Genomic DNA, 47,514 nt, shown 5'->3' with positions numbered 1-47,514 from the left:
AATCGGCATCCGGCGCAGGTGCATAGTGGTGCGGCTGTTGCTGCGAGGATGTTGTCGTAGGGTGTATGCTGTGTAGTGCGTGTGGTGTAAGTAGCCGGGTAGAGATGGTTTTATCCGGCTACTTGCCCTGCCCAAAACCCATTAAGAGAATTCAGATTCTTCAATGCGTGTCTTTGGCTTCGGTGCTTTGCGCGTCGTACCAATCGACGCGGACATTACGCAGACAATCGCAATCGCACCAAGCACGCCAATTGGCTGACTTAAGAGTATCCAGCCCATAATTGCCGCAACCACAGGTTCAAGCGCCATGAGAATACCAAATGTATTCGAGGGAAGTATTCGTAATGCAATGAATTCCAGGGAATATGGGACCAATGATGACATTACGGATGTCCCAATCGCTAAAAGTAGAAGATCCGCATTAAGGAAAAGTGTCGGTAATTCAGGTGCTGCGAATGGCAGCAACGGTAGTGCACCAATGATCATGGCAACACCTAATCCACCGACGCCAGGAACATGTACGCCGACTTTACTTGATGCCAAGATATACAAAGCCCAGAAAACGGCGGCTACAAGTACACAGCTCACGCCGATGAGATCAAATGAAGCTGCTGAATAAATTGACTCAAAACCAAAGAGCAAAATTCCAATAAACGCTAATAGTACCCACAAGAAATCTTTGGCATTCCGCGAAAGAATCGCTGCAAGCGTCAATGGCCCAATGAACTCAATTGTGACTGCTGTAGCGAGATTCAGTCGTGACAGCCCGGCATAGAAAAATGCATTCATCATGCCGATCGATATGCCTAGGTAAAGCACGTAGCGCCATTGAACCTTAGTCCATTGGAAAATTTTAGGTCGGCTGATTGCCACGATTACAAGTGCTGCAATGAAAAGACGCACAAAGGTTGTCGCCCAGGTTCCAACGATTGGAAACAGCTGCGTCGCAAAGGCGGAACCAAACTGTAGAGATACGACTGCTGCCAGGACCAAACACACACCAAGGAATGGAGATTCGCTAATGCGGGTGAACTGGGGGCGTCGTGGTGCAAGTGCATGCAAACGTGGGCGCGGGAAAGTCATGAAACACATCATCTACGATGTTGATATGTAAGTCGAGCAATGATTTATAAAATGTTTATGTAAGTATTGCTAACACTTTGTAGGTGGGAGGTTGTTGCATGCCGTTGCAGCATTCGGGATCGCGACTGAACCTTAATAGGTTGCGGATGCTCGTCGAGCTTCGTGATCACGGCACTATTAGCGAAGTTGCCGATATTTTCTTAATGACGCATTCGGCTGTTTCGCAGCAATTGACCCGCCTTGAAAAAGACGTCGGTTATTCGCTCCTGGAGAAAAATGGTCGCAGTTTGCGATTAACGGATAAAGGCAAAATTCTCGCCGATTATGCCGATCGGATGCTCACGTTGGCGGATGAGGCGATGTCCGTGCTTGCGAGTCAGCAAGCTGTGGAGGGGCATTTGCGGATCGCGGCGTTTCAGTCGGCTTTGGTGGGGCTGGCGCCGTTGGTGTCTGCCCGATTAAGGGAATTGCATCCCGAATTGACGCTCGAGTTTTTGCAATATGATGTGGCCGAAGGCATGCTCGCGCTGAAAAAGGAACGCGTCGACATCGTCATCGGTGAAGAGTTGCCGTTGGCAGCGAATGTTGATTTCAACGGCGTGCATCGTTTGGATCTATACGAAGAGCCACTGGTTTTGGTCACACCAACCGATGGAACATATGCGCTTGATCCTGCAGTTGCTCGCACGTTCCAAGATTATGCGCAGGTGCCGTTTTTGCTAAACCCAGCTGACACTGTCGCGGGCCAATGGGAACGGGTATTTTGCATGACGCAAGGATTAAATCCCTTAATAGTGGTGGAGACGCCGGACCCATTACTCCAACTCGAGCTCGTCCGTGCCGGTATGGGGGTTGCAATCTTGCCTTCTTTGGTGTTGACACATGCCCAAAATGAGGTGTCGGTGCGGGCTTTGCCGACGCATCCCACGCGCACCTTGTTCACGGCTGTGCGCACGGGCCGTCAGTTGCATCCGTCGATTCAGGCATTTCGGTTGGCACTGAGCCAAGTTGCGGATACGTAGCCGATTTTCTTAATAGGGTGTGATTTCCTTAATAGGGAAAATGTGCCGGACAGGGTAAACTACTCTCCTGTGACTGATCAAACTCCTGCTAAACATAATCCGGTACTGGTTGTTGACTTCGGTGCACAGTACGCGCAGTTGATTGCGCGTCGTGTTCGCGAGGCGAAAATTTATTCTGAGGTGATTCCTCATACCGCTACCGTTGAAGAAATTATGGCGAAGAATCCGGCTGCTATCGTGCTGTCGGGTGGCCCAAGCTCTGTCTATGCTGATGGCGCTCCGTCGTTGGACGCTCAGATGTTGGAGTTGGGCGTACCAGTGTTCGGTATTTGTTATGGTTTCCAGGCTATGACGCATGCTCTTGGTGGCACCGTTGCAAATACTGGTAATCGTGAGTACGGCCGCACTGAGGTGACTGTTGAAGGCGGCGTGCTGCATGCCGATTTGGAGTCTCGCCACAATGTCTGGATGAGCCATGGCGATGCGGTGCATGAGGCTCCTGCTGGTTTCACGGTGACTGCCCGTTCAGAGGGTGCTCCTGTAGCAGCGTTTGAGAATCTTGAGAAGCGCATGGCTGGTGTGCAGTATCACCCTGAGGTGCTGCATTCTCCGCATGGCCAGGAAGTCCTGGTGCGTTTCTTAACGAAGGTCGCTGGTCTGGAACAGAATTGGACCCCTGCGAATATCGCTGAGGAGCTTATCGACGCTGTCCGTGCCCAGGTTGGCGAAACCGGCCGCGCGATTTGCGGACTCTCTGGTGGTGTCGATTCTGCGGTAGCTGCCGCTTTGGTGCAGCGTGCCATTGGCGATCGCTTGACCTGCGTATTTGTTGATCATGGTTTGTTGCGTGCTGGTGAGCGCGAGCAGGTGCAGCAAGATTTCGTCGCTGCCACTGGCGCGAAACTTGTCACCGTCGATGAGCGCGAAGCATTCTTGTCGAAGCTTAAGGGCGTGACCGATCCTGAGGCGAAGCGTAAAGCAATTGGTGCGGAGTTTATTCGTTCCTTCGAGCGTGCGGTATCTGACGTATTAAGGGATTCGCCTGAGGGCTCGACGGTTGATTTCTTAGTGCAGGGCACGTTGTATCCGGATGTAGTTGAGTCCGGCGGCGGTGCTGGCACGGCGAATATTAAGAGTCACCACAATGTGGGTGGCTTGCCAGAAGACCTCGAGTTTACGCTGGTTGAGCCTTTGCGTTTGCTGTTCAAAGACGAGGTACGCGCGGTTGGTCGCGAGCTTGGTCTGCCTGAAGAGATTGTCAATCGTCAGCCATTCCCAGGCCCTGGTTTGGGTATCCGCATTATTGGCGAGGTCACCGAGGAGCGTCTGGAAACCTTACGTGCAGCTGATTTGATTGCGCGCACCGAGCTGACGAACGCTGGTTTGGATGCCGAAATCTGGCAGTGCCCAGTCGTATTGCTTGCCGACGTCCGTTCGGTTGGTGTCCAAGGCGATGGACGTACCTACGGCCATCCAATTGTGCTGCGACCTGTTTCATCAGAAGACGCGATGACTGCCGACTGGACCCGCTTGCCATATGAGGTACTGGAGAAAATCTCCACTCGTATTACCAATGAAGTCCCTGATGTAAACCGCGTGGTTTTGGACTGCACGTCCAAGCCACCTGGAACCATCGAATGGGAATAAAGCCAGTTGTAGGACGCTAACTGACAGCTCGTCGAGAAGCGCTCGTAAAGCTGCGAATATGTGCAAGACACGTGAGATGTGCGTTGTGTTGCGAGGGTTTCGCAGGGGCGTTTGGGCGTGGCTGTCTCCGCCCCCTATTAAGGAAAAAGCCTTCCATCATTGTGGAAGGCTTTTGGCGTTTTGCATAGTGCTATGCGTCGTTCACCGCTGTTTTGGCTGCGCCGTCCATAGATCGCACTGTCGCGATTTGCGTTATTACTGTTGGTCTGGGACTACGCTAAACGCAGCGCGTACAGTTGTAGGCTCCAAACGAAAACGCTGGATGCGGATTTTCAAGCTTCGATGACAGGCAGTGCCTCGCGGCGGTAGACAATATGTTGCGAACATGATTGTGCGCTCGTTATCGTGTGAACAGATATTTGATTCTTTGATGCAAAGGCGCACGTGATGATTGATACTTATTGGGGAAATTATTTTGGTACTTGGACTCCAGATAGTGCCACATTAATTGAGTATTTGGCCACGAAAACTCCAAAAATTGAGTTGCATGAGATTTTTCATGAACTCGGCTTGGAGGCACTGACTGGCAATTACACCGACGCTGAACTGGACGCCACGATTGCAGGTGTGCGGTATCACTTTACTGATGCGTTCCATGTGATTTTGGATTTGAGCATTTTGCTGGCGCAGTCGAACACGACTGGATTGGACCTGGCAAGCGTCGGCAAGCAGAGTGCGGAGATTGTCATTGTGCCGAGTTCGAAGGAATCGACGCAGATCACACAGGCACTGAAGTATTTTACTTTGATGCCGGAGGCATATCGTTTCAGCGAGTCGTTGAGTGAGGAAGACGTACAGGTGCTGGAGGATTTAGTCGAGGAAGTTCGTTTGAAACTCGATTAAGACAATCCGCGCCGTGCGTGTGATACCTGGCGCGGATTGCATGCTTGACGACGCGTTGTCGTGCAGCTATTTCACCTCGATTTCTCCGAATGTATTTTCCACATAAATCGTGAGCACTGGTTTATCTTGGTTGATGATCAGGCTATCAGGGTAACAATTATCCTCGCCGGAAAAAGTATCGCAGTTCAGAACGTAATTCGAGTGTTTCGGTAGGGTAATTTCAACATTGCCAAACGAGTTGCCGATTTCCACGGTTGTATCGGTAGGAATCTGTGGCAATTGGCTGAAATCAATGGTGAGATTACCGAAAGAATTGGAATATTCTGATTTGAGCTGCTCGACTTTCGAAACGACATAGTCTTGATTGCTAAATTTGGTATGATGAGCAGCGAAAATAAATGAATTTGCTGTGGCGATCACTAGCGTAACAATGATCAGAATTGAGATCAGCACCCAACGAATCCAGCGTTTTCGAGGCTTTGCTGTTGGTTGAGGTTCTGGTTTTGGTGGTTCTGGCAAGTTCCACAATTCTGGGACCGTTCCAAGAGGATCCCATTTGGGAGCTTTCGATATTTGAAAATTATCCTCAAAACCTTTCGCAGCGGTATATATAGTCGTATCAACGGTTGCATGCTGCGAATTCGTTTGCCTATTTCGTGACGTGTTTCGAGGGTAAGTCGCAGTTGACTGTTGCGATGCTGATGAGAGTGCTGCGGCAGAAAATCCAAGTGGTGGTTGTGGTGTTCGGGCGTGTAAAAACCACCAAATTCCTGCGATACATGCCAGTGCAAGAATCCCGGATATCGTTGCATACTTGAAACCGAGTGAACTGCTACCGAAGAGAATAAGTACAATAATCAAGATAATCGCAGTCGTACGATCCTGGGTATATCGAGGATCCTTTGGGCCAAGAATTACCTCAAACGGTGATTTTTCCACAGTATAGCGAGGCAAGACCAACCAGAGCACCAAGTATAAGCCCAGCGCTCGATTGAAATTGGCAAGCGCAAAAGCCGCAAACATGATGCGCACAATAAATGGATCAATTTGGTATCGAACACTAATACCTTCACAAATACCGCCGATATATCCGCCACCTTGGTCATCAGGAATACGAACTGGTCGAGTTTCCCACATTTTCCGCCAAAGACTTTTGTCCGTCGCGATGAAAATGATTTCCTCAGCTTTTTCTCGCCACTGAAAGTTTTGTGAATCACTATCATTATGTGGCGAATACGGACGCTGAGAGTCAAACGAGTTGTTCATAGCTATAAGTGTGCCTGTCGTGATGGATATTTACTATAGGGGTTTGCCCTGAACTTTTGAGGATCACAAAAATCAGGGACATTCCCTATGCCCGTCGAGGAGTACCTGCATGCAAACAGCCAGTGCGAACTGAGCTCACTCCCGCTCAAACATAGCGGTTGTGAGAATACAGCGATGGCAAGCAGCGTTCTTAGCCACTTGACATTGAGCCATAAAAACCAGGGCAGCATTGTGTGATATTTCTGCGGAGTCGTCATGAAGATGTCGTTGTAATACGGTTTTTATTTCTAGCTTGATATGGATGCATCACATGAGCGTGATGATAAGAACGCAAACTTACGTAAGCTAGCGCAAGAACAAGTTATGCGGCGGTGCCATACTGCAAAACACTTTCATGGATGTGGGTATACGTAACGTAAATTGTATTAGAACGAGCATTCTAATAGGTGAGTGGTAGGGCTTGGTCTTGTAAATAATGATCATGGCGTAGAGCGTAGCAAATGCTATTTCCATTTGCACGCGGTTTTTAAAGAATATCGCTGAAGTGGGCAAATATCTTGCTATTGACAAGTGTTGCGAAAAGTATTTGAATAATGACATGAATCAAACAAGTGTTCGAGACTTGAAAATGTGGGATGCTGATCAATTAGCTGAAATGCCACAACATGAACGGATCGCTGCGTTACGACGCAAAATGTTTTCACTTACATCGAAAACATCTGCACATCCTCAACGCAGACAATCTGAAGAAGGTGGCATCGCAGATGAAGATGAACATCTTCGTCTTGCAGTACCGCACTATTTTGAAGCGCTCTTGCCGGGGAAGCGTCTTTTACGGACCAAGATTGTGGAATTGCCTGTATGTGGGGCGCTGGTGGTTGACATTATTTCGCATATGACCCGTCACGGTGCATATGTCGCCGTAATCGGCTGGCCAGAACTTAGTTATGCCGAAGTGGTGGAAAATCAAGGAGATCTGGCCAAAATTTTAGTGATCCCCGATCCTGGCTCGCAGCGGTTGAAGATTATTGGAGCATTAGCAGAAGGCGTTGATGTCATTGTGTATAAAGGGGTGGAATATGAACTTGCACCATCTAAGATGCGTGTGGTTAATGGACAGCTTCGACATGGGAAAGCTGCACTACTGTTAGTTGGTACGCATGCGTCTGTGGCTATTGCCAAAATTGAAGCTGAGATAGTGGATTTTGTAGGTATTGGTCAGGGGGTAGGTCGCATCCAAGAAATAGAAATTGCACTGCAGTCAAGAGTGCGGGGCATCTTGCGCACCAGCATGCATCGGTTTGGTGTATCACGAACAAACGCTGAAGTGTAAATCATGCGTGTCATGGCTTTATGGTTTCCTGATTGGCCAGTGCAAGCAGCGGTGATAGCGGGACAAGTATCTGCACAAGACCCGATAGTCATTCTCGAACGAAACGTAGTGTGGGTGTGTAATGCTGTTGCCCGGGCGAGAGGGATTCGTCGAGGAATGTCAGTACGCCATGTTCATGCGTTGGCTGATGAAGTTACCACGTTGATGCATAATCAAGAACGAGACGAACGAATATTTGCAGACATTATTTCCTATGTTGCCGACATTGCTGCAAATGTTGAGATCATGCGTGCTGGACTTGCAATTGTTGAAGCTGAAGTGGCGGCCAATTTTCACGGAGGCGAAGAACGCGTTGCCGAACTGATTATGAATGCGGTTGCCAAACAAGGAAGTGAATGCTGTGCAGGCCTTGCGGACGAAGTATTCACTGCAGTATTAGCTGCTCGTAGCTTACAAGTGGTGCCACCTGGCGGTTCGAAAGATTTTTTAGTGCGACAACCTCTTGCATTGCTTGCCACTGAACCAGTCTTAGGATGCGATCCAGCAATTGTACAACTGTGGCACGAAGTTGGATTGACAACGCTTGGAGATTTCGTAGCATTGGGATCGAAGGCAATTGCAACCAGATTCGGTGCAGAAGGTATGCATTGCTATCGAATCGCAACGGCATATCAACCTCGCGGCATTGCTGCAGTCGCGCACGATACCGTACTAAAAGTGCAATATATACCGGAAGAGCCAATTACACGTGTAGATAGTGCAACGTTTGCCGCACGTGCGCTGGCTGTCAAACTCCAGAAAAAACTACGCACACAAAACCTGGTGTGTATGCGCATCAAACTAGAAGTGATGATAGGCGATGAAATTTTAGAACGAACGTGGCGAACATATGCAGCATTAGACGAACGTGCGATTGCGGATCGAGTACGTTGGCAGTTAGAGAGTTGGTTGACGACTGTACGAAGAAAAGATGCACAATGTGAAGGAATAACGCAGATCTGCATTTTGCCATTGGAATGTCAGTATCCACAGGCTGATGTACTGTTTGGGCAATGTTATCAGCAGCATGAAGTTTTACGTGCTGTAGCCCGTGTGCAATCGCTATTAGGTATGGAAGAAGTGGTTCAGCCTTATAGCGTTTTAGGTAGAGGGGTAGCAGATCGAATTACGTTTGTACCATTTGGTGAATCCTATACGACCAGTGATATGCAGCGAAGTGTTGGCGCGCTTGTAGCGCCACTACCAGCACAAATCACATATCCTGCTGTGCAATGTCAATTCTTAACAAAATCGGGAACATCGGTGTCTATTACAAGTACCGGCGTCTTAGATCAACAGCCGTATAAATTATGCTGCGGTACACAGGAATATACTGTCACGCGTTGGGCTGGTCCGTGGTTTGTTTTAGGAAAATGGTGGAGTGGTGAACATCCGTGTGCCCGATTGCAAGTTGTTGGTGAAGATGCCGACGGTCGCCCACACGCGTGGGTATTAGTATGGGCGGAAAACCGTTGGAGTGTAGAAGCTCGTTATAGTTGATTGATACTTGTTGTCATTAGCGTCGAATATCAATCACAACACGTGTTGGATTGTTAAGTACCTGCACGGAATATGGTGCAGCTTTACCTTTCAAGCCAATAATAAATTGGGAGCGGCCTTCAAAAGTTCCCAGTGATTGTACCTGTGTCACAATATCACCGGAAGTTTTAATTGGAGCTAACGTTGGATCTTCCAGACCAATTTCAAACGGTAAAACAGTACCATCGATATTGACATCGAGTGCAGTATCTCCGATATATTCAACGAGATTTCCCGAACCTTGCTGAGCAGGTTTGTCCGTATAGTCAATGAACCATCCAGGAGTACCAGTTCCTTGTAATTCAATAACAACACGGTCAAAACCTGCGTGACTACCAGCGCGCATGGCAGTTGGGACGAGTTGTGCAGGAGTTGAAGGACGTTGCGTTTTTAAGGCAACGGAATCTTTACCCAATGCTTCGACACCGGCATCGGTGGCAGTTGCAGCCTGAGATGTTGGAGTCGTAAGTGTATTCACTGCATTGCTAATGCTCGCAGCTTTGATATTTTCAGGAGCAGAACAAGAACTCAAGGCAATAGCTATGCCTACGGTGAAGACGAGTGCCCCAATGCGCCGGATGGAAAGAATTGCCTGTGATGTATTCATAAACTCAACAGTAACTTGTGTAACAAGAATCTGGGAGTTTATGAGAGCTTTTGGTGATAATCGTTGTGAAATTGCAATCTTTTATAGGTTTGCTACTGAGTGAATCTGAAAATAGTAGACATGGTAGTTAGGGTTTCTTATAAATGATGGATTAAAATACAAAGCTGACTTATGATGGGCAGTTATGGGAACCTATGATCATTGTTCGAATGCGCGGTTTGTCGCATCAGAAACTTTGACCACTGCAGCTGTGGCACCTGTTATGCATACACCTGTTGAGAGCGAACATTCCTCCCAAGAAAGTTTGGGCTATGATCCTTTCGCGCCTGAAGCATGTGGGTTTCGGCCGTTAAATCCATTATGTTCGGATACACAGCAGGAACTTCTTCCTGGAAGCTCTCGGGTTGGAACACGTTATATCTTGCTGGAATATACAGGTTCATGGAGCCATGACATTTTTGATGGAGAGACGTTTACTCCAGAAGAAACGATGCGTTTGCAAACGCTGCCTCATATGTACTTGCTGCGAAAACCTGGGCGGGAAGGACATGCAGAAAAATTAGAATGGAATGCCTATATTGTATTCTGCGACGAGGCAATTGTTGAGCATGCAATGATTCAGAGCCGTGATGAGCTGTTTGCATTGGATTTTTCTGCGCCAGGGAAAAACCAAGATCGTGGCTTTTCCATACTTGATGAGCCAGTCCTCTTGATCTGTACGCATGCAAAACGCGATCGGTGTTGCGCGATTAAGGGACGTCCAATTGCAAAAACTCTGGTACATGCTAATCCAAAGGCACATATTTGGGAATGTAGTCATACAAAAGGACATAGATTTGCGCCAAGTATGGTGTTATTTCCGTGGGGATATTATTACGGTCGCCTTAATGCACATGCATCACAAGATGTGTATTCGCATGCAAGTAATGATCAGCTCTTTTTGCCTGGTAACCGCGGGCGTGGCATCTGGGACGCAAAAGGGCAAGTAGCAGAAATTGCTGTACGCGAATATTTATATGAGTTAGGTGAACAACCATCGATTAATAGTGTGCGAGTCGTTGATTCAACAGTCGTACTTGCTGATGGTAGACAATTCGAGGTGACGCTGGAATATCAAGAAGTTTCTGGTGTTATTCCTTCCTGTGGTGCAGATGCGAAACAGAAACAATCATGGGTTGCAACCGCAATAAAACCTGTGTCAATGGAATAAGCATACGACTTGAATATTCGTGCTACCTGCATGCAAAGATATGAACGTATGCTGACACGATTGAGAACTTGCACTGCTCACGCAAAACGCAAACAGCTCACACAAACACTGATCAAAAACAAACACTGTACAAAACAAACGCCCTTCTGCGACAAATAAGATGTCTCAGAAGAGCGTAAGTGTGTGACGAAACTGGTGGTGCTAGCGTCGCATAACTTTACGGGCAAGATAGTTGCCGACCAGTTGTGCCAGCTGCACGAAAATAATGATGACGAATACCGCGAAGTACATGACCTTGAAGTCGTATGCGCGGTAACCGTACACAATAGCGAAGTCGCCGATACCGCCGCCGCCAATGTAGCCAGCCATTGCAGACATATCCACGATTGCGATGAATACGAAGGTATAACCCATGATCAGTGGGCCAAGTGCTTCTGGGATGATCACGCTGGTAATGATCTTCCATGGGCTTGCACCCATTGCGCGAGCAGCTTCGATAACGCCTGGATCAATGCTGACTAAGTTTTGCTCGACGATACGTGAAACACCAAAGGTTGCAGCAATCGACATACCAAACACTGCAGCGTCGCGACCGATCTGGCTACCGATAACTAATACCGTTAATGGGCCGAATGCAGACAGCAAAATGATAAATGGAATTGGGCGAATAAAGTTCACGAGCACGTTGAGAAACGTGAAGATACCTTTACTTCTTAAGATGCCGCCTTCGCGGGTGGTGTAGAGCAAAATGCCGAGGCACAAGCCGAAAAAACCGCCGACCAGCATGGTAACTGAGACCATGATGAGCGTGTCATAAAGGGATTCGTAGAAGGTGCCACTGATACGAGACCAATCCGTGGCAGCAAGAATGTGCGTGGTCATGAAAGGATCTCCTTAATTTCAGTGGTGTGCTGCAGTGTGGTGTAGAACTTCTCGACTGCTGCATCAGGTCCAGTTAAACGAACCGTAACCTTGCCGAATGAGTGACGTTGCAGTGTCGTGACGCCACCGTGCACGATGCCAATTGTGGCACCTTCGGCAGTTGCTTGGGCAGCTGCACCGAAAAAGCCGGAGTGTTCAGTCAAGTTAATGGTAAAGAGTCGACCATCGTGGAAAAGGAGATCTTCTTCCTCAATGGCATCTGGAGTGTTACGCAGGCTTGTTGCAACGAAGCGCTGCGCAACTGGGGTTTGTGGAGCAGAAAAGACGTCGTAGGTGGAACCATATTCAACAACTTTGCCGGCTTCCATCACTGCAACTTTGTCGGCAATTGCGCGAACAACATCCATTTCGTGAGTAATCACAACAATGGTAATGCCCAGTTCCTTATTAACCTTGCGCAGCAGATTCAGCACCTCGTGAGTGGTTTCTGGATCAAGCGCGGAAGTGGCTTCGTCGGCAAGCAAAAGTGCTGGGTTGGTAGCCAATGCGCGAGCAATACCGACGCGCTGCTTTTGGCCACCAGAAAGTTGCTCTGGGTAATTATTGCCACGATCGGCAAGGCCAACGAACTCTAATAATTCAGCAACGCGCTTGCGACGTTCTTCTTTTTCTATTCCAGCCAGTTTGAGCGGATATTCCACATTGCCAGCGGCGGTGCGCGAGGACATGAGGTTAAACTGCTGGAAGATCATTCCAATATTCCGACGCAGTGAGCGAAGTTCTTTTTCGCTCTTGCCAACAATATCAACACCATCAAGTTTTAATGCGCCAGACGTTGGCGTATCAAGACCGTTAATCATGCGGACTAAGGTAGATTTACCAGCGCCGGAGTATCCGATAATGCCGATAACTTCACCTGGCTCAACAGTGAGTGTAACACCATCAAGTGCAGTGACTTCTGGCGCTCCAGCTTTCTTGGAAGGGAAAACCTTGCCAAGATTTTCAAATTCGATTCGTGTTCCAGTCACAATAAGGTACGTCTTTTCTTTTGCAGATGAGTAAACAGCGCAAATGCCTCTGCAATCAATGATGAGTGCTTACGATCAAATTGAGTGCGAGTGCCCCCGCAATCAGATATGAGTGCGAGGGCCTAGCGTATGAGACATGATGTGCGAGAAACTTCTTAGGAGTGTTCGAGCAAATTAGGAGTTGCGCTTTTGATCTTCCAGGCGCTTGAGGATCTCAATGAGCTCCTCCTGGGTGCGCTGAACTGGTACGGAAGTACCCTTGGTGTCTTCTGCTACTGCAGCCAAAACCTTAGGATCGTGCCACAGCTCAGCAAGCTTCTTTACGTTAGCGTCGTCCTTGTGCTCTGCGCGAACAACGAAAGCGTTGATATAAGGCTCAGCCTCTGGGGCAGCAGGATCGTCCTTGAATACTGCATCTTGTGGGTTGATACCAGCGCGCTCAAGGAAGTTGTTGTTGATGATTGCTGGCTTACCTTCACCGTGAGCAGCAGTGGTCTGAGCTGCATCAACAGTCAAGATGGAAACCTTGGACTTTGCTTCATCGATATCAGCTTCGGTTGGGGTAACCAAGCCCTGTGCCTCTGGCTTCAAGGTGATCAGCTTTGCCTGTACCAAAACGTTGATTGCGCGACCTAAGTTTGAAGGATCATTTGGTACTGCAATGGTTTCACCTTCGATACCGTCAAGAGAGCTATGGCCCTTCCAGAACAATGCCAAAGGAACAACCTCGGTTGCACCAACTGGAACCAGATCATCGTTATTACCGACGTTGTACTCAGCCAAGAACTTCAGGTGCTGGAACAAGTTCACATCTAACTTGTCCTGGGAAAGTGCCAAGTTAGGAGTGGAATAATCAGCAAAGCTTACAATGTCGAGCTTGATGCCATTTTCCTCTGCAAGCTTCGACAGCTCCACCCAAGATTTGCGAGTAGCGTCCGTGGTGCCAATGCGAAGCGTAACAGTGCCGTCAGCAGCTGCCTCGTTGGAATCGGAGCTAGAGCAAGCCGCCAAGCCGGTAGTAGCAAAGAGTGCGGCAGCGGTAAGAGCAATAGTGCGCTTGAACGTGAAGGACATGATGTAAATCTCTTTTCTTGGTTTTTTGAAAGGTTTTCATTGTTCACTAGACCCCTTGGTATGAAATGTTCCATGTGGGCTTTCATCTGCAACATTTAGATCTTCTACAAGGTCACTAAAAGCTGCTGTTGATGGATCTCATCAAGTTGATGTTGTGAACCTATGGAGGAAGCGTAGCGGGTTGTGTTTTGTTTGTACAGCTTGGTCTATTTTATGTTTCAATTTTTATAGTACACATGTTCGATTCAGTCATATATACTAACGCTATGCAAGATAAAGGGGGATTGTCTGGCAGGGATTTCTGTTCTTGCCAGTATAACAATATATTACCGGACAAGTCGGACGGTCTAGACCGTGCTATTTCCTGCAATTTGGGGCCGTCTCAAGATTCTCTCGATGGCACGTATATTCGATTTTATTCATCGCCACTTGGAGGGGAGCTTCACGGATGTTCGTATTATCATTTTTTGCATGGTGCATCCTCGCCGGAGCAGATGGTAATTGCGGCAAAACAATCTGGCCTAGAATATCTATGTTTGCAGGATAGAGATGGTTTTTATGGTGCAACCGAGTTTGCTGAAGCTGCGCGAGAACATGATATTTCACCTGTATGGGGTGCGGAACTTTCGTTAGACTATGCGGTCTTATCTTGTATTTGTAAAAATCCACATGGTTATCAGCGATTATCTGCACTAATTTCGCATGCGCATATGACAGGAACTGCAGATACCGTGGTGTATCCATCGTTAAAGGAAATCGCGCAATGGCTCGATGATAGTTGTTATATCCTCGTGCATCACCAATGGATCCCACGCTTAGCTGAGCTTATCGACGCTTTCGGCAGGCACAACATCGTCTTAGAATACGTAGTCTCGTTTCTTCCAGATGATGCTGATCAATATCGAAACCTTGACGCTGCACGTGCAAAATTCGGCACAGATATACAGTTCATCATTACTGCACAACCTGAAGCAGCAACCGTAGCTGACGGGCCAATCGCACAACTCAAACAATCTTTAGCCAGACGAGAAACAGTATCAGAATCGTATACACAGCTGCATCCTGCTGGCGCGCGTTGGGTCAGGACTGTGTCAGAAATGGCCGCGGTCCTGCCAAAACATCTCCATCAAGGGTTTCAGACTGCACAACAGTTGGCGCAAGCATGTAGTTTCCCACTGAAATTAGTGTCTGCCAATCTTCCAAAATGGCAAACACCTCCAGGACATGATGAAAATAGTTGGCTTGCGAAATGTGTCTGGCAGCGATTCCCAAAACGGTATCGTAGTCGTGACGCTGCGACGGCGGCACAAGCGCGTGCCCAAATCACACATGAACTAGCAGTGATTCAAGAGCTCGGATTCGCCGGCTATTTTCTAATTGTCATGGACCTTGTGGATTACGCCAAGCGAAATAATATTTTGTGCCAAGGTCGCGGTTCAGCAGCAAATTCCACCGTGTGCTTCACCTTAGGAATTACAAATGTTGAACCAATTACAGCAGGGTTGTTGTTCGAACGCTTCTTATCTGTCGATCGTGAAGGACCACCGGATATTGATATTGACTTTGAGTCAGGCAGGAGGGAAGAAGTAATCCAGTATGTTTTTGCCACCTATGGCAGAAACAATGCTGCGCAAGTTGCAAATGTCATTACCTACCAGCGTAAAGGTGCAGTTCGCGATATTGGCCGCGTATTGGGGTTCCCACAAGGAATAATCGATCAGTGGTCACGTGGGGTACAAGCGCCGCCTTCGTATGTTGAAGACTTGGCGCAACGCTTGTTAGAGCACCCAAGGCATTTAGGTATTCATGCAGGTGGCATGGTGATCTGTGATCGACCGCTTGCTGATGTTGTGCCTATTCAATGGGCGCGCAAACAACGTCGCAGTATCGTGCAATGGGATAAAGAAGGTTGCGCGACTGCTGGACTTGTTAAATTTGACCTGCTTGGATTAGGAATGCTGGAAGCATTGCACGTCATGGTTGATCTTGTCGCGAAGCATTATGGCGTCACGATTCAGTTATGGGACCTCGACATGCGAGATCCAGGCGTGTATCGAATGCTAAGCGCTGGAGATTCGGTAGGAGTCTTCCAAGTAGAATCCCGTGCACAAATGTCGATGCTGCCGCGCCTGCGCCCACAATGTTTTTTCGATCTCGTCGTAGAAGTGGCACTCGTGCGACCAGGTCCTATTCAAGGCGAAAGTGTGCATCCATATTTACGCCGCCGCAACGGTGAAGAACCAATCACCTATGAACACCCTGTTCTTGAAAAAGCCTTAGGAAAAACACTTGGTATTCCTTTATTCCAAGAACAACTCATGCAAATTGCAGTGGATGCAGCAGGATTAACTGCAGGCGAAGCCGATCAACTCCGTCGAGCCATGGGCGCAAAACGTTCCGAAGAAAGAATGCAACGGCTCAAACAGAGGTTTTATCAGGGCCTACAAACCACCAACGGTATTCAAGGTGCTGCTGCAGACTCGTTATGGCAAAAGATTTTGGCCTTTGCCACGTATGGGTTTCCAGAATCCCACGCGCAATCATTTGCTGCGATTGTGTATTTTTCCGCGTGGATGAAATATCATTATCCGCTTGCGTTTTATGTCGGATTATTACGATGCCAACCAATGGGCTTTTATTCACCGCAGTCGCTGCTTGCCGACGCAAGACGCCATGGAATTAGCATCTTGCCGGTTGATATTGCAGCTTCTCAGGTTGCCACCACAATTGAAGGTGATGCTATTCGATTAGGATTTCACCATATTCAAGGGCTTGCACATCCTGAGAAACTCGAGGTCGATACACCTTTTAGAGATATGGCTGATGTTGCGCGTCGTACTGGGTTTGGCGTGCATCAGCTTGAAATCTTAGCCAAAGCCGGAGTATTTCGATCTTGGGGTCTCAACCACCGGCAAGCCTTGTGGCAAGCAGGCATTGCAGCAACCGAACAACCCGATATGCTTCCAGGGCTTTCGATGGTACAAAGCCCACCATTGCCGGGGCTTTCCTTACAAGAACTCATTGCGGCTGAACTGCACAGCACAGGAGTCACGCATGATCGTCATCCTATGAGTATTTGGCGAGAATCATTCACAACGCGACAGGTTGTTCCGGCAGATCAATTACGTATTCAAGAAGACGGGAAGCGGATCTGTGTAGCAGGCATTGTGACCCATCGTCAACGACCAAGCAGTGCTCATAATGTGGTGTTTTTGAGTTTGGAGGATGAAACTGGATTGATTAATATCGTCGTCAAGGCTCCGGTTTGGCAAAAGTATAAGGGCTGTGCCAATACCGCACCGGCGTTGATTGTGCGGGGAATTATTCAAAATCGCACAGGAGCAGCTGCTGTGATTGCAGATCGTATAGAAATACTGGAAAATGTTGCTGCGATTGCAACACATGCAAGGAATTATCGATAACATGCGTTAATTTCTTTTTCAGTTTCCCAGGATTGGAACAATGATGGATACACCGATACAACCTGTTTCACCGCATCTGACTCAAGTGCGTTATTTTGCACGATTACCGTGGATTATTGTGCCCACACTTGCGAGTGTGATTTGGTCAGTATTCTTCAACGGCAGTTGGTGGGGTTGGAGTGGAGCAGGTATTGGTCTCGCGATTTTGATCTGGCAATTGTGGCTGATTCCTCAACAAGTCAAAAACCTCGGATGGGCCGAAACTGAAGAAGATTTGCTGATTCAAAAAGGAAAGTTGTGGAAAACGTTCACCATTGTGCCGTATGGTCGCGTGCAATACGTGGACGTGCGACAAGGTCCATTTGAACGCAAGTATGGGTTAAAAACGCTCACACTGAATACAGCATCGCCAACTTCTGATTCCCATGTCTCTGGCTTGCCGGCAGAAATTGCAGATGCATTGCGTGATCGGGTTGCCCTGCGAGCCAAAGAAAAGATGATCGACCTGTGACTGAACAATATCATCGAGTACATCCGCTCACGCCAGCGCTGCAAACGTGGAGTGTTATTTTTGCGTTGGTCTTGTTCGCCACGACTACCTTTAGCGATACCACGTTCGGCCTCATACGCCAGCTCGCCTCGCATGATATACGAGAAGTAGGAGAGGCAGCAGGTATTTTCCTGATTGTGTTTGGCATTGCAATTGCAGCGTCCTCACTATGGTGGCGAGCAATTAGCTACACCGTTACTGAAGACACAGTCATTTACCGCTGGGGATTATTATCGAAAAAAGTTCGCAGCGCGCCGCTTGATCGAACGCAGGCAATTGATGTGGTGCAACCATTCCATGCTCGAATTTTTGGGCTGGCGGCAGTACGGGTTGAAACCGCCGGAGGTTTGCAGTCGCGTGTGGAAATTGCATATTTGCGGCGTCGAGAAGCAGAGCAGCTCAAAGAGCAACTGCTCGGTAAAGAAGAAGTCGGCGTTGTACTGGTACCACCAATTCCGGTGTACCGTTCATTAATTTCATCTTTGCTGAGCAAAAGTGCAGTAGCCACCGTGATACTGACATTTTCAGCACAGTTAACCGACATCTCCTTAGCAGCTTTGATTCCAATGTTTGTTGGTACGGTGCCAAATATTTGGCGCACAATTGATAACGCATATCAATTCACTGCACGTCAAATTGGGAATACCATTGTCGTGTCGTATGGCTTGGCCAATTTGCAGCGCAAAGTGCTTAATATCGGACGTTCGCATGCAATTGTGGTCTGGCAACCAGTATTATGGCGTCCGTTTGGATGGTGGAAAGTACAAGTTTCCGTCGCAGGCTACGGTGAGCGTTTCGACGGCATGACTGTTTTGCCAGTCGGTAGCAAGGAAACTGCTATGCAACTGGTGAAAATCATCATGGGTGAAAGCCGTGATCCTCTTGAAATTCCTGATCAACCAGATTATCGCAGTCCAAAACGTGCACGGTGGGTTTCACCGATCGACTGGAAACGACAAGCATTCTTGCTTGATGACACCTACGCAGTGGAATATCGTGGTCGCATTGGCCGTACGTGGGCAATGACGTTCCGGCGTCACATTCAAGAAATTGATATTCGAACTGGTCCGCTGCAACGCCTGCTCAAAATTGCGACAGTGAAACTTCACTTCGTACGTGGGCCAGTATCAATGGCAGGGCGTGACTTGAAGCTCGAAGACGCACATGAGTTGTTTACTCGGCTGCAAGAAAAAATTGATTATGGGGCATCGCTAGCTGCTCGACATGCCGCGCCTAAGCAGGCTCTGCAGATGGGGCATGAAGACCCTAGTGATGGTGCAACTGAGATGGCTGTGCAGAAGGATATTCGTCAAGAATCTAGAACAGTTGGTGAAAATTGCGCTGTTGGTTCAGCAGAGACTGCCCCTGTGGAGATAGCAGAGATCCCATCAACGAGCTCGACCGACTCGGTGGAAACTTAACGTTAATGGGTAGCATTCTGATCAAACCGTGAGCTTGCTTCGCGTTCTCTAAAAGTTATAGTTGGCAATAGTCGAGAAACGTGATGCAACACTAGGATGCTGGGAAATCTATATAAGATGCGTTCGATGGAAAGCGATGTGCATGTCATCGCTGTAAATAAGGTGTTGTACATCTGGCAGTGCGTACCGTATATATCCTTGATCCTTGGGTGTGTCCGTTTTTTTGAGAATGGCAGCTTGAGGTGTGCCGCGACTTCGTCAGCTCTGCCGTAAGTCACATCACCGTACCGTCAGCAACTTACCGCTAGCAACCCGCTGCCAGACTCGCGAGACCACCGTACCTGCCGCGCCACCAGTGGCACCACTGAACGCCACCACCACGCCGCCGCACTACACAACCGCTCACGCTATGCCTATGCAGAGCTAGAGCTACGCCCTTACCTAGCGTTTCGCAGCAGATTCCTGAATAGGGGACTAGCTTTGCTCCAGCTCAGCAGCACCTACATAGCCCAGTTGTCGCCATGCTTCATAGGTGGCAACTGCAGCCGCATTGGAAAGATTCATAGACCGACGTCCTGGCAGCATTGGAATCCGCACAAGTTGCGTCACTCGTGGGTGGAGCAGTGTGGCTGGTTCTAAACCGGTTGGTTCGGTGCCAAATAACAACACATCGCCTGGCTGATATTCAATATCCGAGTGATGCACAGTTCCTTGTGAAGTAAATGCGAAGACGCGGCTATCTGGCACGGCTGTAAAGAATGCCTCTAAGTTTTCATATACCGTCACATCAGCGAGGTCGTGATAATCCAAGCCTGCACGACGGAGGTTCTTTTCTTGCATATCAAAACCCAATGGGCCAGCTAAGTGAAGGTGCGCACCTGTGCCCGCGCACATACGAATCGCGTTTCCAGTATTCGGGGGGATGCAGGGCTGGTCAAAAACAACATGTAGAAGTGGCATGTATCTAATAGTAGTCATTACTATGGGAAAGTATGCCTGAGGAGATACTGTTACCCGCGATTGTTGCAATTATCGGAGGTCTTGGTGCGTCTGCACTTCGACTTCCACCACTGGTTGGATTTCTCGCCGCTGGTTTCGGATTAAGTACAGTCGGTGTTGAGCATGTCCCTGGATTATCTGAAGTTGCAGAAGTCGGTGTAGCAGTTTTGCTGTTTACCATTGGCTTACACTTGGACGTTCGCATGCTGACCAAAGTGCGCATTGTGGGTACTGCCGTTGGGCATGCCGTCGCAAATGTCCTTGTGTATGCAGGAATTTTTGCAATTCTTTCGTTCTTACCATTTGCGGTGTTCGCGCATACCGGCTGGACAGCCTTATTGCTTGTGGGCTTGGCGTCTTCCTTCTCTTCAACTGTTTTTGTTATCGCACTGTTGGAAGAAACTGGTCGTGCACGTTCTCGTGTAGGCCAAATCGCGGTTGGTGTGCTGGTGCTGCAAGATATTTTTGCAGTGATGTTCTTAGTCGCCGCAAGTGGCCACACGCCAAAACCATGGGCAGTAGCATTGGTGGCTTTGCCGCTGGTCCGTCCGTTTATGAAGAAACTGCCGGACCGTATTTATCGAGTCGAATTGCTTGTGCTTTCAGGTGTCACGATCGCTATTGGCGCCTACGCATTATTCGAACTTGCAGGTCTCTCTGGCACATTCGGTGCTTTGGTCATGGGCTTGGTGCTTTCTGGGCATCCAGTTGCCGGTCGCCTCTACGAAGCACTGACCAGTGTTCGCGAATTGCTCCTGGTCGGCTTCTTTATTGAAATTGGTTTGGGTGGTTTACCAAATACGGCAGGTTTTATTCTCGCAGGTGTCTTGCTTTTGCTGTTGCCGCTGAAGGCTGCGATGTTTATCGGCATTTTGTACAAGTTAGGCATGAGTCGTCGTACAGCAATTCTCACCGCAGGCGCATTGGCGAACTATTCTGAGTTTGGTTTGATTGTTGCCGCCCTGGCAGTGCAACGCGGCATGCTGTCTGGTACGTGGGTACAAATTATGGCACTTGCCGTTGCTGGTTCGTTTGTTTTGTCTTCGGTTGCGAAGCTGAAGTCGGGTGATTTCCTTGATCACTTTATTTCAATTCTGCCGAGTCGCGATCTTGCGAAATTGGTTCCTGACGAGCGTCCATTGAGTTTGGCTGGCTACGATGTGATCATCTTAGGTATGGGGCGATTAGGCGTTGGTGCCTATAATCAGCTCACACGTGCGTATCACATGAAAGTTGCTGGCATTGAGCACGACGAAGTTCGTGTGCAGAAAATGCGTGCGCTGGGATATTCGGTCTTCCACGGTGATGCAACGGATCCCGATCTGTGGGCGCGGGTGACTGCCCAGAGTGATGGTCCACGCCTGCTTGTGCTTGCCATGCCAGATCACTTTGCGAACCTTGAGGCATTATCATTATTGCAAAGCCAAGGAATTAATCTCGTTACCGCTGCAATTGCGAAATACGATCAGCGTACGCGTCAGCTGATTGATTTCGGAGTTGATGCCTGCGTCGATCTGTATTCTGGTGCTGGTACTGAGCTTGCCGACGTTGCCTACCGGGCGTTGCATTCCGATCCGAAAGATCTTCCGCTGACTGAGTAGCATGATCACTGGGAATTTCAGTGTGCACGAATGAACGCTACATGGAATAATGTCAGGCATGACTGCAACTAAACTTGATGGCAACCTCTATCGTGATGAAATCTTTGAAGACCTCATCGAGCGCACCAAAGCGCTGAAGGAAAAGGGGATTGTTCCTGGCCTGGCAACCGTACTCGTTGGTGATGATCCAGCCTCACATTCTTATGTGAAGATGAAGCATCGCGACTGTGAGCTCGTTGGCGTGCGTTCAATTCGACGCGACTTGCCAGCAGATGTTAGTCAAGAAGAGCTCCATCGCGTCATTGATGAGCTCAACGCTGATCCAGCTTGTACTGGATATATCGTGCAGTTGCCACTGCCGAAGCATTTGGATGAAAATGCAGTTCTCGAGCGAATTGACCCAGCGAAAGATGCTGATGGTTTGCATCCTGTGAATCTCGGCAAACTGGTCTTAAACGAGCCAGCTCCACTCCCATGCACGCCAAATGGTGCGATCTCATTGCTCAAACGCTTTGGCGTGGAAACCAATGGTAAAAAGGTTGTGGTTATCGGCCGTGGCGTGACGGTTGGTCGTCCGATTGGTTTGATGCTGACGCGTCGCAGCGAAAATGCGACAGTTACCTTGTGCCATACCGGTACTGTTGATTTAGCTCAGGAAACTCTACAAGCCGATATTATTGTCGCTGCCGCAGGTGTTGGCCATATGCTTACTCCAGATATGGTCAAACCTGGTGCCGCTGTCTTGGACGTGGGAGTATCTCGTGTCGATGGCAAACTGCTTGGCGACGTCCACCCGGATGTTTGGGATGTGGCGGGCTATGTTTCTCCGAATCCAGGTGGTGTTGGTCCACTCACACGTGCATTCTTAGTTCGTAACGTTGTGGAACGCGCAGAAGCACTGGCAAAATAACGATTAATCGTGCCGCAACTACCGAAGCATCCACGCGTGAGATGGTCACCGTTGGATAATCCGCATGATGTGAATCTCGCACCTTCACGAATCCCCACCGCGCTTCAGAAGGCGGCTGTGGGGGCATTCGTGTTGCTTGTGATTGCCTCAGGTCTATTTGCGTATTTTGAGCATTGGCGCCGGGCTACTTTTAGCCTTGGCGTGGCACTAGTGTGGCTCGCTGGGGTGCGCTTGACCTGCGATTCTCGCATTCTTGGTGTCTTGGCTGTGCGAAGTCGTGTTTTTGATAGCGCGTATTGTCTTGGCATGGGCGCATTGATGTTGTTTTTATCGGCTTCGGTAGACTCACTCGGCAGCTAGCAGCTCGTCGCAAAGTAAAACGCGACGAGCGATGTTTACCGACGCGGGGCTGGGGTAATGCTCAGGCCGTCGTCGTCGGTTTCTTCGGCGGCAAGTAGGAAGAAGTGTCGAATGATGCGTCCAACTTGGCGAGTTTCGGATAAAAATGCGTCGTGGCCGATTGGGGACGAAATTTTTGCCATCGCCAGCAATGACCCAATATTGCGTGAAAGGTGTTCTTGCTGGTGGTAAGGGTACAAAATATCGGTATCTACCCCTGCGATCATGGTTGGTACTTGGCAACTTGCCAGCGCCTTATTTAATCCACCACGATCGCGCCCAATGTCGTGTCGGTTGAGCGCTTCTGTGAGAATCACGTAACTACCAGCATCGAAACGTGTGGTGAGTTTGCGCCCTTGATGTTCTAAATAACTTTGCACTGCAAACCGCTGGTCCATGCGTCGATAAGCTGCCAACGGATTCTCCCCAGGCTGCGCGTCGGTGCCGAAACGCTCATCAATTTCTAGCTCGCCACGGTAGGTTAAATGGGCGATACGTCGCGCGGCGGCTAGCCCCGCATTGGGGTGATCGCCTTGGTAATAATCACCACCCTGCCAATTAAGATCTGCAGTAATTGCATCAATTTGCGCCGTTTGGATTCCGATTTGCCATGCACTCGCACGCGCCGAAACTGCAAACACGAGGGCGGCTCCAAGCATTTCCGGGTACAGCAATGTCCACTCTAAAGTCCGTGCACCACCCATGGATCCTCCGATAATGGCACGGATCTGATGGATTCCAAGCTGATCACAAAACTGCTTTTCGACGCGCACCAAATCTCGGACGGACAACGCTGGAAACCGCGATCCCCAGGCTGCTCCATCGGGAGCGATGCTCGATGGTCCCGTCGAACCTTGGCAGCCACCAAGCGCATTGGTGCACACGATGCAGTACTGATCAGTATCAAGTGGTTTACCTGGCCCGAGTAACTCACCCCACCAAGAAGCGACATTGGAATCGCCTGTGAGTGCGTGTTCAACCAAGACAAGGTTATCGCCACGATAAGTACCCCATGCTTGATAAGCAAGGGTGACTTCAGGGATGGTGACACCAGCTTCGGTGGTAAAGCTGCCAATCTGAGCCAGTGTGCGTGCACCAGTGGTGTTGAGAGCAGTCATGAAGCAACCTTATAGGTAAGGAAAAGGGAGGATAACTCATCATAACTGTACAGCTTGGTCTAGTTTATGTTTTGAGGGGAAACAAAAGCGTATTCCTCTGCCGAGATGCTGGAAAATATATTCACTGAAAGTGTTGGTATCGGGTGATTGCTGCGATGTGGGTAGGGGTAGCGGCAAGGAGTGGGGGATAGAGGTGCGTGAATTGTTTTGCGAGGGTCTGAATCTTGCCGGATGACGTGCAGATGTATGGCGTGCAAGTCAGTTACTTGCACGCCAGTGTAGAAAGTTGCTTGTTCTTAGCTTGTTTTCAGTGTTTGTATTTGGGTGACACGTGGCCCGCTAGGGCGTCGAGGGTTGATTGGTATGTCGCGAAGCGGACCATAGTGGGCTGGTGCCTGGCATGATCCACAGGAGCATGACGGTAAGTAGCGCCGCTGCGAGAGAACCGTACAGATGCCACTGTTTTGGCATGTACCAGAAAATAGAGATATTTATCACAATAATAGTGATCCAGAATAAGCTCATGAGTATGAGGATTTTCGTCGGGCTCAAACTTGTTTTTTCTTGCCAATCTAACTGTGGGAAACGGTCACGTGCTTCTTTGCGGATACGACGTGCGGTTTTAACTCCGGGGGCAATGGAGGTAAAGATGAGTAATGCAAGGCCTGTACCGGCAAAGATGATGTCACCAAAGGTAAAACCAAAGGAAGTGAGGCCGCCGGCAGCTGCGATTGACAAACGTTCTACCCTCGTTAGGGGGAGGCTTTGTGTAGGGTCAACATCAGGGTAAAGGTTGTGAAAAGCGTTCATAGTCAGCGCATTCATGGTAGCCATCATATACTTTCTGGAGTATGTAAACTTTTGAAACTAAGTGTAGCCTATACATGACGCGAGAAGTTTGCGAAGCTTTACCTAACTGGAAGCACGTGTAGCATACGTTGCTGGTAAGTTTATGACAGTCATTTTTAGAACAGGAGAGCAGAGGTTTCATGACAGTTGTAGCTACTTCACGAAACGTTCGTACTCGGATCATTGGATTACTATCCGTTCCAGTGTTCGTAGGACTACCGTTGTTGGCTCTGCCGGTGACTACTGCTCCAGTAGCGCATGCACAAAGTACATGTTCATTTCAATGGGGTGTGAAGCAGGCTTTCCGTAGCTACATTCAAGGACCAATTGCGAAAGGCAATTGGAATTCTTCGACAGATGTGGGATTTGTGGGAGACGCACGTGGTGCGTCCAGTGCATTCACGTTTACTCCCCAAAAGGCCACTATTCATAACACAACTGATGCTACGATCCCGCTCAATGGCAAGCTGCATTTTAAAGGGCACAACTACGGTGGTCCTGACTTGCTGGACATGCAGATCAGTGATCTCAAGCTCGACGTTAAAGGCAGCACTGCTACCTTGATTGTGGATTATCTTTCCTATACCTCCGATATGGTGGACAAGACTAAACGTGGCGAGCCAATTCAAGGCGACGACGTTGCTCTCATTACTATCGATTTAAACTATCCAGCAGCAACCGATACCGGCATTATTGACTTATCTGGCACTACGACATTGACCGAAGAAGGCCATAAACTTTTTCTTGCATATGATGCTGGGGCTGCAATGGACCCGACTGCTGGCGTCGTCAAGCTTGATGGCAGCTGTGCAGGGGGATCCTCTTCATCGACGAACACCTTAAATAGGGCTACTACCTCAAACAATAAATGTGTTGAGTTTAGCCGTCTCAAAGGTGAGTTTACTGGCGCCAATAAAGAAATTTTTGGGATGGTGTCTGAACTAAATGACGCTTTTGGTGGGTTGAACACGTTGATGTGTAACGTACAGACCTTCCAAAACAATCTCGATAGTTTCACAGGTACGAATACAACAACCACCACGCAAGCTGCGAGCGGAACTGGAGGTGCCACGACTGGTACGCAAACTGGTACAGCTGCTGGTACGCAAACTGGTACAGCTGCTGGAACCGGCACCACGGCATCGGAGAGTTCGGTAACCCAAGCTGGCAGTGGTGTAACCGTATCAAGTGGTTCGGCGGGTGCTTCCACCAGTGGTGCATCTACAAGCGATGCCTCTGCAAACGGTGCAGCGAGTGGCGGTGGTTCTGCAGCTGTCTGTAGTGCGACGTCAGCTCATGGTATTAGCAATGCGAAGGCCGCTTGGGGAGTGAAAAAATCGTTCCAGTCGTATATTACTGGCTCGATTGCGAAGGGTTCATGGAGTCTTTCAGGCGTCAACCATAGTGGAGGTCAGTTCCATTTCAATGGTCAATCTGGCGCAGTTGATGCAGCTACAAAATCAGGCACCATTGCCTTTGGTGGTGGCATTAAATTCAGTGGTCACCACGGAATTTTGAACCTGCAAATCACCAACTTAGAAATTCAGTTTGCAGGCAATAGTGGATCGCTGGTCGCTAATGTCATTTCTTCCGATACTTCCGGCAAGGTCACGAATTTTGGTCGTGTGGCGTTGGCAAACCTTTCCTTTAACAGCTTGAATGTCTCTGATTCTCAGGCATCTGGTGCCGCAAGCGTGGCGCTAACCGATGCTGGTGCGAAGGCTTTCGCTGGATTCTATGAGCCAGGTACCGCACTTGATCCTTTGCAGTTCTCTGCCAACCTTTCCGCGAAAGCAAACTGTGCTGGTGGACAGGGTAGTGCTGCAGCGCAAACTGCTGCGGGTGGTAATTCCAATGGTCCATCAGCTGCAGAATTATTAGCGCAAGGTAATGGTGCTGCCGCTGCTGAAGGCGGCGCTGATGCAGTGAAGTTTGATGATGCCTCGACCAGTACTGTGGGGTATGAGGATGGTTCGAAGAAGTTTAAAATTAACAAGTCTGCTCAAACCGCAAAAGGCTTTGGCGAAGGTGGCGTAATGCGACCAGAGCTTTATATCTTGCTTACAGTTTTGGCCTTCGTTATCGCGGGTGGCTCGATGGGCCGTTTAGCGATCAGCCATCCTGCTTAAACCAACTCACCTCAACCTGATTCCAAAGATTGTGAACATACCTATGAAACCTACCGTGACAGCGATTCGAGCCTTCGTGACTACCATCGTATGCGCGCTTGCATTATCTGCTTGTGGCGTCCAAGGTGCCCTTGATACCACTGCTGAACTGCGAGAATCACTGCCACAGGCAACAGATTTAAGTGATCCACGTACCTTTACTGGGGTTACTCATGTCACTGAATTTGATGAGGTTGTGCCAGTTTCTACCAACGTCAGCCCAGCACTGCCAGTTTCGCTGACCGATGCTGACGGTTATGACGTTGAGGTTACTGATGTCTCGCGTATTCTCGCCCTTGATATTTACGGTACCTACACAAAGACGCTGACTGGCCTTGGACTGGGTGGGAACATCGTAGGTCGTACCGTTTCTTCTACAGAACAATCACTGGCAGATCTTCCAGTTGTAACCCAAGGTGGTCACAATATTAACGTTGAGGCAGTGCTGTCCTTGCACCCAACTGTCGTCATCGTTGATCACTCGATCGGGCCACGTGATGCTATCGATCAAATTCGTGCTGCAGGTGTGACCACCGTCGTGATGGAACCAAAACGCACGGTCGATGCGATTGCTGAGGATATTCAAACCCTTGGTGCTGTGGTTGGCTTGGATGCAGAAGCAGAACAACTTGCGCAGCGTTCGGTTGCTGAACTGGAACAGGATCGAGAAGCGATCAAGGCATTGATTCCTGCTGAACCAATTCGGATGGCCTTCTTATACGCTCGCGGTAATGGTGGTGTGTTCTTCATCATGGGTGAAGGTACAGGTGCTAAGGACTTAATTGAAGGCGTTGGTGGTATTGATCTTGGTACCAAGTACAACCTTTCATATGCAGAACCTGCCAATGCAGAAGCGTTGGCAAAAATTAATCCTGAAGTGATTATCATGATGAGCGGTGGTTTGGAATCGACAGGTGGCATCGATGGTTTGCTGCAGCGCCCAGGTGTGGCGCAAACAATTGCCGGCCAGAATCGTCGAATTGTTACTTTGCCAGATGGTCAGTCTTTGGCCTTTGGCCCACTGACCGGACAAACGTTATTACGACTAGCAAAGGCTATTTATGCACCAGACAAAGCATAAAAGCACGCAGTTTACTGAAGAGGTATTTCAACGCCGCCATAAGCGCCGCATTGCAACCTTTAGCAGTTTGCTCGCACTGCTGGTCATAGCAGTTGTCCTTTCAGTAGTCCTTGGACAGTTTTATGTACCGTTGCAGCACCTGCCTGGTCTGATTTTGAAAGGTCCAGGCCAAACTGAGCTAGCAGGCAACGTGATTTGGTCGATTCGATTACCACGTATCTTCCTCGGATTGCTGGTTGGTGCGGCACTTGGAGTTGCCGGCACATTGATGCAAGCAGTGTTTGCCAATCCATTGGCAGAGCCATCGATTATCGGCGTCACTGCTGGTGCCGGCGTTGGTGCAGCTTTGGTGATTGTGTTTAATATTGGCATTTTAGGTACGTTCACCATTCCATTGGGAGCGTTCGTTTCTGCCGTGTTAGTTACGGTGATCATCTATCAACTTGCGCGCAGCCAAGGCAAAGTAGCGGTTGTGAATCTAATCTTGACTGGTATTGCCATTAACGCAGTGTGTGGTGCTTTGATCTCTTTCATGGTGTATCTTGCGCCGACGGCGAATCGTGAGCAGATTATTTTCTGGCAGATGGGTTCGCTCAACGGTTCTCAATGGAAGCATGTGTTTGTGGTCATTCCAATCGTGGTGATTGGCATTCTGATGGCGTTACGCCTTGGCAAACAACTCGATGTGCTGGCTCTTGGTGAACGCGCGGCGTGCCATACTGGTATTAATGTTGGCAGATTGCGCATTATTGCTATTGCAGCTTCGACTGTTTTAACTGCAGGTGCAGTATCGTTTGCTGGTTTGATCGGCTTCGTTGGTTTGATTGTGCCGCATTTATTGCGATCAATCGTGGGGCCGGAAAATAAAATTCTTTTACCAGCTTCCGCACTGGCAGGAGCAGTGCTCATCGCGCTTGCCGACGTCGCCGCTCGTACCGTGATCCCATTCGCAGATCTGCCAATCGGTATCTTTACCGCTTTGGTCGGTGGCCCAACCTTCTTCGTTCTATTACGTCGCATGTTGCGAAAGGGAATCCGATGATCGAAGTTCGCGATGTCACACTGGAAATCAACGGCAAAGTCTTACTCCACGATGTCTCATTTGTAGCGGAGCCTGGACAAGTGACCGGACTTATCGGTCCGAATGGTGCCGGCAAATCCACTATGCTTGCTGTCATCAGCGGCGATCTGCCTCACAAGAGTGGCACTGTACGAGTTGCAGGCCTAGATCCACAACAAGCATCAGCGCTGGAGTTAGCTCGCGCTCGTGCTGTGATGTTACAAGATGTAGCGGTGTCGTTCGAGTTCTTGGTTCGAGATGTAGTCGCAATGGGACGTCGTCCCTGGGAATGCACCCCATTCGCTGCCTTGGATGATGCCTTTATCGACGCTGCGTTGCAGGCCACCGACACCTTACATCTTGCCGGTCGGGATATTGCCACTTTGTCAGGTGGTGAGCGTGCCCGTGTGGCACTCTCGCGAGTATTGGCGCAGCGAACTCCGGTGATTATGCTCGACGAGCCTACGGCAGCGTTAGATATTCGTCACCAAGAGCAAGTCCTTGGATTGGTGCGTCGTATAGCTGAAACTGCCCAGGTGGCCGTGATAGTCGTGTTGCATGATTTGAATGCGGCAGCAGCCTACTGCGACCATATTGTGTGTTTAGCAAATGGTACGGTGGCAGCAGATGGCAGTGTGTCGGAAGTATACACTGACGATACACTGAGCAGTATTTATGGTTGGCCTATCCAGGTCAAGCACGTTGATGGGGTCATCAGTGTACACCCAGAACGTAGAAAAGAAACTGAATCTGCACAGGATTTCATTACACTGTGCAATACTGACGTTAATCATTGTTCTCACAGAAAGTAGATTTCTTATGATGAAGAAACTTGCACTGCCATTGGCAACTGCATTAGCTTGCATGGGTTTGACTGTTCCTGTGGCACATGCACAGGACACCGCACAGTGCGAAGACAAGGTCTTGGCAGTAACTTCCGGTACCGTTAAGTGGGGTATTAAGCACTCTTGGCGTGGGTATGTGCGTGGTCCGATCGCACGCGGTACCTGGAAGACGGCTGGTGCGGTTACCGAAGTCGGTAGTGACCCTAAGAGCAAGCAATTCACCTTCAATTTCGAAGTTGATGATGCAACTTCCTATGTGCGTTTAGGTCGCAGCGGCGTGGTTACAGATGCCGTGATTCACACCAAGCCAAGTGTTCTCTCCTTCACCGGACACAAAGGCTCTATGGATTCCACCATGGTTTCCCCATACATCGTTGCAAAAGCTGATGGTCTGAAGGCAGGCGTTTCTTACCGCGGGTTCTATGTACCTGGCAAAGAAATGACCAGCTATAAGCCAGAGGATCGTAACGCCGATACCAAGGTGGAAGGCAAAGGTACGTTTACCAAGAGTGCCGACGATTCTAAGGTGCAGTGGACCACCACCGGTAATACGGTTTCGTTGAAGGCCCAGGACATGACTATTGCTCCACAGCCAGGTACCGACGCTAACAAAAATATCATTAACGGTGTTGACATCGTATTTTTAGGTATCTACAGCCCAGAATACAAACCAGAGTTTGACGATATTACCGTTGAGCTGGAAACCAAGGAAGTTTGCTTGAGCAACGCTGATGAGGCACTCCGTAAAGTTGCAGCTGGCGAACTTGGTGAATATGCAGGCGAGCGTGGTGCAGCAACGAAGTTCGATGCTGCAACGGTTGCATTGATCGAGTCTGTTACCGGTCCGGTTCCTGCAGGCACGAAGACTCCAACCACCACCCCAAGCACCACTCCAACCACCACCCCAAGCACCACGCCAAGCGCAACTACAACTCCTGCGCCAAGTAACAACCAGGATGGCCTTTCGGCTTCCAAGGGTCGTGGCATCTGGGGCATTGTGCTTGCAATTATTTCCGTTGTTGGTGTCGTGGCAATCTTAGGCAAGGCAATTATTGACGCTTTGCAGAAGTTCATGCCGCGTCGATAAGCCCATATATGCTTCCACTTGTTGCTATTATGCGCAGGTGGGAGCATTTTTTATCCCAATTTACGTGGAAAGATCAGGAAAATTTCATGAACACTCGCCGCATACTCTCGCCAGTGCTGGCCGCAACGCTTGCCTTGACGACGCTCACCGTTCCAGCACACGCACAACAAAATCCAAACCCGTCGATTGTCAGCGGTACCTTCACGTGGGGTATTCGGAAATCGCTGGTGAACTACATGCAAGGCATTATTGCCCGTGGCCATGTCACCGCTTCAGCTGGTGCATCAATGGCGAAAACTAACGGTGTGCAAGAATTTAATTTCCCCATTGATTCCGCCAATGCCATCTACCAGCCAAATGGTGATGCGACGTTACCGCTGAAAGGTACCGTGACATTCCAAGGGCACAAAAATGCGAAGCTGGACCGTTATGACCTTGACGTCACGCTTTCCGATTTCAAACTTCAGGTGAAGGGTACGAATGTCACGGTTACCGTGGACTATGTCACCAAGGGCGATTTAAAAGCATTGGTCAACGGGCCAAGTGGACAGTACGGTGAAAAAACTGGCGATGACGTTGCCTTTGCAACGTTCACGCTGCCAGCACCACTGGTTGCCAACGACGCCGGTGGGTATGAATTCCTGCAAAACGATTCCGCTGTGACCGCACAGGGCTTCCAGGATGCATTCTTAAGCGATAAATACGCACCTGGTACAGCGCTGGATGCGCCAGATTTGCTGGTTCGTTTTACCGAAGAAGGCAAGCTGCATCGTGAAGGCAATAAGTCCAGTGTGGACAACGAAAACCGCATGAAAGTCGTCCTTGCGGCGTTTGCTGGCGCATTTGCGGTAGTCGGCGCAATTGTGGCAGCGCTGAAGGCTTTTGGATCAAAGTTTGGTATTCATTTGCCGTTCTAATTCTGCATATAGGGAAAGGGGTATCTTGCTAAGAAGATACCCCTTTCCCTATATGCGTTTAATCAAGCTGTTCGAGCGCCTGACGCAAGTCTTCAATAATATCGGCCGGATCTTCAATGCCCACCGAAATACGAATCGTTGCCTGCGAAACGCCAGCGTTTGCCAACTCCTGCTCGGTACACTGCGAGTGCGTGGTCGTCGCTGGGTGAATAACCAGGGATCGCGAATCGCCAATATTAGCCACGTTTGAGTGCAGCTTCAGCGCATCAATGACCTTCCACGCCTCGTCACGGCCACCAACAACATCAAAGGAGAACAGCGCACCTGCATATTTCAGCCCCAACTTTTCCTTAATAGGGAACCACGGTGAGCTTGGTAGCCCCGCAAAGCTTACCGACGCCACCTTCGGGTGCGTTTCAAGGAAGGTCGCAACTTTCAGTGCATTAGAGTTGTGACGCTCCAGGCGCAGGAACAACGTATCAAGGCCTTGGATAATCACCCAAGCATTAAATGGGGACAGGGCAGCACCGGTATCACGCAGCAAGCCCACACGAGCTTTCAATCCATAGGCAGCAGCGCCAAGATCAGCATATTTTAAGCCGTGGTAGGCAGGATCTGGTGTGACGAATACTGGGTGGACTGGAACTCCGTCGCGTTCGACGGTCCAGTCGAAGGTGCCGCCGTCGATAAGCGCGCCGCCAATGACTGAGCCATTGCCGGTGTAGAACTTTGTTAAGGACACAATCACGATGTCGGCCCCCAGCTCCAATGGGCGCACCGTAGCGGCCGTGGCAACCGTGTTGTCAACAATCAGTGGCACATTATTGCGGTGCGCGACTTCAGCAATCGCTGGAATATCCAAAACGTCTGCTTGAGGATTCGCGAATGTTTCGCCATAGAAGGCCTTCGTATTTGGGCGAACCGCTGCCTGCCAGGATTCAGGATCATCAGGGTTTTCGACGAAGGTGAATTCAATGCCCAAACGCGCCAGGGTCACGGAGAACAAGGTGTGGCTACCGCCGTAGAGGCGAGGGGAGGTCACGATATGATCGCCAGCGCCGGCCAAGTTCAAGATCGCGGCGGTTTCAGCAGCCTGGCCTGAAGCGAACGCAACTGCGTAAACGCCGCCTTCTAAGGCTGCCAGGCGCTTTTCCAAGGCCTCGGTGGTTGGGTTGGTCAGGCGGGTGTAGACAGGGCCGATGTCTTCGAGCGCGAAACGCTGACGGGCGTGTTCAGCAGAGTCGAATACGAAGGATGTGGTCAGGTATAACGGCAGGTTGCGAGCGCCGGTATCGGAGTCTAAAGGTTGGCCAGCGTGGATTGCCTGAGTCTCCAGACTCCAGGAGGAAGCTGCGGAATTGTCGTACTTAGTTGTCATGAGTAATCCTTATGAGATATCGGAACTTTTAGGGTTGTTGAAAACCGTACTCATGTTTGCAAGTAAAATAAACCGCTCTGTCTATTAGGTTATGTTTTATGCAGGTAGATGGGTGGAAATAATTTTATTCACGAGGTGGAAAAAGTGGTCTACAAACCAAAACCTCCTATGAAGGAAATACTGTCCTTCATAGGAGGTTGGGGTGTGGGTTTGTGATTAACCCTTCAGCTGCGCAATGATCGCATTGAAATCAGCCGCTGGACGCATCACAGCAGTCAGCTTTGCCTCGTCAGGAGCATAGTAGCCACCGAGGTCTGCAGCGGTCGCCTGGTTTGCGAGCAGCTCGGCATCAATGGCATCTGCCTTGGCTGCCAACGCCTCTGCAACTGGCGCGAATGTTGCCGCGAGGTCTGCATCTTCAGTCTGGGCGGCCAATGCCTGTGCCCAGAACAGCGTGAGGTAGAAGTGAGAGCCACGGTTGTCGATTTCGCCAGCCTTACGCGAAGGTGACTTGCCTTCGTCGAGAAGCTTCTCGGTTGCGCTATCGAGTGCGTTTGCCAGCACAGCAGCCTTTGCGGTGCCGCCGGCGTTGGTGATGTGGCGCAAGGACTCGGCGAGGGCGAGGAATTCGCCGAGGGAGTCCCAACGCAGGTGGTTTTCCGCCTCAACCTGCTGGACGTGCTTCGGCGCGGAACCGCCCGCACCGGTTTCGAACAGACCGCCGCCGGCCATCAGCGGCACGATCGAAAGCATCTTGGCGGAAGTTCCCAGCTCAAGGATAGGGAAGAGGTCAGTGTTGTAGTCACGCAGCACGTTGCCGGTCACCGAAATAGTGTCCTCGCCGCGGCGGATGCGCTCAACGGAAATCTTCGTGGCCTCAACAGGGGAATGAATAGAAATATCCAAACCGGTTGTATCGTGCTGCGCCAAATACTTTTCGACGAGTGCCGCGATGTTGCGATCGTGTGCACGCTCAGGATCCAGCCAGAAGATAGCCGGCATGCCCGAAAGGCGAGCGCGCGTGACCGCAAGTTTCACCCAATCTTGGATAGGAGCATCCTTGGTTTGGCAGGCGCGCCAGATGTCGCCGGCTTCAACCTCATGCTCTATTAAGGAAACTCCGGCAGCGTTAACCACCTTGACGGTACCATCAGCGGTGATCTTAAAGGTCTTATCATGGGAGCCGTACTCTTCAGCCTTTTGCGCCATCAAGCCAACGTTTGGCACAGTGCCCATGGTGGCTGGATCGAACGCGCCATTTGCCTTACAGTCTTCAATAACTGCCTGGTAGACACCTGCATAGCAAGAATCAGGGATGACCGCCAAAGTGTCCTGCTCCTGGCCATCAGCATTCCACATGTGGCCAGCAGTGCGGATCATTGCAGGCATGGAGGCGTCAACAATGACGTCGGAAGGCACGTGCAAGTTGGTAATGCCCTTATCGGAATTGACCATTGCGAGCGCTGGGCCATGTGCCAGGCGCGCCTCGAATGCTTCCTTAATAGCGGCGCCTTCGGCAATCTCATCCAAACCGGAAAGAATCGCAGCCAAACCATTTTCGCCATTCAGACCGTGTGCCTCGAGAACATCGCCGTACTGAGCGAAAACATCAGCAAAGTATGCGCGCACCACGTGGCCGAACAGCACTGGATCGGAAACCTTCATCATGGTTGCCTTTAAGTGCGTGGAGAAAAGCACGCCTTCTTGTTCGGCGCGAGCCAAGGCACCAGCCAAGAACGCATCCAGAGCCTTTGCAGACATAAAGGTGCCATCGATGACCTCGCCGGCAAGAACCTTCAGGTCAGACTTCAAAATGGTTTCCGTGCCATCTGCAGCAACGTGCTTAATAGTCAAGACGTCATCGGCAGGCATAATCACCGACTTCTCATTGTGGCGGAAGTCGTTGGCATCCATGGTCGCCACGTTGGTGCGAGAGTCGCTGCTCCAGACACCCATGCGGTGTGGATTCTTCTTCGCGAAATTCTTGACCGCCACAGGTGCGCGACGATCAGAATTGCCCTCACGCAAAACTGGGTTGACTGCCGAACCCTTGACAGCGTCGTAAAGCGCGCGAATGTGCTTTTCGGCATCCGTTGCAGGAGCGTCAGGATAATCAGGCAGCGCGTAGCCTTTGGCTTGCAACTCGGCAATCGCGGCCTTCATCTGCGGAACAGAAGCGGAAATATTTGGCAGCTTAATGATATTGGCCTCAGGGGTCTTCGCGAGCTCGCCCAAAGCAGCCAAAGCGTCCTCGACGCGCTGTTCCTCAGGCAGGAACTCTGCGAACTGAGCCAAAATACGACCCGCTAATGAAATGTCACGGGTTTCGACCTCAACACCAGCAGTCGCAGCAAAAGCCTCAACGATCGGCTTGAGGGAATAAGTAGCAAGTAGTGGGGCCTCGTCGGTGCGAGTCCAGATGATCTTAGCCATGAGTCTCCTTGAATAGAGCAAGCGTAAATTACAACTATTCAGGATACCTTTTCAGGTGGTGATTTACCACGGAGATACACCATTTCTATTGATGAGCAGGCAAATGTTTGGGTAGGGGCGGGGGTAATAACAGTACAAGCGTCCTACTATTAAGGAAACTGTCTTGGTGAAACTTCGCTGAAACGCAAAAACCCCAAACTAGAATTAGACGGTTTCGCCGCCGATTCGGTTCCCAGATATTTATCACACCAAGTTCAGTTGAAAAGCCTTCCCAAACCTGTTTTCATGCAGGTATGAACATTCTTGACATGCACGCCACGCTCGCCCCACGCGGTGCCGAGCTGATTGCGGCTGTCAAAGAATCGCGGATGTCCACCACCGAACTTGCCCACCACATGGACATCCCATTGAGCCGCGCCTCGCTCCTCCAGGCAATCGGCGAGGCCCTTAATACGCACGATCTTTCGTTGGCAGCGGAGCATCATTACAGCGTCGACAGGCTGCATGAAATTTCCTCTCTTGAGAAGCGCCTGAAAAATCCCGATGTCAACGTGCCGCAACTACGCCAGGAAATTATTACCACCTGCGCGAACTTGTCGCACCGCGAATTACAGCTGCACATTCGTAAGCTCATCGCAGAGCTTAACGACGGCTACCAGCCCGTTCGTGCCTTGTACCTGCGCTACGCCGCGAAAGCCGACAGCGAAGGCATGAAATACATGATCGCGAAAATGCCGGCTGAGCACATTGATCGACTTCGTGCAACCCTTACTCCGCAGGCTCGTGCGTTGGCGGCGCAAGGGCAGGCGGTCAGTGAGGCAGAAGGGCATGCGATGGCGCTGGTGAATCGTTGTCTCCCTATTAAGGAAAATGTTCTTGATAGGTACGAGCATCACGAGGCCGAGGAAAACCGTGACAACCCTCTCGACCTTCGTCACCGGCCATGTTTGCTGATTCCGGTCGATGATCCTGAGCTGCTGCGCACTGGCAAAGTGGTCAATACCGATGGCGCGGTGATGGATCTGCGCGACCTTATCGATGCGCGCGTTCAAGAATTCGGCTTTGCCGTTGCGTGCGGGCCGGATGTCGATGGCGTCGCAAGGCCACAAAAAATCTTCGGAATCAAGCGGCTGGCCGATGCATCGGATCGTTTCCTGACCATCATTAGCCACCTCGTATGTCAGCATGCCGACTGTGATACGCCGGCGGTGCGCTGCGAAATTCACCACATTCAGGCGTTTACGCGCGGCGGCATGACTGTATTAGAGAACCTGTGTCCGCTGTGTCGGAAGCATAATCTTGAAAATGACGACGATCCCGCTATTAAGAGACACGGGCGGATTCTTAAAGATCCGAAGACTTCCCTCGTATGGTATGAGGATTATCGCGGCCGAATACGCCAAAATATGCATCCCGCGCAGCACTTTAATGGGATAGCTGCAGCGCAACGAATGCACGCACGCCAGTAACCAGCTGTATCACTTCTACAGCTGGCAACTGCGCATGCCTGGGGAAAGATGAAAAAGATCCAGCTTGCAGGTATTATCTGCACAGGTGTCGACTAATTTAGAATCTTCTTCCCTTATTAAGGGATTATTCCAGCGTAAAATACCGCGCCAGACTGATATCTCCGAACGCGAGCGCATGCTTGTGTTCATTGCGATCGGATTAGGAACTTTTGGTGTGGGCGTTGCTGAATTCGTGGTGATGGGTCTGCTGCGCAATATTGCAGAGGCGTATCAAATTTCCGAAGCTCAGGCAGGCATCGCCATTGCAGTCTATGCATTTGGTGTCATGCTTGGCGCGCCTTTAATTACAGTGTTTACCGGTCGTATTCCGCGCCGCCGATTAGTATTAGCGCTCTTAATAGCGTTTGTGATTGGCAACGGTCTTACCGCCCTCGCTATGTCCTTTGAATTCATGATCATAGGCCGCTTCATCGCAGGCCTCCCGCATGGCGCCTTTTTCTCAGTGACTTCACTTGTCGTGGCCTCTTTAGCTCGCGAAGGTGCTCGCGGTCGCGCGTTGGCGTTTGTTGGCATGGGCTTTCCATTGTCGAGCCTGATCGGCGTGCCGCTGGCGCAAGCGCTTGGCCAAGCCACGATTTGGAACGCAGCATACGTCTTTGTCACCTTAATAGGCTTAGCGGCGCTGCTTATGATCTGGTTCGTCATGCCTCACATGACCGAAATGCCTGCAACGAGCCCTCTGGAAGAGCTAAGCTCATTAAAGCGCATTCAAGTGTGGTTGTCACTTGCAATCGGCTCTGTTGGCTTCGGCGGCATGTTCGCTGTCTATACCTACATCTCATGGACACTGACCAAGCACGCCGGCCTGAGCCCAAACTTAGTCTGGCTGGCATTAAGCATTTATGGTGTCGGCATGGTAATTGGTAACTGGCTGGGAGGACGGCTTTCCGACTGGAGCGTTGAGTACGGCATCTTCGTCTCACTGGCAGCAATCTCGATCAGTTTGACGTCATTCTATTTCCTCAGCGGCAACGTATACACCGCAATCATAAACTTCGCTGTACTTGGCGGCTCAGCCTCGATGCTGATCCCTTCACTGCAGTTGCGCCTCATGGATGTCGCCGGTAAAGCCAAGACTCTGGCCAGCTCTTTGAACCATTCGGCCCTTAATATAGCGAATGCAGCAGGTGCTTCCATCGGCGGCGCCGTCATCGCTGCCGGATACAGTTACGCCGCTCCTGCGTTAGTGGGCGCTGGTTTGGGAGCATTGGCAATTTTATTGTGGGCAGGAGCTTTTGCTCTGCGTCGTAAAGCTGAAGGTATTAAGGGATAATAATTATGAAAGTTACGACAGTTAATGTCAATGGTATCCGCGCGGCGGTCAAGCAACGCTCGGAGGAAAATTTAGGATTCATCCCGTGGCTATTAGGGGAGGATCCAGATGTGGTGCTGCTCCAAGAAGTACGCGCATCGGACAAAGACACTGAGAAAGCCCTTGCACCCTTAATAGGCGAAGGCTGGTGTTATTATGGCGCCCCTGCAGCCGCGAAAGGACGCGCCGGGGTTGGCATTTTGTCGAAGCGCGAGCTTTTCGACGTCTCCATCGGCCTGCCGGAGTTCGAAGATTCGGGTCGTTATATTCAGGGCACGTATCCAGACGATGGCGTTGATGTGGTGGTGGCGAGTTTGTATTTGCCGTCGGGTGCTGCAGGAACTGAGAAGCAGGACGAGAAGTATCGTTTCTTCGATGTTTTCGACCCTTTCCTTAATAAGGCGGCGGAGAATGATTCCATGATCATCGGCGGCGACTGGAACATTTGCCACCGCGAGCAGGACTTAAAGAATTTCAAGACGAATCGTAACTCTTCCGGTTTCCTCCCGGATGAGCGCATGTTCCTTAATAGGGTTTTTGGCACGTTCCCCGACACCACCCCCCAAGACCCAACTTCCGGCGTCTGGGCCGGTGCTGTGGAATATACTTCCGATTCAGCTCGTCAGCCGGATCCTGATCCTCAGTGGTTTGATGTGGCGCGTCGGTTGCAGCCTGAGGATGCGCCGTTTACCTGGTGGACGTATCGTGGCCAGGCGTTTGCCAATGATGCTGGCTGGCGGATTGATTATCAGGCGGTGACCGCGTCGATGTTGCGTCGTGCAGTGAAGGCGGAGGTCTTTAAGGCGAAGGATCATTCAATGCGTTGGAGTGATCATGCTCCTTTGACGGTGACTTATTCTTCACTAGGATAATGGTTATGACTGATTCAGGAGTACCTCAACGTAAACAGCGTGTGCTGTCGGGCATCCAGCCGACGGCGGATTCGTATCATTTGGGCAATTTTCTGGGTGCCCTCAAGCAGTGGATAGCGCTGCAAGATGATTATGATGCGTTCTATTTTATCCCTGATCTGCACGCGATTACGGTTGATCAGGATCCGAAAGAGTTGCGCAAGCGCACGATTGCGGGTGCTGCGCAATTGTTGGCGTTGGGTATTGATCCAGAGAAATCGACGCTGTTTGTGCAATCACATGTGCACGAGCATGCGGAGCTTGCCTGGGTGCTGACTTGTTTGACCGGTTTTGGTGAGGCAGGTCGCATGACGCAGTTTAAGGATAAGTCGGCAAAGCGTGGTGCGGATCGTACTTCTGCTGGTCTGTTTACCTATCCGATGTTGATGGCCGCCGATATTTTGCTCTACCGTCCGCAGTTGGTGCCGGTTGGCGAGGATCAGCGGCAGCATTTGGAGCTGACTCGTACCTTGGCAGAGCGCTTTAATACGCGCTTTAAAAAGACCTTCCCAGTTCCAGAAGCGATGATTCCGCAGGGCGCGGCGAAGATTTATGATCTTCAGGAGCCTACTTCGAAGATGTCGAAGTCCACGACGAATGAAAAAGGCCTGATCAATTTGCTTGACGACCCGAAGGTGTCGGCAAAGCGTATTAAGGCCGCAGTCACTGATAATGATGGCGAGATCCGTTTCGACCGGGAGCACAAGCCTGGGGTATCGAATCTGTTGGTCATCCAGTCCGCCTTGACGTCGCAAAGCATCGATGATTTGGTGGCCAGCTATCAAGGCCAGGGCTACGGCGCGCTCAAGACCGATACCGCTGCGGCGCTGGAAGCGTTCGTCACACCGCTGCGCGAGAAGTTCGCGATGTACATGGACGATCAAGCCGAGCTCGAGCGAGTGCTTGCCATTGGCGCCGAAAAAGCGCGTGAAATCGCATCACGCACGCTTATCGACGTCTACGATCGGGTCGGTTTCTTGCCTCCAAAACGATAACCACAGAGTTTTTTCCCGCTGACACTACTTTCGTCAGCGGGTTTTTCGATATAGGCTTGAAACTAATATCCTCCTCCCAATTCCCTTAATAGGAAAAGATACGTGGCTACAACAACCCAACAAAACCCGAATCACACCGACGAGTTCGGCATCGAGCGCGTCACCTCCGATAGTCCTAGCTTGATCGACAAGCTGCGGTTGAAATGGCAGTGGTTCGATCACATTATGCTGATGAACGAGCGCTATGGTCTGCAAGGTGGCAATCAGTATGCGGCCGGCATCACCTATTTTTCGGTGCTGAGCTTATTCCCAATCCTGTTGCTCGTCATAGCAGTTGTGGCCACGGTGCTTGCAAACAACCCTGATATGCTGCTGAGTCTGAATGAGCGCATCACCAGCTCGGTGGATGGCCAGATGGGGGAGATCCTGAAGGACATCTTGTCCACTGCGATTGATCAGCGTGCCGCTATGTTCGGCGTCGGTGGTATTACGGCCTTGTGGTCGGGGCTGAACTGGATGAATAATTTGCGCTACGGCGTGTCCAAAATGTGGAAATACCCAGTTGCCGAAGCCAATTTCTTCAAAACCAAACTTGTCGACCTGCTCGGCTTGGTCATCCTGCTGACCCTTTTAATCCTGGCCCTTGGTGTCACCGCCCTGGGCAACTCCGGCCTGACGATCAAACTTCTGACCCTCATGCGCCTCGACACCGTGCCGGGTATCACCTACGTCGTCAGCGCGGTCGCAATCGGCGTGGGCTTGCTGGCCAACTTCTTGGTATTCTTCTGGCTGCTCAAGCAGCTCCCGCGTGGCGAAGTCCCATGGCGCTCGGCACTGAAAGGCTCACTGATCGGGGCACTGGCATTCGAAGTCTTCAAGCAGCTTGGCTCAATCTTCTTCTCCAGCGCATTAAACAATCCGGCAGGCGCCACCTTCGGCCCAATTATCGGCGTGATGGTGTTGTTCTACTTCATCTGGCGCATTTTGTTGTACTGCTCCGCATGGGCAGCGACCACCAAAGAATCACTGGCCATCGCGCTTCTCGATGCTCCGGCACCGGCAATTATTCGAGTGCGCGAAGAACTCCCTATTCAGGAACATGCTCCGCGCAACCTCGGTGTAGGCGTGGCCCTTGGTGCAGCCACCGCCGCTGTAGTCAGCACTATTTTGCGGAAGTAGATTTCTTACGCCTGCCACCCAGCCACCAGGTGAGCATTGCGACAAGTACCAATAACACCAATCCTCCTGCCACGTATGGCGCTGGGTTGGTGTTTCCCCTATTAAGGGACGGGGAGGATGAATCCGCAGGTGCAGTGCTTATAGCTATGTCTGCACTAGTAGTTGTGGTTGTGGAAGTTTCCTTAATAGGGATTTCGGGCTTTAAGACCCCAATCGCCTCCTTCGCATCCCCCGCCGCATCGAGAAGTCGCTGCGCTTGTTGCCACGCTCGTCCCTTGTCGACGGTGGTGTCGAGGACAACGGCCAGCAGACGCCGTCCGTTGATGGTTTTGGCTCCAACGAAGGTGTGTTTTGCTTCGTCGGTGTAGCCGGTTTTGCCGCCGAGCGCTGCGGGATCGTTCAGGAGGAGTCCGTTGTTACTCCAGACTTGCCAACCTGGTTGGTTGCCTTGGCCTGGGAAATCGACGTGGTCGACGGTCAGCATTTTCGCGAAGGTCGGGTTTTGAAAGGCGTGGCTGTAGAGTAGTGCCATGTCGTAGGCTGAGGTGGAGAGCCCTGCTGCGTCGAGGCCAGAATAGCTGGTCACACGCGTGTCAGTGGTACCGAGGCTTTGAGCGAGATCATTGGCCATCTTCAAGGTGATGTCATCACCACCGAGGGCTTGTGCCAAGGCGTGGGCGGCGTCATTGCCAGACTGCAACAGCAGCCCATACAGCAGTTGCTCAATGGTATAACGCCCACCTGGGACAATACCAACGGCAGAGCCTTCCTGAGCAGCACTTTCTGCGCTCACCACCACTTCTTTGTCTAAGTCGAGGTGTTCGATTGCCAACAGTGCAACGATTACCTTAATAATGCTGGCTGGTCGATACCGCCCGTGCGGATCCTTTGCGCCGAAAATATCACCATTATCAATATCCACCACGATCCACGCACTGGCGGTCTGTGCTTCTGGAACTTTCATGCCAGCAGCAGCGATCGTCCCGCAGGTGCCTAATGAATTCGGCCCGACTGGCAGCGGGGCAGGGGTAGTTGCCCCAGGTGGGAGCATTTCTTCGGTCCCGATCGGTGGTGCCACAGTTTCTTTATATGGGCAGCCGCTGGTATCTGGGGCCGTGGCGCGCGGTGCTGGAACAAACGCTTGAACAGAAGGCGCCGGGAGCAAGAGGCAGCTGAGGCTAAGTGCGAGCAGGCGTCGTGAAATATGCATGGTTTTATCGTGGCGGTGACTATGCTAAAAAGCATGCAAGACACTCCCGATTTCGAAAATTATTCTGAACCTCTTTCGTCAGCCGAGGTTGAGCACCTGCCGTTGGCGTCGTTAAGCTCGCAGCTGCCCCAGCCTTTACCGCCGAATATTTTTTATAGCGAGCAGCTGACCACCTGGGAGCAGTTCGACCCGGCGCGCGGGCAGGCATGGATTGTGCAATGCGAAACTCTTGGCGATGTCGAGCGGATTCTGCAAGACGAGACCGGGGTTGTGGTTGGCGCGCGCACGAGTGTGCCGGAAATTGCGCATGCGTTACGACGCTCGTGTATTCCCTTTGAATTCGACGGCCCGGTGGCGCAACAGCTGTATTATGGCGCCTCGCGTATGAGGGGCGTGACAGAGCTCGTCGAGCAATTCTCTATTAAGGAAACTGGTGAGATTGTGCTCTCACCGGAGGCGGCGTTTATTCGCGATCGTCGTCTTCCGCTGATCGCAGAGCCGGCGGCGGCGTTGGCAGCCGGCGAGATTGAGTCATTGGCGGATTATCCGCTGGCAGTGCTGGACTCGCTCGGTTTCGAGGTATCGGTGGACCTGCTCGACGCGGATTTTATCGAGGCGCAGGAGTTGGGCTTGGCGCAGCTGCACCGCTTGATTATCCGGGCGATGGAGGCGGCGTTTGTGAGCGCGGATGTGCGTATGGAGTTGCTCACGCAGGTCGTCAATCCGGCTTTTGTGCTTGACGACGCCTCCGAGCAGCCGCAAACAGATCCCCAATCTCAGTCAGAATCCGATGCTTTGGCCGACCAACCTGATCCCAAAAGTTCCTTAATAGGAGTGGATCCGTTGTGGCTTGCTGAAATGGGCATTCGCCCTGAAGATCTCGGCTTGACTGAAGCATGACAAAACGGGACGATCGTAAACACCGATGGTGGTGTTTGTGATCGTCCCGTTGGCGAATCGAAGTTGTGGTTTAGAACTTCGAGAAGCGCTTAATGAGCATTTCTTCCATGGCCTTCCAGTCGGCAACGTGCTCGTCATATGGTGCCGTTGGGCGATAACCTGCGGTGTTGGTTGCCCCGGTGAGGTAGGCAATATAGTCCTGCATGCGTGGCTTGGTGAGGAAGAAGGAGTTCAGTGAGTCGTCAGCGGCCCAGTCGGCGGCGTCGGCAAGCAGCTCGTAGGCGCGCAGAAGCTGTGCGGTTTCAACCTTTTCTGGGCCTACGTGGATATCGCGTGCGATGCCATTGAAGGAGTAGACGTTGTCTGGGTGCACCGTAACGCTGAGGTTGCCGGCGTTGGCCTCAACCAGGATGTCTTTCCAGGTAGAGACTTTGGCGAGATCGTGATTATCGTGCTCGACAAGCCAGCGAACCAGCGATTTCGAGGACGAGAAGGTGAAAATTTCGCCGTATTTACCCAAGAATACTGGCTTGTGTGCCACATAGGTGCGCAGGGTGTAAATGGTGCGACCGTCGATGGAAATCTTGACTGGATCGATACCGGCCTGCGCCCAAATAGTGGTGTCGTACGGATCAATCTCTGCCTTGTCAGCCTGCTTCGCAGCTTCTTCTGCCTTGCGAGCCTCCTCAGCGGCGGCCTGTGCAGCCCGAATGCGCTCCTTGGCGTCCTTAAGTTCCTCTTCGCTGGCAACCTTTTTCACCGTGCCGAGCGTATCGACGGTGTCAATGATCTTATCCCAGTTTGCAACAATTACCCGGCCAATTGCAGTCCATTCCGCAAGACCTGCTGGACCCGCGAAGTGCTCTGAACCGCGGGAGGTATTGGCAAGAATTGAGTGTGACGAGAAAAAGACCTGGATTGAGGTTTCGCCCGTGACGTCGCCAAAGCTGCGTGTGATCTTGAAATCGCGGGCCACTGCTGCAACGTTTTCATAGGATGGGCGATCGGCCAGCAATGCTGGTACGCCAATGAGGTCGTAGTGGTGCTTCTCGGTTGGAACCACGCGATGAGCGGGGAGATGTGCAAAGGCATTCCATTTTGGATGGGTGCGCAGATCGTGAGAATTATCTTGTTCTAAATAAACCAGCATTTCTGCAGGTGACTCAAAGAGGAACAGTTCTTCTTGTGCACCTAAGAATGCTTGCCATTCTGCGCCGTGCTCTCGCCAGGAAGGTGCCCACAAGGTGTAGTAGTCACCTTTAGTCAGCGACAGTTTTACTGGGATAATGCCTTTATTCGTCATGGGCATCTATTCTAGCGGTTTTCGGAAGGAAGATACATCAGGGCATTGCATGGTGGGGGTGGAAGTTTGGACGCGGTATCTGCCGAGCGGAAAAAACACCACAAATGTGATCAATTCGGACAAGATTTCCTTAATAGGGAAACGGAAAACGCGCTACCATTACCAGTATGGATATTTTGATTGTGGATCACCCTCTTGCCGCCTCTCGCTTGTCGATTATGCGTGATGAGCGCACCGATAATGCCGCCTTCCGCGCAGCTCTTGCAGATCTCGGCGCCATGCTCATCTACGAAGCTTCCCGCGAGCTTGCTGTTGAGCAGTTCCCGCTGACCACCCCAGTTGCACAGACGGTAGGAACAAGGTTGCAAGATCCACCAATTATTGTTCCTGTGATTCGTGCTGGTCTTGGCATGATTGATCCGGCACTGAAAATGATTCCAGACGCCCAGGTTGGTTTTATTGGCTTAGCCCGTGATGAAAAAACTCATGAGCCTGTGCCATATCTTGAAGCGCTGCCAGAGGATTTGAGTGGTCGCACCGTTTTTGTGGTTGACCCAATGCTTGCAACCGGTGGTTCTTTGTTGCACGCGCTTGGCATGTTGGCAGAGCGCGGTGCTACGGATATTACGGCAGTGTGCATGGTGTCTGCCCAGGCAGGCGTGGACGCATTGGCAAATTCTGGATATCCGGTTCGTTTGGTGACCGCCACGATTGATCCAACCTTGAACGACGACGCCTATATTGTCCCTGGCCTTGGCGACGCCGGTGATCGCCTCTATGGTCCACGAAATATCGACCTGTCTGCACCGTAAAAGAGACATGCGTGGCTGGTCGTTTTCCTCCTTCAACTACCGGCCACGCTGTGTGAAGGTATTGTGATGGCTCCACGGCTTAACGACGATCGTTCTTCACCGCGTTGGCTGAGTTGGCCAAGCTATGGATATTGCTTAGGCGAACGCATCCGTGCTGTTCGACTCATGCGCCGTGTGCCATTGGATCGACTCGCTGAATTAAGCGGTATTTCGGCTAGAACCATTGCCAATATTGAACGTAATCGGTACAACAACGAAGACTTAAGTGACCCGAATCTCTCCACGATTTACAAAATCGCGCAAGGATTGCACGTGCCACCAGCAGTGCTGTTGCCTAATGCGACTGAACTGGTTGGTGGTATTTGCCCACCATTAGGCGATGATCCTGTGGAATGTTCTCTCGAGTGGCCGGCGAGTGAACAAGATTCGATGTCGTATTCCGAAGCCTACGTCCTATTAGGGAATATTTCTGACCCGCCTGCGTTTGGAGAGTGGGAAGAAGACGTTGAGTTCGATTACTGGAACTTTGAGGATCTTGAGGATTAAGGCAGGCGGCCGGCGCACGTGCACACTTAACGTGGACATCGCTGAGAAGTGGCGTCGCAACCTGTGTGCGTCGTCAAGCCAACGGCTACAAGGCTGTCAAATACTCTTGGAAGGCTTCGCCAAGTTGCTCAATCAGTACCGCTGATTCTTGCTGCGAACGTGCCTGCATAATTTCAAGGTACATCTTGACCTTTGATTCTGTGCCAGATGCACGCGCGAGAATCCGAATATCACCAATCTCGCAGCTTCCAGTTAAGCTCAGCCCAATGGCAGTTGCGGTGCCAGTAGCATCGAGGCTCATAATTGGCTGCGCGCTCAACGGAATATCAAGCAATTGCGTCGGCGGATTCAGAATTCCAAGCTGGAGGACTTCTTCTGGGGCAGAAGTTCGTAACGCAAATTGTTTGCCACTGAACACACCGTATTTGCGATATAAGGAATCCAGCTCGTCTGCCAAAGTGAGGCCTTTGGCCTTCAGCTCGGCCGACCATGAACACATAATGAGGGCAGTAGCGATGCCATCTTTGTCGTCGACAAGCCAAGGCGCAGGTGAAAAGCCCATTGCTTCTTCGTAGCCATAGCACAAACTCAGCTCACCGGCGGCAGCGTTGACGTGTTTGAAACCAGGCAGCGTGCGGCGCAGGTCCCAGCCGTGCTCGCGTGCAATATGGGTGATCAGCTCTGATGAGACCAGCGAGGACGCCACGAGTGGGCGCGGCTGACCTTCACGTGCATCAGGGACGAGCCTGGTGGCCAACAAACAGCCCGTTTCGTCGCCAGTGAGCATTTGGAACTCGCCAGTGTTCGTGCGGACTCCCACCGCGCAGCGATCCGCATCAGGATCAAGGGCAATGAGTACATCTGCAGACACTTCCGCGCCAAGCTCGAGTAACGCCTGCAGCGAAGCCGGCTCTTCAGGACTTGGAAAACTGACTGTCGGGAACGT

At 50.8% G+C, this 47,514-nt stretch carries 40 protein-coding genes (1 of these 40 running past the window's edge); 26 read left to right on the top strand and 14 right to left on the bottom strand.

The features are described from left to right. Positions 1 to 141 precede the first annotated feature (141 nt). Complete coding sequence (locus tag NXS99_RS06070; protein ID WP_259287762.1) at positions 142 to 1,083, bottom strand: DMT family transporter; 942 nt, start codon at positions 1,081 to 1,083, stop codon at positions 142 to 144. A gap of 98 nt (positions 1,084 to 1,181) precedes the next feature. Between NXS99_RS06070 and NXS99_RS06065 the strand changes: the two genes are divergently transcribed. The 3 genes from NXS99_RS06065 (at position 1,182) to NXS99_RS06055 (ending at position 4,655) form a co-directional block, all read left to right on the top strand. After that, positions 1,182 to 2,105: a LysR family transcriptional regulator gene (locus NXS99_RS06065; RefSeq protein ID WP_259287761.1), complete on the top strand. Its 924-nt coding sequence runs from the start codon at positions 1,182 to 1,184 to the stop codon at positions 2,103 to 2,105. Between the two features lie 69 nt (positions 2,106 to 2,174). Beyond that, the gene (gene guaA / locus NXS99_RS06060; RefSeq protein WP_259287760.1) at positions 2,175 to 3,752 is read left to right on the top strand and encodes a glutamine-hydrolyzing GMP synthase; all 1,578 of its coding nucleotides are present in this window, start codon (positions 2,175 to 2,177) and stop codon (positions 3,750 to 3,752) included. A 447-nt stretch (positions 3,753 to 4,199) separates the two neighbouring features. After that, positions 4,200 to 4,655 carry an imm68 putative immunity domain-containing protein gene (locus NXS99_RS06055; RefSeq protein ID WP_259287759.1) on the top strand — a complete coding sequence of 152 codons (456 nt, stop codon included), beginning with the start codon at positions 4,200 to 4,202 and terminating at the stop codon, positions 4,653 to 4,655. A gap of 66 nt (positions 4,656 to 4,721) precedes the next feature. On the opposite strand, the gene NXS99_RS06050 is transcribed toward NXS99_RS06055, so the two are convergent. Beyond that, positions 4,722 to 5,921: a PspC domain-containing protein gene (locus tag NXS99_RS06050; protein WP_259287758.1), complete on the bottom strand. Its 1,200-nt coding sequence runs from the start codon at positions 5,919 to 5,921 to the stop codon at positions 4,722 to 4,724. Positions 5,922 to 6,519: 598 nt separating this feature from the next. Here NXS99_RS06050 and NXS99_RS06045 point away from each other — a divergent pair. Next, the gene (locus NXS99_RS06045) at positions 6,520 to 7,254 is read left to right on the top strand and encodes a hypothetical protein (protein WP_259287757.1); all 735 of its coding nucleotides are present in this window, start codon (positions 6,520 to 6,522) and stop codon (positions 7,252 to 7,254) included. 12 nt (positions 7,255 to 7,266) lie between these two features. Next, the gene (locus tag NXS99_RS06040) at positions 7,267 to 8,793 is read left to right on the top strand and encodes a DNA polymerase Y family protein (protein WP_259287756.1); all 1,527 of its coding nucleotides are present in this window, start codon (positions 7,267 to 7,269) and stop codon (positions 8,791 to 8,793) included. Between the two features lie 16 nt (positions 8,794 to 8,809). Here NXS99_RS06040 and NXS99_RS06035 read toward each other — a convergent pair whose 3' ends face one another. Further along, the gene (locus NXS99_RS06035) at positions 8,810 to 9,439 is read right to left on the bottom strand and encodes a hypothetical protein (RefSeq protein WP_259287755.1); all 630 of its coding nucleotides are present in this window, start codon (positions 9,437 to 9,439) and stop codon (positions 8,810 to 8,812) included. A gap of 184 nt (positions 9,440 to 9,623) precedes the next feature. Here NXS99_RS06035 and NXS99_RS06030 point away from each other — a divergent pair, with 184 nt between their 5' ends. After that, positions 9,624 to 10,649, top strand: a complete 1,026-nt coding sequence (locus tag NXS99_RS06030; protein WP_259287754.1) for a sucrase ferredoxin — start codon at positions 9,624 to 9,626, stop codon at positions 10,647 to 10,649. Between the two features lie 201 nt (positions 10,650 to 10,850). Here NXS99_RS06030 and NXS99_RS06025 read toward each other — a convergent pair whose 3' ends face one another. From NXS99_RS06025 to NXS99_RS06015, 3 genes are all read right to left on the bottom strand, one after another. Then, positions 10,851 to 11,531, bottom strand: a complete 681-nt coding sequence (locus tag NXS99_RS06025) for a methionine ABC transporter permease (protein WP_259287753.1) — start codon at positions 11,529 to 11,531, stop codon at positions 10,851 to 10,853. Continuing rightward, positions 11,528 to 12,559: a methionine ABC transporter ATP-binding protein gene (locus NXS99_RS06020; protein WP_259287752.1), complete on the bottom strand. Its 1,032-nt coding sequence runs from the start codon at positions 12,557 to 12,559 to the stop codon at positions 11,528 to 11,530. The genes NXS99_RS06025 and NXS99_RS06020 overlap by 4 nt, the downstream gene beginning before the upstream one ends. Before the next feature lie 174 nt (positions 12,560 to 12,733). Further along, entirely contained in the window at positions 12,734 to 13,633 is a 900-nt protein-coding gene (locus NXS99_RS06015; RefSeq protein ID WP_259287751.1) for a MetQ/NlpA family ABC transporter substrate-binding protein, read from the bottom strand. A gap of 371 nt (positions 13,634 to 14,004) precedes the next feature. Between NXS99_RS06015 and NXS99_RS06010 the strand changes: the two genes are divergently transcribed. The 3 genes from NXS99_RS06010 to NXS99_RS06000 are packed head-to-tail and all read left to right on the top strand — an operon-like array spanning position 14,005 to position 19,026. After that, on the top strand, positions 14,005 to 17,055 hold the full coding sequence (locus NXS99_RS06010) for an error-prone DNA polymerase (protein ID WP_396124828.1): 3,051 nt from the start codon (positions 14,005 to 14,007) through the stop codon (positions 17,053 to 17,055). Between the two features lie 43 nt (positions 17,056 to 17,098). Further along, positions 17,099 to 17,566, top strand: a complete 468-nt coding sequence (locus NXS99_RS06005) for a PH domain-containing protein (RefSeq protein WP_259287771.1) — start codon at positions 17,099 to 17,101, stop codon at positions 17,564 to 17,566. Beyond that, entirely contained in the window at positions 17,563 to 19,026 is a 1,464-nt protein-coding gene (locus NXS99_RS06000) for a PH domain-containing protein (RefSeq protein WP_259287750.1), read from the top strand. Before NXS99_RS06005 ends, NXS99_RS06000 begins: the two co-directional genes overlap by 4 nt. A 474-nt stretch (positions 19,027 to 19,500) precedes the next feature. Here the strand turns inward: NXS99_RS06000 and NXS99_RS05995 are convergent, their stop codons facing one another. Beyond that, a complete protein-coding gene (locus tag NXS99_RS05995; protein WP_259287749.1) occupies positions 19,501 to 19,986 on the bottom strand; it encodes a tRNA (cytidine(34)-2'-O)-methyltransferase in 486 nt (161 codons plus the stop codon). Positions 19,987 to 20,018: 32 nt separating this feature from the next. Here NXS99_RS05995 and NXS99_RS05990 point away from each other — a divergent pair, with 32 nt between their 5' ends. Genes NXS99_RS05990 through NXS99_RS05980 form a run of 3 tightly spaced genes read left to right on the top strand, consistent with a single transcriptional unit; the run spans position 20,019 to position 22,896 of the window. After that, the gene (locus tag NXS99_RS05990) at positions 20,019 to 21,626 is read left to right on the top strand and encodes a cation:proton antiporter family protein (RefSeq protein WP_259287748.1); all 1,608 of its coding nucleotides are present in this window, start codon (positions 20,019 to 20,021) and stop codon (positions 21,624 to 21,626) included. 58 nt (positions 21,627 to 21,684) lie between these two features. Then, entirely contained in the window at positions 21,685 to 22,536 is an 852-nt protein-coding gene (locus tag NXS99_RS05985; RefSeq protein WP_259287747.1) for a bifunctional methylenetetrahydrofolate dehydrogenase/methenyltetrahydrofolate cyclohydrolase, read from the top strand. 36 nt (positions 22,537 to 22,572) lie between these two features. Next, the gene (locus NXS99_RS05980; protein WP_259287746.1) at positions 22,573 to 22,896 is read left to right on the top strand and encodes a DUF3017 domain-containing protein; all 324 of its coding nucleotides are present in this window, start codon (positions 22,573 to 22,575) and stop codon (positions 22,894 to 22,896) included. 35 nt (positions 22,897 to 22,931) lie between these two features. Here the strand turns inward: NXS99_RS05980 and NXS99_RS05975 are convergent, their stop codons facing one another. Together NXS99_RS05975 and NXS99_RS05970 are read right to left on the bottom strand one after the other, a co-directional pair. Next, positions 22,932 to 24,053: a homoserine O-acetyltransferase gene (locus NXS99_RS05975; protein WP_259287745.1), complete on the bottom strand. Its 1,122-nt coding sequence runs from the start codon at positions 24,051 to 24,053 to the stop codon at positions 22,932 to 22,934. 339 nt (positions 24,054 to 24,392) lie between these two features. Next, positions 24,393 to 24,878 carry a hemin receptor gene (locus tag NXS99_RS05970; protein ID WP_259287744.1) on the bottom strand — a complete coding sequence of 162 codons (486 nt, stop codon included), beginning with the start codon at positions 24,876 to 24,878 and terminating at the stop codon, positions 24,393 to 24,395. A gap of 164 nt (positions 24,879 to 25,042) precedes the next feature. On the opposite strand from NXS99_RS05970, the gene NXS99_RS05965 reads away from it, so the two are divergent. The 6 genes from NXS99_RS05965 (at position 25,043) to NXS99_RS05940 (ending at position 32,060) form a co-directional block, all read left to right on the top strand. Next, positions 25,043 to 27,031 carry an HtaA domain-containing protein gene (locus NXS99_RS05965; protein ID WP_259287743.1) on the top strand — a complete coding sequence of 663 codons (1,989 nt, stop codon included), beginning with the start codon at positions 25,043 to 25,045 and terminating at the stop codon, positions 27,029 to 27,031. A gap of 43 nt (positions 27,032 to 27,074) precedes the next feature. Then, complete coding sequence (locus tag NXS99_RS05960; RefSeq protein ID WP_259287742.1) at positions 27,075 to 28,151, top strand: hemin ABC transporter substrate-binding protein; 1,077 nt, start codon at positions 27,075 to 27,077, stop codon at positions 28,149 to 28,151. Then, positions 28,132 to 29,193, top strand: coding sequence for an iron ABC transporter permease (locus NXS99_RS05955; RefSeq protein ID WP_259287741.1), 1,062 nt, complete (start codon positions 28,132 to 28,134; stop codon positions 29,191 to 29,193). The genes NXS99_RS05960 and NXS99_RS05955 overlap by 20 nt, the downstream gene beginning before the upstream one ends. Then, positions 29,190 to 30,023 carry a heme ABC transporter ATP-binding protein gene (locus tag NXS99_RS05950; protein WP_259287740.1) on the top strand — a complete coding sequence of 278 codons (834 nt, stop codon included), beginning with the start codon at positions 29,190 to 29,192 and terminating at the stop codon, positions 30,021 to 30,023. Before NXS99_RS05955 ends, NXS99_RS05950 begins: the two co-directional genes overlap by 4 nt. A 7-nt stretch (positions 30,024 to 30,030) precedes the next feature. Then, on the top strand, positions 30,031 to 31,143 hold the full coding sequence (locus NXS99_RS05945) for an HtaA domain-containing protein (RefSeq protein WP_259287739.1): 1,113 nt from the start codon (positions 30,031 to 30,033) through the stop codon (positions 31,141 to 31,143). Positions 31,144 to 31,229: 86 nt separating this feature from the next. Beyond that, the gene (locus NXS99_RS05940; RefSeq protein ID WP_259287738.1) at positions 31,230 to 32,060 is read left to right on the top strand and encodes an HtaA domain-containing protein; all 831 of its coding nucleotides are present in this window, start codon (positions 31,230 to 31,232) and stop codon (positions 32,058 to 32,060) included. Positions 32,061 to 32,118: 58 nt separating this feature from the next. On the opposite strand, the gene NXS99_RS05935 is transcribed toward NXS99_RS05940, so the two are convergent. Both NXS99_RS05935 and NXS99_RS05930 read right to left on the bottom strand, forming a co-directional pair. Continuing rightward, on the bottom strand, positions 32,119 to 33,438 hold the full coding sequence (locus NXS99_RS05935) for an O-acetylhomoserine/O-acetylserine sulfhydrylase (RefSeq protein ID WP_259287737.1): 1,320 nt from the start codon (positions 33,436 to 33,438) through the stop codon (positions 32,119 to 32,121). Positions 33,439 to 33,654: 216 nt separating this feature from the next. Then, positions 33,655 to 35,871: an NADP-dependent isocitrate dehydrogenase gene (locus tag NXS99_RS05930; protein ID WP_259287736.1), complete on the bottom strand. Its 2,217-nt coding sequence runs from the start codon at positions 35,869 to 35,871 to the stop codon at positions 33,655 to 33,657. Positions 35,872 to 36,164: 293 nt separating this feature from the next. Between NXS99_RS05930 and NXS99_RS05925 the strand changes: the two genes are divergently transcribed. From NXS99_RS05925 to NXS99_RS05905, 5 genes are all read left to right on the top strand, one after another. Further along, the gene (locus NXS99_RS05925; RefSeq protein ID WP_259287735.1) at positions 36,165 to 37,340 is read left to right on the top strand and encodes an HNH endonuclease; all 1,176 of its coding nucleotides are present in this window, start codon (positions 36,165 to 36,167) and stop codon (positions 37,338 to 37,340) included. Between the two features lie 115 nt (positions 37,341 to 37,455). Continuing rightward, entirely contained in the window at positions 37,456 to 38,673 is a 1,218-nt protein-coding gene (locus tag NXS99_RS05920) for an MFS transporter (RefSeq protein WP_259287770.1), read from the top strand. 5 nt (positions 38,674 to 38,678) lie between these two features. Continuing rightward, the gene (locus NXS99_RS05915) at positions 38,679 to 39,584 is read left to right on the top strand and encodes an exodeoxyribonuclease III (RefSeq protein ID WP_259287734.1); all 906 of its coding nucleotides are present in this window, start codon (positions 38,679 to 38,681) and stop codon (positions 39,582 to 39,584) included. After that, on the top strand, positions 39,584 to 40,618 hold the full coding sequence (gene trpS, locus NXS99_RS05910; protein ID WP_259287733.1) for a tryptophan--tRNA ligase: 1,035 nt from the start codon (positions 39,584 to 39,586) through the stop codon (positions 40,616 to 40,618). Before NXS99_RS05915 ends, trpS begins: the two co-directional genes overlap by 1 nt. Positions 40,619 to 40,720: 102 nt before the next feature. Next, complete coding sequence (locus NXS99_RS05905; protein WP_259287732.1) at positions 40,721 to 41,797, top strand: YhjD/YihY/BrkB family envelope integrity protein; 1,077 nt, start codon at positions 40,721 to 40,723, stop codon at positions 41,795 to 41,797. Here the strand turns inward: NXS99_RS05905 and NXS99_RS05900 are convergent. After that, entirely contained in the window at positions 41,781 to 43,007 is a 1,227-nt protein-coding gene (locus NXS99_RS05900) for a D-alanyl-D-alanine carboxypeptidase family protein (protein WP_259287731.1), read from the bottom strand. The two genes, NXS99_RS05905 and NXS99_RS05900, sit on opposite strands and share 17 nt — an antisense overlap. A 33-nt stretch (positions 43,008 to 43,040) precedes the next feature. Between NXS99_RS05900 and NXS99_RS05895 the strand changes: the two genes are divergently transcribed. Next, positions 43,041 to 43,907, top strand: coding sequence for a hypothetical protein (locus tag NXS99_RS05895; RefSeq protein ID WP_259287730.1), 867 nt, complete (start codon positions 43,041 to 43,043; stop codon positions 43,905 to 43,907). A gap of 70 nt (positions 43,908 to 43,977) precedes the next feature. On the opposite strand, the gene NXS99_RS05890 is transcribed toward NXS99_RS05895, so the two are convergent. Next, positions 43,978 to 45,210: a hypothetical protein gene (locus tag NXS99_RS05890; RefSeq protein WP_259287729.1), complete on the bottom strand. Its 1,233-nt coding sequence runs from the start codon at positions 45,208 to 45,210 to the stop codon at positions 43,978 to 43,980. 167 nt (positions 45,211 to 45,377) lie between these two features. On the opposite strand from NXS99_RS05890, the gene upp reads away from it, so the two are divergent. Then, positions 45,378 to 46,022 carry a uracil phosphoribosyltransferase gene (gene upp / locus NXS99_RS05885; RefSeq protein WP_259287728.1) on the top strand — a complete coding sequence of 215 codons (645 nt, stop codon included), beginning with the start codon at positions 45,378 to 45,380 and terminating at the stop codon, positions 46,020 to 46,022. Positions 46,023 to 46,088: 66 nt separating this feature from the next. Next, positions 46,089 to 46,568, top strand: a complete 480-nt coding sequence (locus NXS99_RS05880; RefSeq protein WP_259287727.1) for a helix-turn-helix domain-containing protein — start codon at positions 46,089 to 46,091, stop codon at positions 46,566 to 46,568. 85 nt (positions 46,569 to 46,653) lie between these two features. Here the strand turns inward: NXS99_RS05880 and NXS99_RS05875 are convergent, their stop codons facing one another. Beyond that, a protein-coding gene (locus NXS99_RS05875; protein WP_259287726.1) for a phospho-sugar mutase crosses the window boundary here: on the bottom strand, positions 46,654 to 47,514 show its 3' portion. The gene runs 759 nt beyond the window's last position; only the last 861 of its 1,620 coding nucleotides appear in the window; its start codon lies beyond the right edge, outside the window; its stop codon occupies positions 46,654 to 46,656.

The sequence above is a fragment of the Corynebacterium sp. HS2168-gen11 genome, from assembly GCF_024834075.1.
Lineage (GTDB): Bacteria > Actinomycetota > Actinomycetes > Mycobacteriales > Mycobacteriaceae > Corynebacterium.
This window is presented reverse-complemented; position numbering and strand designations above follow the sequence as displayed.

Coding starts and splice junctions, on each gene's coding strand:
- NXS99_RS06070 (WP_259287762.1), bottom strand. CDS start 1,083: ATGACTTTCCCGCGCCCACGTTTGCATGCACTTGCACCACGACGCCCC.
- NXS99_RS06065 (WP_259287761.1), top strand. CDS start 1,182: ATGCCGTTGCAGCATTCGGGATCGCGACTGAACCTTAATAGGTTGCGG.
- NXS99_RS06055 (WP_259287759.1), top strand. CDS start 4,200: ATGATTGATACTTATTGGGGAAATTATTTTGGTACTTGGACTCCAGAT.
- NXS99_RS06050 (WP_259287758.1), bottom strand. CDS start 5,921: ATGAACAACTCGTTTGACTCTCAGCGTCCGTATTCGCCACATAATGAT.
- NXS99_RS06045 (WP_259287757.1), top strand. CDS start 6,520: ATGAATCAAACAAGTGTTCGAGACTTGAAAATGTGGGATGCTGATCAA.
- NXS99_RS06040 (WP_259287756.1), top strand. CDS start 7,267: ATGGCTTTATGGTTTCCTGATTGGCCAGTGCAAGCAGCGGTGATAGCG.
- NXS99_RS06035 (WP_259287755.1), bottom strand. CDS start 9,439: ATGAATACATCACAGGCAATTCTTTCCATCCGGCGCATTGGGGCACTC.
- NXS99_RS06030 (WP_259287754.1), top strand. CDS start 9,624: ATGGGAACCTATGATCATTGTTCGAATGCGCGGTTTGTCGCATCAGAA.
- NXS99_RS06025 (WP_259287753.1), bottom strand. CDS start 11,531: ATGACCACGCACATTCTTGCTGCCACGGATTGGTCTCGTATCAGTGGC.
- NXS99_RS06015 (WP_259287751.1), bottom strand. CDS start 13,633: ATGTCCTTCACGTTCAAGCGCACTATTGCTCTTACCGCTGCCGCACTC.
- NXS99_RS06005 (WP_259287771.1), top strand. CDS start 17,099: ATGGATACACCGATACAACCTGTTTCACCGCATCTGACTCAAGTGCGT.
- NXS99_RS05995 (WP_259287749.1), bottom strand. CDS start 19,986: ATGCCACTTCTACATGTTGTTTTTGACCAGCCCTGCATCCCCCCGAAT.
- NXS99_RS05990 (WP_259287748.1), top strand. CDS start 20,019: ATGCCTGAGGAGATACTGTTACCCGCGATTGTTGCAATTATCGGAGGT.
- NXS99_RS05985 (WP_259287747.1), top strand. CDS start 21,685: ATGACTGCAACTAAACTTGATGGCAACCTCTATCGTGATGAAATCTTT.
- NXS99_RS05975 (WP_259287745.1), bottom strand. CDS start 24,053: ATGACTGCTCTCAACACCACTGGTGCACGCACACTGGCTCAGATTGGC.
- NXS99_RS05970 (WP_259287744.1), bottom strand. CDS start 24,878: ATGAATGCGCTGACTATGAACGCTTTTCACAACCTTTACCCTGATGTT.
- NXS99_RS05965 (WP_259287743.1), top strand. CDS start 25,043: ATGACAGTTGTAGCTACTTCACGAAACGTTCGTACTCGGATCATTGGA.
- NXS99_RS05960 (WP_259287742.1), top strand. CDS start 27,075: ATGAAACCTACCGTGACAGCGATTCGAGCCTTCGTGACTACCATCGTA.
- NXS99_RS05955 (WP_259287741.1), top strand. CDS start 28,132: ATGCACCAGACAAAGCATAAAAGCACGCAGTTTACTGAAGAGGTATTT.
- NXS99_RS05950 (WP_259287740.1), top strand. CDS start 29,190: ATGATCGAAGTTCGCGATGTCACACTGGAAATCAACGGCAAAGTCTTA.
- NXS99_RS05945 (WP_259287739.1), top strand. CDS start 30,031: ATGATGAAGAAACTTGCACTGCCATTGGCAACTGCATTAGCTTGCATG.
- NXS99_RS05940 (WP_259287738.1), top strand. CDS start 31,230: ATGAACACTCGCCGCATACTCTCGCCAGTGCTGGCCGCAACGCTTGCC.
- NXS99_RS05935 (WP_259287737.1), bottom strand. CDS start 33,438: ATGACAACTAAGTACGACAATTCCGCAGCTTCCTCCTGGAGTCTGGAG.
- NXS99_RS05930 (WP_259287736.1), bottom strand. CDS start 35,871: ATGGCTAAGATCATCTGGACTCGCACCGACGAGGCCCCACTACTTGCT.
- NXS99_RS05925 (WP_259287735.1), top strand. CDS start 36,165: ATGAACATTCTTGACATGCACGCCACGCTCGCCCCACGCGGTGCCGAG.
- NXS99_RS05915 (WP_259287734.1), top strand. CDS start 38,679: ATGAAAGTTACGACAGTTAATGTCAATGGTATCCGCGCGGCGGTCAAG.
- trpS (WP_259287733.1), top strand. CDS start 39,584: ATGGTTATGACTGATTCAGGAGTACCTCAACGTAAACAGCGTGTGCTG.
- NXS99_RS05900 (WP_259287731.1), bottom strand. CDS start 43,007: ATGCATATTTCACGACGCCTGCTCGCACTTAGCCTCAGCTGCCTCTTG.
- NXS99_RS05895 (WP_259287730.1), top strand. CDS start 43,041: ATGCAAGACACTCCCGATTTCGAAAATTATTCTGAACCTCTTTCGTCA.
- NXS99_RS05890 (WP_259287729.1), bottom strand. CDS start 45,210: ATGACGAATAAAGGCATTATCCCAGTAAAACTGTCGCTGACTAAAGGT.
- upp (WP_259287728.1), top strand. CDS start 45,378: ATGGATATTTTGATTGTGGATCACCCTCTTGCCGCCTCTCGCTTGTCG.
- NXS99_RS05880 (WP_259287727.1), top strand. CDS start 46,089: ATGGCTCCACGGCTTAACGACGATCGTTCTTCACCGCGTTGGCTGAGT.